The organism is Corynebacterium sp. HMSC074C11 (assembly GCF_001809455.1).
GTDB lineage: Bacteria > Actinomycetota > Actinomycetes > Mycobacteriales > Mycobacteriaceae > Corynebacterium > Corynebacterium amycolatum.
In genome coordinates this window covers 57,250-114,920 of record NZ_KV797738.1, presented here as the reverse complement: position 1 = coordinate 114,920, position 57,671 = coordinate 57,250, and the positions used below count along the sequence as shown (strand labels likewise).

50 protein-coding genes (2 of these 50 only partly in view) are annotated in these 57,671 nt (G+C 58.9%); 19 read left to right on the top strand and 31 right to left on the bottom strand.

The features are described 5' to 3' along the window. A protein-coding gene (locus tag HMPREF2614_RS07660; protein WP_224786573.1) for a trypsin-like serine protease crosses the window boundary here: on the bottom strand, positions 1-256 show its 5' portion. 884 nt of this gene lie to the left of the window's left edge; 256 of the gene's 1,140 nt are visible here — the first part of the coding sequence; its start codon is at positions 254-256; the stop codon falls past the left edge of the window. Between the two features lie 255 nt (positions 257-511). After that, positions 512-1,594 (bottom strand): S1 family peptidase, encoded by a 1,083-nt coding sequence (locus HMPREF2614_RS07655; protein ID WP_224786572.1) that lies wholly within the window; start codon positions 1,592-1,594, stop codon positions 512-514. A gap of 277 nt (positions 1,595-1,871) precedes the next feature. On the opposite strand from HMPREF2614_RS07655, the gene HMPREF2614_RS10930 reads away from it, so the two are divergent. After that, on the top strand, positions 1,872-2,426 hold the full coding sequence (locus tag HMPREF2614_RS10930; protein ID WP_070437929.1) for a hypothetical protein: 555 nt from the start codon (positions 1,872-1,874) through the stop codon (positions 2,424-2,426). A 28-nt stretch (positions 2,427-2,454) separates the two neighbouring features. Here HMPREF2614_RS10930 and HMPREF2614_RS07650 read toward each other — a convergent pair whose 3' ends face one another. Next, positions 2,455-3,297, bottom strand: coding sequence for a hypothetical protein (locus HMPREF2614_RS07650; RefSeq protein ID WP_070437933.1), 843 nt, complete (start codon positions 3,295-3,297; stop codon positions 2,455-2,457). Between the two features lie 198 nt (positions 3,298-3,495). After that, complete coding sequence (locus HMPREF2614_RS07645) at positions 3,496-4,308, bottom strand: (2Fe-2S)-binding protein (RefSeq protein WP_038628390.1); 813 nt, start codon at positions 4,306-4,308, stop codon at positions 3,496-3,498. A gap of 186 nt (positions 4,309-4,494) precedes the next feature. Here HMPREF2614_RS07645 and HMPREF2614_RS07640 point away from each other — a divergent pair, with 186 nt between their 5' ends. From HMPREF2614_RS07640 to HMPREF2614_RS07630, 3 genes are all read left to right on the top strand, one after another. After that, complete coding sequence (locus tag HMPREF2614_RS07640) at positions 4,495-5,313, top strand: hypothetical protein (RefSeq protein WP_224783718.1); 819 nt, start codon at positions 4,495-4,497, stop codon at positions 5,311-5,313. A 91-nt stretch (positions 5,314-5,404) separates the two neighbouring features. Beyond that, positions 5,405-9,250: an ABC transporter ATP-binding protein gene (locus HMPREF2614_RS07635; RefSeq protein WP_235191242.1), complete on the top strand. Its 3,846-nt coding sequence runs from the start codon at positions 5,405-5,407 to the stop codon at positions 9,248-9,250. Positions 9,251-9,353: 103 nt separating this feature from the next. Next, entirely contained in the window at positions 9,354-13,022 is a 3,669-nt protein-coding gene (locus HMPREF2614_RS07630) for a multifunctional oxoglutarate decarboxylase/oxoglutarate dehydrogenase thiamine pyrophosphate-binding subunit/dihydrolipoyllysine-residue succinyltransferase subunit (RefSeq protein ID WP_038628381.1), read from the top strand. A 417-nt stretch (positions 13,023-13,439) separates the two neighbouring features. On the opposite strand, the gene HMPREF2614_RS07625 is transcribed toward HMPREF2614_RS07630, so the two are convergent. After that, positions 13,440-14,195, bottom strand: coding sequence for a type 2 periplasmic-binding domain-containing protein (locus HMPREF2614_RS07625; RefSeq protein WP_038628378.1), 756 nt, complete (start codon positions 14,193-14,195; stop codon positions 13,440-13,442). Between the two features lie 190 nt (positions 14,196-14,385). On the opposite strand from HMPREF2614_RS07625, the gene HMPREF2614_RS07620 reads away from it, so the two are divergent. After that, on the top strand, positions 14,386-15,462 hold the full coding sequence (locus tag HMPREF2614_RS07620) for a magnesium and cobalt transport protein CorA (protein WP_224786570.1): 1,077 nt from the start codon (positions 14,386-14,388) through the stop codon (positions 15,460-15,462). 43 nt (positions 15,463-15,505) lie between these two features. Here HMPREF2614_RS07620 and HMPREF2614_RS07615 read toward each other — a convergent pair whose 3' ends face one another. Next, positions 15,506-15,988, bottom strand: coding sequence for a YflT domain-containing protein (locus HMPREF2614_RS07615; protein ID WP_038628373.1), 483 nt, complete (start codon positions 15,986-15,988; stop codon positions 15,506-15,508). Between the two features lie 319 nt (positions 15,989-16,307). On the opposite strand from HMPREF2614_RS07615, the gene HMPREF2614_RS07610 reads away from it, so the two are divergent. Then, complete coding sequence (locus HMPREF2614_RS07610) at positions 16,308-17,441, top strand: Mrp/NBP35 family ATP-binding protein (RefSeq protein WP_038628370.1); 1,134 nt, start codon at positions 16,308-16,310, stop codon at positions 17,439-17,441. Between the two features lie 281 nt (positions 17,442-17,722). Here the strand turns inward: HMPREF2614_RS07610 and tatB are convergent, their stop codons facing one another. The 4 genes from tatB to sigE form a co-directional block, all read right to left on the bottom strand. Beyond that, on the bottom strand, positions 17,723-18,319 hold the full coding sequence (gene tatB / locus HMPREF2614_RS07605; protein WP_038628367.1) for a Sec-independent protein translocase protein TatB: 597 nt from the start codon (positions 18,317-18,319) through the stop codon (positions 17,723-17,725). A 112-nt stretch (positions 18,320-18,431) separates the two neighbouring features. Beyond that, positions 18,432-19,751, bottom strand: a complete 1,320-nt coding sequence (locus HMPREF2614_RS07600; RefSeq protein WP_038628365.1) for a S1C family serine protease — start codon at positions 19,749-19,751, stop codon at positions 18,432-18,434. Then, the gene (locus tag HMPREF2614_RS07595; RefSeq protein ID WP_038629490.1) at positions 19,751-20,116 is read right to left on the bottom strand and encodes an anti-sigma factor family protein; all 366 of its coding nucleotides are present in this window, start codon (positions 20,114-20,116) and stop codon (positions 19,751-19,753) included. Before HMPREF2614_RS07595 ends, HMPREF2614_RS07600 begins: the two co-directional genes overlap by 1 nt. Positions 20,117-20,193: 77 nt before the next feature. After that, entirely contained in the window at positions 20,194-20,847 is a 654-nt protein-coding gene (sigE, locus tag HMPREF2614_RS07590; RefSeq protein WP_038628362.1) for an RNA polymerase sigma factor SigE, read from the bottom strand. A 158-nt stretch (positions 20,848-21,005) separates the two neighbouring features. On the opposite strand from sigE, the gene HMPREF2614_RS07585 reads away from it, so the two are divergent. Continuing rightward, entirely contained in the window at positions 21,006-21,680 is a 675-nt protein-coding gene (locus tag HMPREF2614_RS07585) for an O-methyltransferase (protein WP_038628360.1), read from the top strand. Between the two features lie 311 nt (positions 21,681-21,991). On the opposite strand, the gene glgC is transcribed toward HMPREF2614_RS07585, so the two are convergent. Then, entirely contained in the window at positions 21,992-23,209 is a 1,218-nt protein-coding gene (gene glgC, locus HMPREF2614_RS07580; protein ID WP_038628357.1) for a glucose-1-phosphate adenylyltransferase, read from the bottom strand. 112 nt (positions 23,210-23,321) lie between these two features. Here glgC and glgA point away from each other — a divergent pair, with 112 nt between their 5' ends. The 3 genes from glgA (at position 23,322) to budA (ending at position 27,134) form a co-directional block, all read left to right on the top strand. Beyond that, positions 23,322-24,518, top strand: a complete 1,197-nt coding sequence (gene glgA / locus HMPREF2614_RS07575) for a glycogen synthase (protein WP_038628355.1) — start codon at positions 23,322-23,324, stop codon at positions 24,516-24,518. 200 nt (positions 24,519-24,718) lie between these two features. Then, positions 24,719-26,242 (top strand): glycoside hydrolase family 5 protein, encoded by a 1,524-nt coding sequence (locus tag HMPREF2614_RS07570; RefSeq protein WP_038628352.1) that lies wholly within the window; start codon positions 24,719-24,721, stop codon positions 26,240-26,242. A 142-nt stretch (positions 26,243-26,384) separates the two neighbouring features. Further along, positions 26,385-27,134 (top strand): acetolactate decarboxylase, encoded by a 750-nt coding sequence (budA, locus tag HMPREF2614_RS07565; RefSeq protein WP_038628349.1) that lies wholly within the window; start codon positions 26,385-26,387, stop codon positions 27,132-27,134. A 3-nt stretch (positions 27,135-27,137) separates the two neighbouring features. Here the strand turns inward: budA and HMPREF2614_RS07560 are convergent, their stop codons facing one another. The 6 genes from HMPREF2614_RS07560 to HMPREF2614_RS07535 form a co-directional block, all read right to left on the bottom strand. Beyond that, on the bottom strand, positions 27,138-28,013 hold the full coding sequence (locus tag HMPREF2614_RS07560) for a methyltransferase domain-containing protein (protein ID WP_038629489.1): 876 nt from the start codon (positions 28,011-28,013) through the stop codon (positions 27,138-27,140). A gap of 303 nt (positions 28,014-28,316) precedes the next feature. After that, entirely contained in the window at positions 28,317-28,484 is a 168-nt protein-coding gene (locus HMPREF2614_RS07555) for a DUF3117 domain-containing protein (RefSeq protein ID WP_005509573.1), read from the bottom strand. A 222-nt stretch (positions 28,485-28,706) separates the two neighbouring features. Continuing rightward, on the bottom strand, positions 28,707-29,519 hold the full coding sequence (gene folP, locus HMPREF2614_RS07550) for a dihydropteroate synthase (protein WP_038629488.1): 813 nt from the start codon (positions 29,517-29,519) through the stop codon (positions 28,707-28,709). Positions 29,520-29,564: 45 nt separating this feature from the next. Continuing rightward, a complete protein-coding gene (locus HMPREF2614_RS07545) occupies positions 29,565-30,392 on the bottom strand; it encodes an LOG family protein (RefSeq protein ID WP_038628347.1) in 828 nt (275 codons plus the stop codon). 69 nt (positions 30,393-30,461) lie between these two features. Further along, the gene (dapE, locus tag HMPREF2614_RS07540; RefSeq protein ID WP_038628344.1) at positions 30,462-31,598 is read right to left on the bottom strand and encodes a succinyl-diaminopimelate desuccinylase; all 1,137 of its coding nucleotides are present in this window, start codon (positions 31,596-31,598) and stop codon (positions 30,462-30,464) included. A gap of 5 nt (positions 31,599-31,603) precedes the next feature. Further along, positions 31,604-32,494 carry a hypothetical protein gene (locus tag HMPREF2614_RS07535; RefSeq protein ID WP_235191241.1) on the bottom strand — a complete coding sequence of 297 codons (891 nt, stop codon included), beginning with the start codon at positions 32,492-32,494 and terminating at the stop codon, positions 31,604-31,606. An 83-nt stretch (positions 32,495-32,577) separates the two neighbouring features. Here HMPREF2614_RS07535 and HMPREF2614_RS07530 point away from each other — a divergent pair, with 83 nt between their 5' ends. The 3 genes from HMPREF2614_RS07530 to dapD all read left to right on the top strand — a co-directional run bounded on the left by HMPREF2614_RS07530 (position 32,578) and on the right by dapD (position 36,185). Next, the gene (locus tag HMPREF2614_RS07530) at positions 32,578-33,570 is read left to right on the top strand and encodes a 2,3,4,5-tetrahydropyridine-2,6-dicarboxylate N-succinyltransferase (RefSeq protein WP_038628339.1); all 993 of its coding nucleotides are present in this window, start codon (positions 32,578-32,580) and stop codon (positions 33,568-33,570) included. 108 nt (positions 33,571-33,678) lie between these two features. Further along, positions 33,679-35,097, top strand: coding sequence for an amino acid permease (locus tag HMPREF2614_RS07525; RefSeq protein WP_038628336.1), 1,419 nt, complete (start codon positions 33,679-33,681; stop codon positions 35,095-35,097). A gap of 116 nt (positions 35,098-35,213) precedes the next feature. Further along, positions 35,214-36,185, top strand: coding sequence for a 2,3,4,5-tetrahydropyridine-2,6-dicarboxylate N-succinyltransferase (dapD, locus tag HMPREF2614_RS07520; RefSeq protein WP_038628333.1), 972 nt, complete (start codon positions 35,214-35,216; stop codon positions 36,183-36,185). Here the strand turns inward: dapD and HMPREF2614_RS07515 are convergent. The 7 genes from HMPREF2614_RS07515 to typA form a co-directional block, all read right to left on the bottom strand. Next, positions 36,178-37,122: a pseudouridine synthase gene (locus HMPREF2614_RS07515; protein ID WP_038628331.1), complete on the bottom strand. Its 945-nt coding sequence runs from the start codon at positions 37,120-37,122 to the stop codon at positions 36,178-36,180. The two genes, dapD and HMPREF2614_RS07515, sit on opposite strands and share 8 nt — an antisense overlap. A gap of 89 nt (positions 37,123-37,211) precedes the next feature. Continuing rightward, the gene (gene dapC / locus HMPREF2614_RS07510; RefSeq protein ID WP_038628328.1) at positions 37,212-38,339 is read right to left on the bottom strand and encodes a succinyldiaminopimelate transaminase; all 1,128 of its coding nucleotides are present in this window, start codon (positions 38,337-38,339) and stop codon (positions 37,212-37,214) included. Between the two features lie 53 nt (positions 38,340-38,392). After that, on the bottom strand, positions 38,393-38,716 hold the full coding sequence (gene fdxA / locus HMPREF2614_RS07505) for a ferredoxin (protein ID WP_005509435.1): 324 nt from the start codon (positions 38,714-38,716) through the stop codon (positions 38,393-38,395). Positions 38,717-38,960: 244 nt separating this feature from the next. Beyond that, a complete protein-coding gene (locus HMPREF2614_RS07500) occupies positions 38,961-39,482 on the bottom strand; it encodes a hypothetical protein (protein ID WP_070560624.1) in 522 nt (173 codons plus the stop codon). Further along, on the bottom strand, positions 39,475-40,428 hold the full coding sequence (gene mshB, locus HMPREF2614_RS07495; RefSeq protein ID WP_038628321.1) for an N-acetyl-1-D-myo-inositol-2-amino-2-deoxy-alpha-D-glucopyranoside deacetylase: 954 nt from the start codon (positions 40,426-40,428) through the stop codon (positions 39,475-39,477). Before mshB ends, HMPREF2614_RS07500 begins: the two co-directional genes overlap by 8 nt. Before the next feature lie 8 nt (positions 40,429-40,436). Then, complete coding sequence (locus tag HMPREF2614_RS07490; protein ID WP_038628319.1) at positions 40,437-42,581, bottom strand: ABC transporter family substrate-binding protein; 2,145 nt, start codon at positions 42,579-42,581, stop codon at positions 40,437-40,439. Between the two features lie 83 nt (positions 42,582-42,664). Beyond that, positions 42,665-44,578, bottom strand: coding sequence for a translational GTPase TypA (gene typA, locus HMPREF2614_RS07485; protein WP_038628316.1), 1,914 nt, complete (start codon positions 44,576-44,578; stop codon positions 42,665-42,667). Between the two features lie 635 nt (positions 44,579-45,213). On the opposite strand from typA, the gene HMPREF2614_RS07480 reads away from it, so the two are divergent. The 4 genes from HMPREF2614_RS07480 to HMPREF2614_RS07465 all read left to right on the top strand — a co-directional run bounded on the left by HMPREF2614_RS07480 (position 45,214) and on the right by HMPREF2614_RS07465 (position 47,894). After that, the gene (locus HMPREF2614_RS07480) at positions 45,214-45,906 is read left to right on the top strand and encodes an Rv1157c family protein (RefSeq protein ID WP_038628314.1); all 693 of its coding nucleotides are present in this window, start codon (positions 45,214-45,216) and stop codon (positions 45,904-45,906) included. 96 nt (positions 45,907-46,002) lie between these two features. Further along, positions 46,003-46,647 carry a DUF402 domain-containing protein gene (locus HMPREF2614_RS07475; RefSeq protein WP_070560623.1) on the top strand — a complete coding sequence of 215 codons (645 nt, stop codon included), beginning with the start codon at positions 46,003-46,005 and terminating at the stop codon, positions 46,645-46,647. Positions 46,648-46,677: 30 nt separating this feature from the next. Further along, on the top strand, positions 46,678-47,289 hold the full coding sequence (locus HMPREF2614_RS07470) for a suppressor of fused domain protein (RefSeq protein ID WP_070560622.1): 612 nt from the start codon (positions 46,678-46,680) through the stop codon (positions 47,287-47,289). Between the two features lie 107 nt (positions 47,290-47,396). Further along, on the top strand, positions 47,397-47,894 hold the full coding sequence (locus HMPREF2614_RS07465; RefSeq protein WP_070560621.1) for a hypothetical protein: 498 nt from the start codon (positions 47,397-47,399) through the stop codon (positions 47,892-47,894). A 514-nt stretch (positions 47,895-48,408) separates the two neighbouring features. Here HMPREF2614_RS07465 and HMPREF2614_RS07460 read toward each other — a convergent pair. The 6 genes from HMPREF2614_RS07460 to HMPREF2614_RS07435 all read right to left on the bottom strand — a co-directional run bounded on the left by HMPREF2614_RS07460 (position 48,409) and on the right by HMPREF2614_RS07435 (position 54,130). Further along, complete coding sequence (locus tag HMPREF2614_RS07460; RefSeq protein WP_038628303.1) at positions 48,409-49,593, bottom strand: acyl-CoA dehydrogenase family protein; 1,185 nt, start codon at positions 49,591-49,593, stop codon at positions 48,409-48,411. Between the two features lie 107 nt (positions 49,594-49,700). Beyond that, positions 49,701-50,546 (bottom strand): YdcF family protein, encoded by an 846-nt coding sequence (locus tag HMPREF2614_RS07455; protein ID WP_038628300.1) that lies wholly within the window; start codon positions 50,544-50,546, stop codon positions 49,701-49,703. Then, complete coding sequence (locus HMPREF2614_RS07450; RefSeq protein ID WP_070560620.1) at positions 50,546-51,061, bottom strand: nucleoside/nucleotide kinase family protein; 516 nt, start codon at positions 51,059-51,061, stop codon at positions 50,546-50,548. The genes HMPREF2614_RS07455 and HMPREF2614_RS07450 overlap by 1 nt, the downstream gene beginning before the upstream one ends. Positions 51,062-51,080: 19 nt before the next feature. Further along, positions 51,081-51,899 carry an energy-coupling factor transporter transmembrane component T family protein gene (locus HMPREF2614_RS07445; protein WP_070560619.1) on the bottom strand — a complete coding sequence of 273 codons (819 nt, stop codon included), beginning with the start codon at positions 51,897-51,899 and terminating at the stop codon, positions 51,081-51,083. Further along, positions 51,896-53,512, bottom strand: a complete 1,617-nt coding sequence (locus HMPREF2614_RS07440) for an ABC transporter ATP-binding protein (protein WP_070560618.1) — start codon at positions 53,510-53,512, stop codon at positions 51,896-51,898. The genes HMPREF2614_RS07445 and HMPREF2614_RS07440 overlap by 4 nt, the downstream gene beginning before the upstream one ends. A gap of 9 nt (positions 53,513-53,521) precedes the next feature. Then, positions 53,522-54,130 carry an ECF transporter S component gene (locus HMPREF2614_RS07435; RefSeq protein WP_049180869.1) on the bottom strand — a complete coding sequence of 203 codons (609 nt, stop codon included), beginning with the start codon at positions 54,128-54,130 and terminating at the stop codon, positions 53,522-53,524. Positions 54,131-54,288: 158 nt separating this feature from the next. On the opposite strand from HMPREF2614_RS07435, the gene HMPREF2614_RS07430 reads away from it, so the two are divergent. Further along, a complete protein-coding gene (locus tag HMPREF2614_RS07430; RefSeq protein WP_070560617.1) occupies positions 54,289-56,340 on the top strand; it encodes a DUF2339 domain-containing protein in 2,052 nt (683 codons plus the stop codon). Between the two features lie 88 nt (positions 56,341-56,428). Beyond that, a complete protein-coding gene (locus HMPREF2614_RS07425; protein ID WP_038628285.1) occupies positions 56,429-56,626 on the top strand; it encodes a hypothetical protein in 198 nt (65 codons plus the stop codon). Positions 56,627-56,798: 172 nt separating this feature from the next. On the opposite strand, the gene HMPREF2614_RS07420 is transcribed toward HMPREF2614_RS07425, so the two are convergent. Further along, positions 56,799-57,671: the 3' portion of an alpha-amylase family protein gene (locus tag HMPREF2614_RS07420; RefSeq protein WP_070560616.1), read on the bottom strand. The gene runs 471 nt beyond the window's last position; the window shows 873 of its 1,344 coding nt (coding positions 472-1,344); its start codon lies off the right edge, out of view; it ends in the stop codon at positions 56,799-56,801.

The following is a 57,671-nucleotide window of genomic DNA, read 5'->3' as shown; positions in this document are numbered from 1 at the left end:
TCATGATGACGCGATGCGAAACACCATTCTGATCCACAACGGTGCCAGGAACTCCCAGAGAGCACATCGGAGACTGAACATGACGTCCGTCGATGTTCTTGCTGCTCGGGAACGGCATCCGCAACGGCGAACCCGGGCCGATGACAACATCCGAGTTTGCCGGTGCAGCCTCAGCTACCGCGATTCCGGGCACAAAGCCACCTGCAGCTACCGACAGTGCAGCCGTGAGTGTGGCGACCTTCTTCGAACTGGCCATAGTGTGCGCTACTCCATTTCTGTACAGAAAACTTGTCCCACTCAGTGTATTAGGGACACCTTTACAAAGCTCTCCAAAAATGAAACCTAGGGTGAAATTCTCAGTCGAGGAACCGTTCATTCGTCTTCATTTCAGACTCATTAGACATCAAAAAGTTTGCTCAACAGCAATGCAAGAGCCAGAACCATCCGCCTTGGATGATTCTGGCTCTCTTAACGGTTCGGGGGTGATTTTTGTCAGATTCTCAGACTGGTGCTAGCTCTCAAAGCTTGGAAGCTGAATTTCTGCCAACTGAGGCGCCCCAGACAGGTGTGACGATTGTGGCAATTGGGGCGATTGTGGCAGCTCAGGGAGTTTCGGCAACTGCGGCAGCTGGTCCACGAGATCGACTAGCTGCGGTACAGAACCTTCCTGTGAATCCTGTGAATCCTGCGCCCGGGCATACTCCTGATCCGCCGCCATATCCTCGTTGAGGGTGCGATAGGTGGAGTCGCGCTGAGCCGTGGGATCCGATACCTCGAAGTGGTCGTTTACTTGACCGTCGGGAATACCGTAGGCCTCCTGAATGGCAATATCTGCGGGCATCACACGCGAGACCGGACCGAAGGTCATCGAATTCACGCCAATAACTTCATTTGTGGTCGGGTCGTAGGCATTTCCGCCAGAGTCACCGTGATTAACGCCAATACCAACCGTCCAGATGCCGTTTCGAGCTCGGAATACCTGGTATCCACAGGCCCGTCCGGTGCGCATACCGTCCTTGCAGATAGGCTTGCCAAGATTATCGAAGGAGACTTCGCCACGCGGCAGGTCTTCATTGTCCTGAATGCCAGTCATCACTACCGGCTCCCCGTAGCTCTGACCATTTTCATCAATGGAGTAACTTGCGCCGGTAGTCTCTACGTCCGGATCCAGGTTGATTATTCCGTAGTCCGCGCCATTAAAGCCTGCCGGCAACGACTCCAGTCCGGCATCTTCCTGCGGCAATTCCCAACGATGGGCACCTGCGGTACCAATGCGCTTATCACCTTCAGTGGTTGGCACATACACCTCACCAGTGACGATTGGCAGACCCACATCCGGAGCATCATTCAGGCAGTGCCCTGCGGTCAACATGACCCGATGCTTCTCGCCGTTGCGGTCCGTCACCGTCCCCGGAACACCCGCCGAACACATCGGCGAGTTGATATTTCGATACCCATCCCACGGACTTCCCTCCATGGGAGTTCGAATCGGGTCACCCGGACCAACCACGACAGCATGTGCAGCGACCGGGGCCACCAAGGACAAAAGTGCTGCGAAAGCCGCTACCGCCAGTCGACTTCTTGCGTGCTTCATTGAGACGAATCTTTCAGATTTTTAGTTTTTCTTTAGGGCCACTACTCACACTAATCCACCACCCCACCCCCGGAAATAGTGTTTTCTCAGACTTTTGGGCTTTTACAAAAGTCGTTATCGAATCGTTTCCACAACCCCACGCGTCCCTGCAATAACACCAGACACCTAGCCAATTGACTACCCCCACTTAGGTAGCCCACTGATACTAATCTTATTTCGAACACGAGTTCTAGGCGTTCGAAAAAATGAGTCCGGGGTGTTCGATAATTTGTGAGCCATGAGTACAACAAACGAGTTTCCCATTCACCGTCGCCTAGCCCTTCCCCCGCTATCCGCTACCTACCGTGCAGAATGTTTCGAAGACCTCGCCCTCATCCGCACAATCCTCTGCCACCCCACCATCGGCCGTAGGCATTCGCCCGGCGCGCTGGATCACACCTTCTCGCTTCCCGACGGGCCTGTGGTCACCGTCCGAGCGTCACGGATAGCGCTTCCTCGCGCACTGGTCTCTCAGCTTGCCGACGTGCACGCGGAATACTTCATCCTGAAGGATGAGCCCATGTTCATGTACTCCGTTTCCGTCAAGGTGGAATCCTCATCGGAGGTAGTCCTCCGCGGAATTGGCGGTTCGAATCGGACACGGGAAGAAAACCGCCGACGCACTCGGGCTGTAGCCGAGGCTCTCCATCGTGCGCAGGACTGCAGCAAGATACACGAAAACGGCACTGACCTCGCACTCCCCGGGCGCCGTTATAGTTGGATTGGCACCAGGGACGCGCGGCCACTGCCGTGTCCTAGCGAGCTCTTTTCTTCTCGCCCATCAGCGGCTTAGCACTAGTCACAGCGCTGCCGCAGTATAGCTACTCGCTGTCGTCGCCTTCTTCGTCGTCCTCGTCGTCCTCGTCGTCATAGTCGCCATCGTCGTAGAGGTCATCATCGTCCTCGTCGTCGTCATCATCCTCGTCCAAGGAGGCAACGTGATCAGAGTAGATGTACTCTGCATACCCGTCATCGACGGGTGCCAGCTGATCTTCCCATTCCTCTGCGCGGTCTACCACGAGCGCAAGGACATCCATCAGCTTGTCAAAGTCCTTGAAGGTGCCCAGTGTCAGAACCTCATTGCGCAAGGTCTGGATGTCAGAGTAGAGGTCAGCAAACATCTTGCGACGGTCATCATCGGTGAGAACCGTTTCGGTGTCCGAGTCCCAGAACTCCGCGATGGCCTGATCGACGATGTCGTCCAAGTTTGCGTCCTGGGAGATGAAGCGGACGTGTGCGCTGGGCTCGTTGTTGTGGGCAGTTACCAAAACCTGTACCAACGAGGAGGTACCAACTTCGGAGGTAACCAGAGTTGCCTCTTCGGGGTCCTGTTCAAACTCCAGGTCAGCAATGCGGTCATCGTCGCCATCGAGCAGAGTGCGAAGCAGGCCAACAACCTGGTCAGTAGCTACATGGTGAGCGACTGCTGCGACGGCGTCTTCGACGGAGAATACAGCGGAGACCAGAACAGCTTCGAACTCGTCGTCCTCATCATCCACATCGGCAGCGGCTACGTAAACTTCGGCAGCCGGGATGTCCTCATCAATGGTGACGAACTGAACCTCCAGGTCAGAGGTAATGGGAACGAAGAGGGTGTCATCGTTGACACGACTTTCAATGCCCTCGCGGTCCAGTGCCGCAGCAATCTGCTCGAAAAAGCTCATGGGTGGAATCCTCCCTTGAAAGATAATTGGCCTCTACCCGCAGCCAATCGTAGCGACAAACGCGCAATCATGGGGTGGCTCATGCCCCCGGCAATTGCTGCGAAAGATCACGCCGGCAGTGCGCGTGCTACATCAAAGCCGCCAACGCGGCCGGTTGAGGGACAGGCCGCCAGCTGTCGATTCTCGAAAACAGAGCGCTCAGTAGCGTGCCCAGAGTTGATGGCGTTCCTCACGCGAACGTTTCGGACACGAGACACACAGATCGGCGTCTGGGCTGTGATAAATCATGCAGCAAGTAGCTCTCTCCAGGTGAGTAACTACATCGAAGTCCGGTTCTTCTCCCGATTCCGCGGCGGCTTCGTCCCAGGGGCGCACCTCGCCTCCACAGGAATCCATGAAACGAGGAAGAGGAACCCGATGTACTCGCTGTATTCCCTCAACGACATGTTTGCCAATAAGCGCTCCGCGCCAGGGCTCCATCAGCTCATTACCGGCGGATATTGCGGCATTAGCTACGGCATCGGCAGCCACGGCCCAAAGAGGAGCAGGCTTGATTTCCCCGACTTCTCCAACAACCTGAGCCAACGGCTCCAAGAAATGGGCCAGTGCTTCGCCGGAATCCTTCAGCTCATCCGCATCCTCAGCAGAAATGCTTTCAAACTGTTGAGCTTGGAACCCAACCCAATAGTCATCTCGGAGAAATGTGAACCAAGAAGACCACTGCCACACTGGAACTCGATCGGAAACCAACACGCATGCCAGCGATGGCCCCACCAATGCTCCGCACATGGACCACCACCACAACTGCGCTTGGAAACGGGTATCGCCCGCAACCTCAGGCATGGGAAACAGCTTTCTCCCGGCCTCAATTCCGGCAGCTACAGCTTCGGTTGAAAGGTGCCAATCCGCAGCACCGTCGTGAGGAATGACATCTGCGGAAAACCGAGGAAAGTCCGCCAAAAGCTGGGAGTACTCGGGAGGCAATGCGGCACCCCGCATGACATCGTTCACCAGTCTCGTCCTTCTATCAACTGTTTTAATCGCCGTACACCTGTCTATTTTTCCACCGACTACGGAATTTCCCCACAGCTCAGTAGTGTTTATATGGGCATATGGCTCTCAACGGACCCGTTTAGGAGGTCTACTACTTTGTTCCAAAAGACGAAGAAGGATTCAACTCGCACAGTAACTGATGCAGTGAACTCAACCCCCGAAGCGATTGAACGTGATGCCGGAAAACTGGGAACCCTTCTTATCCAAACCCTGGATAAGACCATGAGCTGGCAGTCATCTGCCATCACCGGGTACGTCAGTTCCCTGCACAAGCGCAAAAAAGATGAAACTCCGGCGCAGGTACAGGAACGTATTGATTCCCACTACCTGAACCTGGTCACCGGCACCGGTGGTGCAGCTGGGGGCAGCGCGGTTCTTCCCGGCGTCGGCATGATTACGGGCTTGGCTGCAGTTACCGGTGAATCGCTGCTGTTCCTGGAAGCATCCGCCTGGTACACACTGGCCTCAGCAACCCTGCGCAATATTGACATCACCGATCCACAACGCCGTCGCACGCTGATTCTTGCGGCCATGAGCGGTTCTGAAGGGACAGCTATTATGGCCTCCCTGCTTGGCGAGGAATCGCTGCGGAAGCAGACCAAAACTTCCGTGAATTCCCTACTGCCACGGCTTGGCGTTCCGCAGCTGGGTGCAGCAAACCGTCTGCTAATTCGCGAGGCACGCAAGCGCTTGATGAAGAACGCTCGTCTGGCCATCATCGGTAAGATTTTGCCATTTGGAATTGGCGCCGTGGTTGGGGCCTCCGCAAACCGCAAGCTCGGTGGCATTCTTATCAGCTCCACTCGCGCATCTCTGGGCCCACTTCCCCAGGATTGGTCGGACTTTGAACGAAAGCTACCGGCTAAATCCAACACCTCTGAAGACTCGAAGAAGGACTCAAAGTCATCGAGGTTCTCGATTCCCTCGGCGCTGAAGTGGCCGAAGAAAAAGAAGAATAAGTAGTTCCTCTTACTCCGATTACCCTTCAGCGACGTTTTTCAATGGAAGAGCGGTACCCACCATGGCCCAGAGCAAACCCCGCAGAACCTCTCCTATGAAGTTCTTGTGGAAACAGTCTCTTCACAGGCCACTACCGCTCTATGGTGTCGTTGTTGCAGCGCTAATCGTTGTCGGGGTGGAGTCCGTACTTCCGCTTCTCACTAGAGATGCCATTGATGTAGCAACGGGCTCGTCCGATGGCGGTGTCCCCGCGCGCCTGCTGCCGTCCCTAACTCCCCTGCAGGCAGTCATTTCCGTATTTCTGGCCATCGCGTTAGTACGCTTCATCGCCCAGGTGGGGCGCAGATTCTTCTCCGGCAAACTCTCCATTGATGTTCAGCACGACCTGCGACTAAAAATCCTTCGCTCCCTACAAAACCTCGATGGTCCAGCACAAGACCGAGTCAACACCGGCCAGGTTGTGTCACGGTCAATTTCCGACCTCCAGGCTGTGTCCGGACTACTGGCGATGCTGCCGTTGACGCTGGGGTCCGTCGTCAAGCTATTCATCACTATCGGCATCATGCTCGCCCTCTCGCTGCCCCTGACACTGGTCGGCCTCGCCGTGGTGCCAGCGATTGTCTACATTGCAGTGAATTCGCGTGACAAACTCCATGCCGCAACCTGGGCTGCCCAACAGCAAGCAGGCGAGATTGCCGGACAAGTCGAGGAAACCGTTTCCGGCATCCGTGTTGTCAAGGCGTTTGCGCAGGGTGACAACGAAGTTGTGAAGATGGAGCGTAACTCGTCTCTGCTCTATTCCCTCCGCCTGCGAGCGGCAAAACTCAGCGCTCGATTCCAACCGGCGCTGCAGTCGTTGCCGCAACTGTCCCTCGTCGGAAATATCGCGGTCGGTGGCTGGCTAGCGATTCACGGACACATCACCCTAGGCACGTTCGTAGCTTTTGCCACGTATCTCACCAGCCTGACTGCCCTGTCGCGTCTGGTCTCCAACATGGTCATCTCGATACAGCTGACGTCGGCAAGCATCGACCGCATTTCCGATGTCATCGACGCCCGACCAGACAACCCCGAACCCACCGACGCGCTTCCTCTCCCCGACGGCCCCGTTGGCATCAGCTTCAACCACGTCACCCACAGCCGTGGCGGACGCACGCTTATCGACGATGTCTCATTCTCCGTCGCGCCAGGGGCGACCTTAGCGTTGATTGGCCCACCGGGGTCCGGAAAGACTATCGCCACGGAGTTACTCGGCCGTCACTATCTGCCGGATTCGGGAACTATCACTATCGATGCGCCCAGCCACGGCACATCCACAGATACCGCGCGCACTCTCTCCAGCGACGTATATGACGCTATTACTGTCGTTCCGGACACTCCTTATTTATTTGCGGGCACGTTGCGTGAGAACATTGCATTCGCCAATCCCGCGGCGTCCCAGGAAGAGATTATCGCCGCAGCGACCGCCGCCCAGGTCAACTTCGTCGACGACCTGCCTCAGGGGTGGGACACAGCCATCGGCGAGCGCGGGCATAATCTCTCCGGCGGACAAGCTCAACGCGTGGCATTAGCACGGGCATTCCTCGCCCTTCCTCGAGTTTTGGTTCTCGATGACGCAACCTCAGCAATCGATGCTGCAACTGAGTTGGAAATCTTCAACGCGCTGACCTCACAGCTGGCGGATACGACTATCGTCATCGTGGCGCATCGATCTTCCACTCTCGAGCAGGCGGACCACATCGCCATTTTCGAAGACGGTGCCCTCACCGGCATTGGAACCAAGGCCGAACTGATTACTTCTCATCCGCGCTTCACCGAGCTGATGGACATCGACCAGAGTGCCTACCCCGAAATCGAAAACCTCGTTCTCGACCCCATCGACAGTGAGGACCCCAGCCCCGAGGAACTCTGGCCCGACGAATCCGCACCAACCTCCGACGACTCCACGTCAGACACCTCTGCGCGGCTTCCCGGAGGCGCCACTTCTCAAATGGCCCGCGGGGCTGGCCGAGCCGGAGGCGGTCCAGGTGGACCCGGTGGCCCTGGTGGTCCCGGTGGCCGCGGCGGCGGGCGTGGCGGCATGGGGGCGGCTCTCGCCAATGCTCCTGCGACGCCAGAGCTTCTCGAGCGTGTGCGAAACCTCCCACCCGCTAGCGAAAAACCGCGTGTACCAGCTCGAGCACTCGACAACTCCGAGCCTTTTTCTCTGCGCCGGCTGCTCTCCTACGTCCGCGGCCTATTTATAAGCGTCATTGCGCTGCTCGCCCTCATTGCCGTTGCCGATCTCGCGTTCCCCATGCTCGTGCGCTACGCCATTGACCACGGCATCCGTGAGCACAATGAAGCCGTGTTGTGGGCCTGCGCCGCAGGCGGTTTGGCGACAGTCCTCATCAGCTGGATTGCCGTAGCCACAAATGCTGTTATTACTGCGCGTACTGGTGAGCGGCTGCTCTATGCCCTGCGTGTGCGCTGCTACCGTCACCTGCAGTCGCTTGGCATTAACTACTTCGAGGCCAATCGCTCGGGTGCCATCATGACGAGGATGACAACCGACATCGACGCGCTGTCGTCGTTCCTACAAACGGGATTGGCAGAGGGCGCGATTGCCACGTTCACTCTGCTCGGTGTCTCAGTGCTGTTGCTTGCCACACAGGTGTCACTCGCCGCGGTGGCGTTGGCGACGCTTCCCATCATTGTGGCGGCCACCCTGGTATTCCGCCGAATCTCCTCGCGCCTATACAAGGCTGCACGCGAGCAACTTTCCTTGGTCAACGCTGATTTCCAGGAGACCATTGGTGGGCTTCGCGAGATTCAGATGTACCACCGCGTCGCCGATATCGAATCTTCCTTTGCCGAGGAATCCGATAAGTATCGCGCAATTCGTCAGCGAGCACAGCTGGCCGTGGCCTTATTCTTCCCCGGCATCAACTTCGTCTCTGAGTTGGCAACAGCTGCGGTGTTGGCTGTCGGCGCCCAACAGGTTGCTGCGGGAACTACGACGCCCGGCGTACTCGTCGCCTTCACGCTATACCTGGGAATGCTCTTTGGCCCGATTCAGCAACTGTCCCATGTTTTCGACGGCTACCAGCAGGCGAAGGTCGGTCTCAATCGCATTGGTGACCTCCTACAGACCGCCCCCATGCCAGATTACGGCACTACTGACGGCGCGTCCCGTGCAGCCGCTGGCGACCTGCGCTTAGACAAGGTGACTTTCTCCTACCCCGCCGCCAACTCTGAGCACGAACGCCCGCAGGTCCTCGATGCTCTCGATTTGCAGATTCCTGCCGGAGAAACAGTCGCAATTGTCGGGTCCACCGGTGCCGGAAAATCAACAATCATTAAGTTGTTTGCCCGTTTTTACGATCCAGTTGACGGTGTGGTGCGAGCCTCTGAAACTGACATCCGCGACTTCCCTCTTAACGATTGGCGACGCCCCCTCGGCTATGTCCCCCAAGAATCACACCTATTTTCGGGGACAGTAGCAACAAATATTTCCTACGGTCTGCCGGACAGCAGTCATGCTGAAATCCAGCAAGCCGCGAAGAATGTCGGCGCTCTCAGCACCATTGCCAGCCTGCCCGGTGGCTTCCACCACCCCGTCGGCCCAGATGGCCGAGGGCTCTCCTCCGGACAGCGTCAACTCATCGCACTCGCTCGTGCCGAAATGATGCGTCCTGAACTGCTGCTTCTCGACGAGGCCACCGCGACACTCGACCCTGCAACAGAGTCGGCAATCCTCGAAGCCACTGACCGTGCGTCGCGTCAACGCTCGGCAATTATTGTGGCCCACCGCCTGGCTACGGCTGCTCGGGCCAACCGGATTTTGGTACTTGACCACGGGCGTATTGTCGAGGACGGCTCCCATGACGAGCTTCTCGCGGCGGGTGGCCAATACGCAGAGCTCTGGAGCAAGTACCATATGGGGAGCGCGACGGTGTAGTAATTCAGAATTTTCGTTATCCTTGAATGACACTTTGACGCTTGCGCTCATTAGAATAAACGTGAGTTAGTAAAACTAAGACGAAAAGAGGCGAGTACCTGCCGTGAGCAGCGACATGAGCTTCGGCCAGAACGAATGGCTGGTCGACGAGATGTACCAGCAATTCCAGAAGGATCCACAGTCTGTGGGTCAGGAATGGCGCGAATTCTTCGCAACCCACACCCCGTCCCAAAAGGGCGAGGACCTTTCCAACATGGCAAAGCCCGCAGCAGCCACGAAGGAGGAAGCAAAGGCAACCGGACGTCGTGAGTCCAAGGGGGTCGAACCAACCAAGACCCCGAACAAGCCGTCGTCTCCGAAGCCGAAGAAGTCCCCGATGGATGCAGCAGCCAAGGTTTCGGCTGTTGAATCCGGCGAGGAGCCTCTGAAGGGCGTCGCACGGGCTATCGCTAAGAACATGGATGTCTCCCTGGAGATGCCGACTGCTACGTCGGTTCGCGATATGCCGGCACGTCTGATGTTTGAAAACCGCACTCTGGTTAACAATCATCTGGCACGCGCCCGCGGCGGCAAGATTTCCTTCACCCACATCATTGGTTACGCCATGGTGAAGGCTGTCATGCTCCACCCGGACATGAACAACAACTACAAGGTGGTTGACGGCAAGCCAGTTCTGGTTACCCCGGAACACATTAACCTCGGCCTGGCCATTGATATGCCAGCTAAGGATGGCTCTCGTTCTCTCGTAGTTGCCGCTATCCGTGAGTGTGAGACCCTGACCTTCAAGCAGTTCGTCGACGCCTACGAGGACATCGTCGTTCGTGCTCGCCACGGCAAGCTGACCGGCAAGGACTTCCAGGGTGTCACCATTTCCCTGACCAACCCGGGCGGCATCGGTACCCGCCACTCCGTCCCGCGCCTGACCAAGGGCCAGGGCGCGATTATCGGTGTCGGTTCCATGGATTACCCGGCTGAGTTCGCCGGTGCTTCCGCTGACCGTCTGGCAGAGATGGGCATCGGCAAGCTGGTGACCATCACCTCTACTTACGACCACCGCATCATCCAGGGTGCAGAGTCCGGTGAGTTCCTGCGTACGATGAGCAACCTGCTCGTCGACGACAAGTTCTGGGACCACATCTTCCAGACCATGCGCGTCCCGTACACCCCAATCCGTTGGGCACAGGACCTGCCGAACACGGGTATCGACAAGAACACCCGCGTTATGCGTCTGATTGAGGCCTACCGCTCCCGCGGTCACCTGTTGGCTGACATCGACCCGCTGCGTTCTGACCAGCCGAATACTTCCGCTCCGAACCATGCTGACCTCGATATCGAGGAGCACGGTCTGACCCTGTGGGATCTGGACCGCACCTTCAACGTCGGTGGTTTCGGCGGCAAGGAGACGATGACGCTGCGCGAGGTGCTTTCTCGGCTGCGCAACGCATACTGCCTCAAGGTCGGTTCCGAGTACGCTCACATTCTCGACCGCGAAGAGCGCGAGTGGTTGGAAGAGCGCCTTGAGGGCGGCCAGCCGAAGCCGTCCCACGCTGAGCAGAAGTACATCCTGCAGAAACTGAACGCAGCTGAGGCATTCGAGAACTTCCTGCAGACCAAGTACGTCGGGCAGAAGCGCTTCTCCCTTGAGGGTGCAGAGTCGCTGATTCCGCTGATGGACTCCGCCATCGATACCGCTGCTGGTGCTGGCCTGGATGAGGTCGTCATCGGTATGCCACACCGCGGTCGACTGAATGTGCTCGCAAACATCGTCGGCAAGCCACTGCGCCAGATCTTCACCGAGTTCGAGGGCAACATCGACCCGGCACAGGTCGGCGGTTCTGGTGACGTCAAGTACCACCTGGGCACTACTGGTCGTCACATCCAGATGTTCGGCGAGGGCGAGATCGACGTCACCCTGACTGCGAACCCGTCCCACCTCGAAGCCGTCAACCCGGTCGTTGAGGGTCTTGCTCGTGCACGCCAGGACAAGATCAACAAGGGCGAAGAGGGCTACTCCGTCATGCCGCTGCTGCTGCACGGTGACGCTTCCTTCGCCGGCCTGGGCATTGTCCAGGAGACCCTGAACCTCATGTCCCTGCGTGGTTACAAGGTCGGCGGTACCGTCCACATCGTGGTGAACAACCAGATTGGCTTCACCACTTCACCGGACTCCGGTCGCTCCTCCTACTACGCAACCGACATTGCCAAGGCATACGGCTGCCCGGTCTTCCACGTCAACGGTGACGACCCGGAGGCTGTCGTCTGGGTCGGCCAGCTGGCTGTTGAGTACCGTAACCGCTATGGCAAGGACGTCTTCATCGACCTGGTCTGCTACCGCAAGCGCGGCCACAACGAGGCCGATGACCCGTCCATGACTCAGCCGATGATGTACAAGATCATCGACGAGAAGGAAAGCGTTCGCGCTCAGTACACCGAGGACCTCATCGGTCGCGGTGATATTTCCGAGGAAGAGTACGAAGCAGTACGCCGAGACTTCCACGACCAGATGGAAGCTGTCTTCAACGAGGTCCGCGCAGCTCAGGACGCAAAGCCGGGCGAGCAGACCGGTATCGCCGGTTCTCAGCCGCTGCCGCATGGCCTCAAGACCGGTATCGAGAAGGCTGAAATCGTCGAGATTGGTCAGTCTTACGTCAACCTCCCTGAGGGCTTCAAGATTCACCCGCGTGTTGCGCCGGTCGCTAAGAAGCGCGCGGAGATGACTCAGGAAGGTGGCATCGACTGGGGTATGGCCGAGCTGCTGGCAATCGGCTCCTTCACCGGTGCTGGCATCGACGTCCGCTTCGCAGGTGAGGATGTCCGCCGCGGTACCTTTACCTCTCGCCATGCAGTTCTGATTGACTCCGAGGACGGTTCGGAATACAACCCGATCGACGCCTACGGTAAGTCCAAGAACGGTGGCCGCTTCATGATCTACAACTCGGCTCTGACCGAGTACGCAGGCATGGGCTTCGAATACGGCTACACCCTGGGTAACCCGGATGCAGCAGTGTTCTGGGAGGCACAGTTCGGTGACTTCGCCAACGGCGCTCAGACCACTATTGACCAGTACGTTTCCTCGGGCGAGGCTAAGTGGGGTCAGACCTCCAAGCTGATTCTGCTGCTTCCGCACGGCTACGAGGGCATGGGCCCGGACCACTCTTCGGCACGTATCGAGCGCTTCCTGCAGCTCGCAGCCGAGGGTTCCTACACCGTTGCTCAGCCGTCCGAGCCGGCTAACTACTTCCACCTGCTGCGTCGCCACGTCCTGTCCGACCTGCACCGTCCGCTGGTTGTGTTCTCTCCGAAGTCGATGCTGCGCAACAAGATGGCAGCGTCCGCTGTCGAGGACTTCACCAACCCGAACAAGTTCCGCTCGGTCATCGATGACCCGAACTTCGAGTCTAAGGGCAAGTCCGGCATCAAGACCTTGCTGCTCTGCTCCGGCAAGATCTACTGGGAGCTGGAGAAGAAGCGCAAGAAGGACAAGCGCGACGACATCGCAATCGCTCGCCTGGAGATGCTGCACCCGTTGCCGCACAACCGTCTCCGCGACCTCTTCGAGTCTTACCCGGATCTTGAGGAAGTCCGCTGGGTCCAGGATGAGCCGGCTAACCAGGGCCCATGGCCATTCCTGGCACTGAACCTCCCAGAGGCTCTGCCGGATATGCCGAAGCTGACTCGCGTTTCCCGCCGTGCGCAGTCCTCCACCGCAACTGGTGTGGCCAAGGTCCACCAGATTGAGGAGAAGGCTCTTCTGGAAGAGGCTCTTAAGTAGGTCTCGCGAGACCGCGGTGAAGTCGCGTGATTGAGAACACCGCTTCACCAGGTGGTCTTCACTGGCGGTCTTCACTGGTGGTCTTCACTGGTGATCAAACGCTAAGGGGCTCCAACCACTCGGTTGGAGCCCCTTAGTCGTTGTCTAGCAATTGTCAGACGCACAGTAGATAAGGGTTAATAGACAGAATGCGTGTCCGGTCGGCGTGTTACCGGGTCGGCACCATTTACTACTTAGTCCTCAATGCGAGTTACTGACTGCGTTTATGACAAAATGACCTGAAAAATGGCATGAAAATGTCATAAACTCGCACAGTTTCACATTTGCAGCCGGCATTCAAGGGCGAATAGACAAACACAGCAGCAGCCAACAGCGGATACGCGTCAGATACCGCCGCAACTAGCCCCGCCGCCCCGGCTACGCCTTATCCAGCCACTCCTGAGCGACCAACTCAGGGCTGGCGCCACCAGCCACAGCCCGGGTCATCAGCTTTAAGTCCTCAGTGCTCAGCGAACCAGCAATCTCATTGAGCACTCGGACTCGATCGCTCCGGTCCAACGCTGGCTTGACGTAGAAAGGCACAAGCCATTGCGGCAAGTCAGCCCCAGCATTGTCAGCTGGCACATCCGTGCACCCCTGCGCCATGCCCGCGTCGGTGGCCATAACTTCACCCGGCAACGACCGCGAAAATGCGTCGTAAACACGGTCTCGCCACTCGCCGCTGAATTGCTTGTGCGGGGTGGAGTCGTCGGCGTACTCCTCAGCCAGCGAAGCCGCGGACGCGGAATCGCTCAGGCCGAGCAGCTCACCTGTGCATCCGAAAGAGACCAGGACTGCTTCATTGCGTACGGCCCGCAACCGGTCATCAGCATCGCGAATGCCGATGACCTCCGCTTGCCGCCCTATCCTCTCAAAGCTTTGCGCATACAGGTACGCAAGAGCTGCCTGCTCGGGGTTGCGTAGGTCTGCCCCGACAGTCACTACCGCCTCCTGTTCGGGAGGAACGGGCATCTGCGGATCTAAATCAGAACATGCGGCAAGACCGAACCCCGCTGCCCCAGCGACCAATGCCAGGGCGGTAAAAGTGCACGCAGTAGCCTTGGAGCTCCCCTTGCACCCCATTGAGCGGATGCGAAAGTGGAACCCGGCGTTCGCACGTCTAAAATTAATCATCGACACCAGCGTAACCTACGAACGGATTGTGAGGTCACCCAGAATGGGCGATGAGAAAAGCCGCAACAACAGCGCTTCGTCAAAGGCTCGCAATCCGCGAACTAACTCGGTCAGTAAAAGCCAAACGCCGTCGGCCACAGCAAAACCCGGCAAAACTGCTCGGGCAACGAATGCAGCTAAATCCGCAGCAATGTCAGCTGTCTCGAAGGTGACGCGCACCAACGGATCGTCGTCAAGCGTGGGAGAAACGCAGTCGGAGGCGGTGCGCGATGCCCTGCGCGATTGCGGCGTCTACATCGGCGGCAAGCGTTTGCCGGGCACCTACGACCACTTCTCCGGTCTGTCCGAGGTGCGTAATTTTGGCGAGGGCTTCACGTGGCTGTCATTGTCGCGCCCCAACGCGACACAGATGGACGCCATCGCTGAGCTTTACGGGCTGGATGAGCTGACGGTGGAGGATGCACTGACTAACCGCCAGCGCCCCAAGATTGAAATCCACGATGATCACGTGGTTTTTGTGATTCGCTCGATTCACTACTCCCCGGAAGGTCTCGCGGACGACGAAAATGAGATCATTCGTTCTGGCCAGCTGATGATTGTTATCGGCCAGGAGTACGTCATCACCATTCGCATGGGCATGCCGAGCTCGGATATGCAGCGCATTAGCGCGCGTGTGGAAAACACCACCGACGCCATCGACTACGGTCCCGCGGGCGTGCTGTGGGCGCTGACGGACAACCTCGTCGATGCGTACCTGCGCATTGCGTTGCAGCTGGAAGATCGCGTGGAGATTATGGAAGATGCCGTCTTCGAGCCGAATTTGGTGTCGGATATTGAGGACATTTACATCCTCAAACGAGAAATCCTGGAGATGCGCCACGCAATCGATCCGCTGACGCCGGCGCTGCGCTCCCTGATGAATCTGCGAGAAGACATCATGCCGAAGGACGTCAGCCGTTATCTTTCCGATGTTCTCGACCACCAGCTCGCCGCGGCGGACCTCGTAGCCGGACTCGACGAACGCCTCTCCTCCCTCATCGACGCCGCCGCAGTGAAGATCCAGCTGCAGCAGAACCAGGACATGCGTACTATCTCGGCATACGCGGCTATTCTCGCCGTGCCAACCGCCCTGGCCGGTATCTACGGCATGAACTTCGACCGCATGCCCGAACTGCACTGGGAGTACGGGTACTTCATCGTCCTCGCCATCATGTTCGCCATTGTGGCGTTTTTGGTGTGGCTCCTGCGCCGCAACAAGTGGCTGTAGTTTCCGCTTCTGGCAGGCAACGCTTTACGACGAGTACAACAACCTACCCGCGGTTCCCACCGAGAGCCCGCTGCGCCAACAGGTCGCGAGCACGCTCGGCATTGCGGGGATTGCACAAAACATCGTAGCGACGAGCAACAATCTCCGTGGTGGTGGAGAAATCCCGCTTGCCGTTTTGCATGGCGTATGGGACTGCCGCCAGCACGATGCCAAAGATGGCGCCCATCCCGAGGCCAACAATCAACGGGCTAACCCAATCTTCCTGGAAAAGCCCCAGAATCAGGCCGAAGAACAGGCCCATCCATAGGCCGTACAGCGCGCCACCACCGAGCACTTTCGGCCAGGTCAACCGACCTACCACGCGCTCCACCTGCATCAGGTCAACGCCGACGATGGTGAGGTCGGAAACCGGGAACTCATCGCGATCACTGAGCGAATCAACCGCAGCCTGGGCATCGGCGTAGTTGGTGAAGCTACCCACCGGCCACCCCTCGGGCACCTGCCGCTGAGGCAACCGGGACTTCATGCTCTGTTCCCGGCCGCTCCCCCAACCGCTGTTCGCTTCCCCATTTGCCATCGGTACTTTCACCGTTCCCTTGCAGTTGTTGTCACAGCAATTGGTGACTCAGTTGCTGAAAATATTGCTAAAACTATCGCTAAAAAGCGTTCTATCAAGGACAACGCCTGACAGTTTCCAATTGTTCCACCGTCTGGCCCACCACCCATTCCACCGCCACCGCGCTTGTCGGAAGGGTTGGGCGCTGTGACCGTCGTAAAGCGGAAAACTGCTGATTTTGTCAGTAGTTCTTTGTCTTACGGGGTCTCACGATAAGATTCACTACATAATGTCTACGATTACTGAAGCTGAAGTTCGCACCGCCCTGGCGCAGGTCGAAGATCCTGAGGTACGTCGCCCGATTACCGAGATTGGCATGGTCAAGTCCATCTCGGTGGCGGACAACAACGACGTGGCCGTGGAGATTTACCTCACCATCGCCGGTTGCCCCATGAAAAACACCATCATCGAGCGCACCGAAGATGCGCTCAACGGTATCGAGGGCGTTGGCAACGTCACCGTCACCACCGATGTGATGAATGACGAGCAGCGCCGCGAGTTCCGCAACGCCGTCCGCGGCACCGCCTCCGAGCCGGTGATCCCATTCGCCCAGCCGGACTCCCGCACCCGCGTGTTCGCCGTCGCCTCCGGTAAGGGTGGCGTTGGTAAGTCCTCTGTGACCGTGAACCTCGCTGCCGCGCTGGCTGCGAAGGGTCTATCTGTCGGTGTGCTCGATGCCGATGTCTACGGCCACTCCATCCCGCACATGATGGGCTCCGAGGAAAAGCCGCACCAGGTCGACGACATGATTATGCCTCCGCAGGCACACGACGTGTCGCTGATTTCTATCGGACACTTCGTCGACGACAACGCACCGGTTGTCTGGCGTGGGCCAATGCTGCACCGCGCTATCCAGCAGTTCCTCGCGGACGTGTTCTGGGGCGACTTGGACGTCCTGCTTTTCGACCTGCCCCCGGGAACCGGCGACATCGCCATCTCCGTGGCGCAGCTCGTGCCGAACGCTGAGCTAGTGATTGTTACTACCCCGCAGATGGCCGCCGCCGAAGTTGCCGAGCGTGCCGGCACCATCTCGCTGCAGACCCGCCAGCGGATCGCCGGTGTCATTGAGAACATGAGCTGGATGGAAATGCCCGACGGCTCCAAGATGGAAGTCTTCGGCACAGGCGGCGGCGAGACCGTTGCCCGTCGTCTTACCCAGATCACCGGAGGAAAGGTCGAGCTGCTCGGCCAGGTGCCACTGGACACCGAACTCCGCGAGGGTGGCGACAAGGGCACCCCGATTGTCCTATCCAAGCCGGATTCGGGCGCGGGCGAGGCCCTGAACGCTATCGCCGACAAGCTGGTTGTTCGTCGCGAGTCGCTCGCAGGCAAGTCGCTAGGCTTGGGCGTGACGCCGAAGTAGTCCTTCGCTTTACGACGATCATAGCGACGCCCCCTCCCCGGTATTTTCAGTGCCGGGAAGGGGGCCTTTGCTCATTGTGGCTGCAGTGTCTGGGGCGTATGTGGTTTGGGGGTTTTCGGCGGTGTAAGTGTTGTCGGTGGTCCGGGGTTTGCGGGCGGTGTATCCACCGACGCGGCTGCGTGCACTTACTGACTAGGTTTATGACAGTTTCGTGGCAAAATATGTGCTCAAAGTGTCATAACCCTGGTCAGTAACTTGCGGTCGGGAACGGTTTGCCACCTCTATAGGTTGTCGTCGTCGACCCAGGCCTGCACCCCACGGGGCTGCTGTGGTGTTTGCTGTGCCTGCTGTTGGCGGGCCTGGGCAACTGGATCCTGCCACGTTCCTGGCTGCTGGGCGGGCTGCTGAGCCGACTGCGGGACCGGCTGCTGCGACGGAGCCGGTTGCACTGGCTGGCTCTTGTTGGATTGCTGGTACTGCTGGCCTGCGGCACCAGTTGCTCCAGCCGCACCAGCTACTCCAGAGGATCCACCGGCTCCTGCAGCTCCGGTTGCACCAGTTCCGCCGCCACCCGCTGCGGGCTTACCGGAGAGCATGTCCAGGTAGGTGTCATCGCCGTCGAAAAGCGTCCTGGTGATGGCGGTCTTCGGGTTGAGACGACGGAGATCGTTGAGCTCCTGCAGCGGCTTGCGAAGATCGTCGAAGTCTTCACCGAACTCATCCGAGAGGTTATCGCGTGCGTCATTGATTGCGGTGCGCGCAGCCAGAAGCAATGCGCGGATGTCCTCAATTACCTTCGGCAACCGCTCAGGTCCGATGAGAATTAGTCCGAGGATAAAGAGGACGAGAATCTCGCCCCAGCCAACATTAGAAAACACGTTATACCACCTTAGTTACAGTGCACCTCGCATGCAGCATTGCGCGGCCAAATCCGCCAAATCCGCAGAAACCAGCCAACCCCAGGCAAGTCCAAGCAAAACCAGCGCCACCTTACTCCGGCGTGATCTTCGCCTCCAGCTCGGCTCCGTGGCGAACGATCTTCAATACCGCCTCATTACCAGCGCCAACAGTCCACAGCGCCACCGTGAGCTCATCTGCGGACGATACCGCGCGGTCCCCCACAGCCGTAATCACGTCGCCTTCCTGCAGGCCTTCCCGATCAGCGACACCTCCCGGCAGGATGCTGGCAATCTCGGCACCAGTCAGTGCGCCATTGGAAACCGTGCGCGCTGTCACGCCGATCCCCGGATGAACCGGCTTCTCACCGGCAATGAGCTGCTCAGCGATGGCAACGGCTGAATTGATCGGGATCGCAAAGCCCAACCCCTGTGAGCCACCCGAGCTACTGAAAATCACTGTATTAATACCAATAATGGCACCGCGGATATCCACCAGTGGACCACCCGAGTTACCCGGGTTGATGGAGGCATCGGTCTGAATCGCATCGGCGTAGCCATCCGTATCAGTCCCCTCAGCAGCCAGGCGCACCGGCCGATTAAGCGCCGAGACAATGCCCGAAGTCACCGTTCCGCCCAGCCCCTGCGGCGACCCCATCGCAATCACCGTGTCACCGACCGCAACCGCATTGGAATCACCAAGCTGCGCCACGGTCAGCCCCGCAACGTCTTCGACCTTAATTACGGCGAGGTCGGTCTTCGGGTCGCGGCCAATGATCTTGGCCGGCACCTCTTTCAGCTTGCCACCGTCCCAAAACGTTACCGAGACCTGCATATCCTGCCGGTCCGCCACTGCCGAAACGACATGGTTATTCGTCAAAATATGACCGTCACCATCAATGACAAACCCCGAGCCCACGCCCGAAACCTCACCGGCACTGACCGCAATCGACACCACCGCGGGACGAAGAGTCTCCGCCACCTTGCCGATTTCGGTCAAATCGCCGTTGCCCGGTCGCCCCTCGACCTGTTGCAACTCCACACGCTGGTAGTCCGAGCGGAAAGTCTTACCAGCCCAACCGCCGACAAAGCCACCAACACCGCCAATCAGCAGCACCACGGCCGACGACGCCGCAATCACACGCCACGGCACCTCACGGCCAAAAATCACTTCCCGCGCGCTGACGCGGGGGGCCATCTTCGGGCGAGGTTTCTTCTTCGCTTCGGGTTTGCGGGCTGGACGCCCCGTCGTCATGCGTGACGACGAATCCTGCCACGGCGAATACTCTCTAGTAGTGGCGCTGGTGTCGTCGTCAAGCTTATGCCCTGGCGCACGCTGTAACCCGCCAGTTGCGGCGGCACGATCGGCGTCCGGGGCAAACGCGGAATCATCGAAATCGCGATGTTTGCCCACTAGTGACTACCACCTTTACGAAAACCGCGAACGATCTGCTCCAACGCAGCGCTCAGCGACTCCGGCGGACGGTGCGCGAGATGCCGCGCCGACCTATGGGGCTCTGAGTCCTCGCAGCTGCCTGCGAAATCAGCAATACGAGCGCGCAGCTCAGCTGGAATGTGCAAGGCCGCGCTATCACGCAGACGCTTGGCTGCCTGCCGCTGCTTCGCGACCTCCCGGCGACATTCCGGGCATGCCATCAGGTGCGCCTGCGCACGTCGCTCAGCTACGACCGACAACTCGCCGTCAACAAAAGCGGCAATTGCCTCGGTGCCGAGATGCTCCGTTGACAAAAAACGCTTGTCATCGCCCTGCTGAATCACAGACTGCAGCACCTCCAGAAATCGCACCTATTAACTAGCCCCACAATAGCCGCTCCCACGGATTGAGTGCGGGAAAACTAGCCTGCGGTGACCGACTCCGGCAGCTCCTGCCGCTGCCTCTCCAGACGCTCCAACGTCGCCCGCAAGCTGGAACGTGCCCGGTGAATGCGCGAACGCACGGTGCCCATCTTGAGCCCAAGGGTGTTAGCAATTTCCTCGTAGGTCAGCCCCACCACATCACAGAGGACAACCACCGCGCGATAGTCCGGCTGCAGCTCAGCCAGCGCGATTTCCAAATCCGGATCGAGCATCGCGTCATCGACGGCCTGCTCCGGCGTCTTCAGCGTGCCCGGGACGCGGTCGTAGTTCTCCGGCAACGCCTCCATCCGGATCACCTGCCGATGCCGGACCATATCCAAAAACAGGTTAGTTGTAATCCGATGCAGCCAGCCTTCAAAAGTGCCGGGACGGTATGACTTCAGCGAGCGGAACACACGCATGAATGTCTCCTGCGTCAGGTCTTCCGCGTCCTGTTGGTTACCAGTCAACCGATATGCGAGCCCGTAAACACTATCCGCGTGGGCTTGGACAAGTTCCGACCACGACGGCATCTCTCCCACACCTGCGTCAAAAGCTGCGGTGCCGGACAGTTGCTCAGTTGCGTCAGCGGACGGGGCGTCCTCGCGGCTGGCGCCTGCGCTGACTCGTTCGGACTTGACTCGTTCGGGCATGAGGTTCAGTGTTCCTTACCAACCTTAGGTTTGTAGTGACCTTACCCTGAAAATAGTTTGAGAGTCCAGACAAATTTGAGGCTTGTTTACCCGCCTAGTCCGGCACGGACCGGCGCGCCCCGCTGCCCTGCACGGAGTTTTTTCCTACGCTATAGAGCGTGTCCGAAACGAGTTCTTCTGCTACCCCGCTATCCGCACGTGACGCTATTGCACAGCACGTCAACAACACGACCGTAGTCTCCGAGGCCCTTGAAAGCGCCCGAGAGAGCGCTAGCGAATACGGAGTTGCCGTCCCCGATACGATGACCGGCGCCGCTTTGACCTCGCTCATGGCCCTGACCAGTGCCCGCCGCGACGGCCACCCCGCCGCTGTCATCGCATCGCCTGCAGCAGGCGTAGTCGGTTTGCACCTGGCCGCCGGTCTCGGCGATGACGGCGTTCTCACCTGCATCGACCCTGAGCTCGAGCACCAGTCTCTGGCAAAGTCCGCTTTCCGAGCCGCAGGCATCCGCCCCAACCGACAGCGCTTCCTGCCCTCGCAGCCACTGGAGGTCATGGATCGCCTGGCAGCCGACTCCTACGACTTGGTCTACTTGGACGTCGCCCCGGCAATCCTCCGCGCCGCCCAGGAAAAGGCCTGGCCGCTGCTTCGCTCCGGTGGCGCGCTCGTCCTGACCGGCGCGCTCCTCGACGGCACTGTTGCTGACTCGTCACGCACTGACCGTGACACCGTCGCTGCCCGCGAAGCCGACGAATACATGCTCCAGCTTGACGACGCTTACGTGATGCGGCTCCCCTTAGCAGCCGGAACCACTGTGCTGGTGAAGAAGTAGTTTTCTACTGTTGGCCGGCTGGCTGGCGGCCTCCCGCCAATGCGAGTTACTGACTGCGTTTATGGCTGGCGGCCTCGGGCCAATGCGAGTTACTGGCCGCGTTTATGTCAGAAATGAACCAAAAAAGTGGCCTGAAAGTGTCATAAACTCGCACAGTTTCACTTTTGCAGCCCGTAGCCCCACGTGCAGCCCACATTTTTGGGATTGCCAGTTTTGGGGCTAGGTAGCAACTAAGCAGCAAAAAGCTTAAAAGAAAAAGGCACGTACCCCACGGTACGTGCCTTCTTGCAGCCTGAGCCGGCTTTGACAGGCTAGATAACCTTGCCCTTACCGACGGCCACAACGCCACCAGCGCTGACCTTGAAGCGCTCTGCGTCCTTCTCCGGATCGACACCAATGATGGCGCCGTCGGAGACAACAACGTTCTTATCCAAGATCGCGTGACGAACCACTGCTCCGCGGCCGACGCGCACACCTGGGAAGAGAACCGAGCCCTCCACCGTCGCGCCATCCTCGACCACGACGTTGGTGCTAATCACCGAGTTGCGAACTGTGCCACCAGAGACAATCGAACCGGCACCCACCATGGAAGCCTGAGCAATACCACCCTGGACAAACTTCGCCGGAGGCAGGTTCTCCTCCGAGAAGGTGTGGATTGGCCACTTCTTGTTGTAGAGGTTAAACACCGGGTGGACGGAAATCAGGTCCATATTGGCCTCGTAGAAGGCATCGATGGTACCGACGTCACGCCAGTAGCCCTTATCACGTTCGGTCTCACCCGGAACGTAGCTGTCCTTGAAGTCCCAGACGAAGGCCTCGCCCTCCTCTACCAACATCGGAATGATGTCTCCGCCCATGTCATGGTCGGAGTTTTCATCTTCCGAGTCACGCTTAATTGCGTCGATAAGCGCGGAGGTAGTGAAGATGTAGTTACCCATCGACGCGAACGTCGAGTCCGGGTCATCCGGGGTGCCAGGCGGATCAGCCGGCTTCTCCAGGAACTCGGTGATTCGGTTGTTGTCATCCGCATCGATGACACCGAATGCGCTGGCCTCGGAGCGTGGGACACGGATACCAGCAACGGTAACGCCAGCGCCAGACTCGATGTGGGCCTCCAGCATCTGCTGCGGGTCCATACGGTAGACGTGGTCGGCACCGAAGACGATGACGTACTCCGGATCCTCGTCATAAACCAAATTCAGCGACTGCAGAATCGCGTCAGCCGAACCAGTGAACCAGCGCTTACCCAGACGCTGCTGAGCCGGCACCGGAGTGACGTACTGGCCGGTGATGCCGGACAGCTGCCACGCCTGCGAAATGTGACGGTCGAGCGAGTGGGACTTGTACTGGGTCAGCACACAGATCTTCAGGAAACCTGCGTTAACCAAGTTCGACAGCACGAAGTCGATAAGCCGATAGCTGCCGCCGAAAGGCACGGCGGGCTTAGCGCGGTCTTCCGTCAGCGGGAAGAGACGCTTGCCTTCGCCACCGGCAAGGACAATGGACAAAACATGTGGTTGACTCCTCACACCAACCAACCTATATGCGATTTACGTTCCTCGCTGCCAGTCTCCCCTCCTCACTACCCACACCCAGACATATCAAGCGACGGAAATTGTCAAATCTGGCTACGCTGGAACTATGCGTGTTGCCATGATGACCAAGGAATACCCTCCGGAGATTTACGGCGGAGCAGGTGTTCACGTAACTGAACTGACTCGTTTCATGCGCGGCCTCGACGGCGTTGACGTCGATGTGCACTGCATGGGTGCTCCTCGCGATGAGGCGGATGTATATGTCCACGGCGTTGACCCGGAGCTGAAGGATGCCAACGCCTCGATTAAAACGCTGTCCACGGGTTTGCGCATGGCTGATGCCGCTGCGGCAACCGACATTGATGTCGTCCACTCTCACACCTGGTACTCAGGCCTGGGTGGCCATCTCACCGGTCTGCTCAAGGGCATTCCACACGTGGCTACCGCGCACTCGTTGGAGCCGCACCGCCCGTGGAAGCGCGAGCAGCTCGGTGGCGGTTACGACGTTTCCAGCTGGTCCGAGCGCAATGCTATGGAGTACGCAGACGCTGTCATTGCTGTCTCTGCGCGCATGAAGGACGCCATCTTGGACGCCTACCCGCGTATCTCCCCCGACAAGGTCCACGTCGTTCTGAACGGCATCGACACTGAGCTGTGGCACCCGCGTCCGACGTGGGAAGAGTCCAAGGAGCAGAACGGCTGGTCCGTCCTGGAAGAGCTCGGCGTTGACCCGTCTCGTCCGATGGTTGCGTTCGTCGGCCGCATCACCCGTCAGAAGGGTGTCGCTCACCTGGTCAAGGCCGCATCGCTTTTCGACGACGGTGTGCAACTTGTACTGTGCGCCGGCGCGCCGGACACCCCGGAAATCGCTAAGGAGACCGAGCAGCTCGTTCACGACCTGCAGGAAAAGCGCGACGGCATTTTCTGGGTGAAGGACATGCTACCGAAGGAAAAGATTCAGGAAATCCTGACGGCCGCGGATTCCTTCGTCTGCCCGTCCATCTACGAGCCGCTGGGCATCGTCAACCTCGAGGCTATGGCCTGTGGCACCGCCGTTGTCGCCTCTGATGTCGGCGGTATTCCGGAGGTTGTCGTCGACGGTGAAACCGGCACTCTGGTTCACTACGACGAGTCCGATCCGGAGGGCTTCGAACGCGACATTGCTGCCGCTGTCAACAACATGGTCGCCGACCGTGACCACGCTGCCAAGGTTGGCCAGGCGGGTAAGAAGCGCGCTGAGGATGTGTTTAGCTGGGAGAACATCGCCGAGCAGACCGTCGAAGTCTATAAGTCTTTGATGTAACAGGCTGTCTGCGAGACGCTACGGCTGTGCAGTGGACGGTGTGTCCTCATAAGGCCCATCGCTTCCAAAGAGGAAGCGGTGGGCCTTTTAGCCTTTTTGCTAACCCCATTCAGGACGTTTATTTATGCGTTTGCCCACTTTTCTGAACCTAATTTGAGTTTTGGATGAATTTATCATTACTGGTCAATAGCATATTGAGTATGAGATTCACTAAGAAGGTGGCAGCAGTTGGTGCCGCCATTGCCATAGCGCTAGCGGGGGCAGTACCGCATCAGGCGCTCGCGACAGAAGTAGCACCATCCCCTAGTACCGCTACCATCACCGAGCGTGGTCCCCTGGGACAGTCCGGTCGCTGGTTTACCGACGGTGATGGCCGAGCTTTCCTCACTCAGGGGTCGAACATCGTCTACAAGCACGATCCCTACACCCCCGAGGCCGGAGGCTTTAACGAGGACGACGCTGACTGGCTCGTGCAGCAGGGCTTCGACTCCATGCGAGTCGGCATTATCTGGAAAGCAGTAGAGCCAGAGCCCGGCGTCTACAACGACGAATACCTGGATTCCATTGCCCGCACCATCTCTATGCTCACTGAGCGTGGAATCGCGGTCTTGGTCGATGCCCACCAGGACATGTACAACGAAAAGTTCGAGGGCGAATTTGCCCCGGATTGGGCTGTCATTGACGACGGCGTTCCCAGCCTTCTGAAGGTTGGCTTCCCAACTAACCAGGCCCTCAATATCGGTCTCATTAGGGCATACGACAACTTCCTAAATAACCGCGAAGGACCGGGTGGCGTTGGGCTGCAGGAGCGTTACGCTGCCATGTGGGGTCATGTCGCAGAACGTCTCGGTGACATGCCGGGCCTGATGGGCTACGACATCATAAATGAACCGTGGCCAGGTTCTGCGTACCCACTGTGCTACCTGGCTCAGGGCGACTGCGGTCCAGCTAAGGCAAAGCTCGATGAACTGCACCAGAAGGCTGCCGATCAGATTGTCGCCAAGGACCAGGACGCTATTGTCCACTACGAGCCCTACTCCATGTGGAACACCGGATTGAATACCGATCCGGCCGCCCCGCAGGTTCCTGATACCGCTGGCACGGCCCTCAGCTGGCATGTCTACTGCACCACGAACGCCCTGTTCAACACCTACACGGGCTGCGACTTCTTCGATGGTCGTGTCTTCGACAATGCGGAAATCGTCTCATCCGGTAACGGCTCGGCCACACTGCTTTCCGAGTTCGGCGCCACCGACGATGCCGATACCCTCAATGGCGTAATTTCGCTTGCCCGCCGCCACATGGTCGGCTGGCAGTACTGGTCCTACTGCGGATGCAACGACCCGACGACGCAGAACCAGAAGGAACAGGGCATGGTCTTCGACCCGACTGTTCCAGGACCTGTAGGTGCCGATGCCTTCAACCGCGACAAGATGACCATCCTCGCTGCTCCACACCTGCGGGCAGTCGCGGGCACCCCGCAGGCTACTGACTGGAACGCAGACACCCGGGTCTACGAGGCCAGCTGGAACAATAGTCGCGTCGATGGCACCGGAGTTTTCGCACCTGGTTCCACCAGCGAGCTCGTTGTGCCCTCGATCAACTTCCCGAATGGGTTCACAGTGAATGTCGAAGGCGGCCACGCCACTGTCGCTGCCGATGGCCAGACCGTTCATATCGTCTCCACTGCTGACCAAGTGACAGTCACCATCCAGCCGAAGTAGAACCAACCGCTCGATTCACCAAATCGCGCCCTGTGGATTTTTCCGCAGGGCGTTTTTCTTGCCACGATTTCCTTACCCACAAGCCGATCGGACATCTAACAGACGACCCGCCCCAGCTTGGGCTACAAATATCGCGAATATAATGGCTTCCATGACCACTCACGAGAATTTTCCAACGGTCCGACACACAATTTTCCAAAACTCACTGATGTCCGCACTGCTCGATGGCATCTACGACGGCGAGATGACCATTGGCGAAATCCTTGGTCATGGAAACTTCGGCATCGGTACCTTCGACGGCCTCGATGGCGAAATGGTAATCCTCGACGGGGTCTGCTGGCAGGTGCGTCACGACGGCTCCGCAACCCGGGCCACCATGGATCAGCGCAGCCCCTACACGGTGGTGACCAACTTCGTCCCGCACACGGTGATGGATGCGCCGGAAAACCTGACTCGCAAGGAAATTAGCCCCATCATCGATTCCCTGGTGCCGAGCCAAAACTTTATGTACGCACTGCGGATTACCGGCGAATTTGAGTGGGTGAAGACTCGAACCGTCGTAAAGCAGGAAAAGCCGTACCAGAAGATGGTTGATGCGACGGAAGAAGACGCCTCGGTTGATTTTGAGAACTTACGGGGCACGATTGCGGGCTTCCGCACGCCGGTCTATGAGAAGGGAATTTCGGTGCCCGGCTGTCACGTGCACTTCCTCGCGGAAGGCGGCACCGGCGGCGGGCATGTGCTGGACTTTAAGCTGCGCTCGGGCACTATCGAGTTGTGCCCGGGCACCGACCTGCAACTTCGCCTTCCGCTAACGGCGGAATTCTCGGATGCTGATCTGGATCCGGATGACCTGGATGAGCAGATTCACAAAACCGAGGTCAAGGAGTAGGCGCTAGTCTCCCGGGCGCCCCAGACGGGTGACATAGGCACGGGCGGTGACGTGCATTTCTGCAGGTAGCGCTGCAATACGTTCCTGCAGCACCTCTGGGTGGATATGGCGTGCCGACGGGCTCATCCCGATCTGAGCGGCAATTGCACTCTGGTTGAGGTTCATACCGAACTCCACCAACTCCGGGTCACCAACAGGCACGAGGTGCCCCTCCGCCTGGGAAATCATGCGCTCGACCTTGCCGCGCTCGACATCGATGATGCCCAGCGGCTCACGAAGCTCGCCCAGGTGACCAGTAGTGGCAGTCAGAACCACGACCTGGCCGCCCGGCTTGAGCACGCGAGCGAACTCCTCCGCGTTGCGAGGTGCGAAGACAACCGTAAGCGCATCGATGGAGCCATCACGCAGCGGCAACCGTGCCCACGCATCGGCCACGACCGCACCGAGCCGCGGGTGACTCTTGGCCAGATGCTTGGCGGCCGGCACAGACACATCAATGCCTACGCCACGAGAATTGGGAATGCTGTCCAGCGTGTGTGCGAGGTAGTAACCAGTGCCCGCACCGACTTCGCAGATGACTGGGCTGGCGGCCTCGGACACATTGGCGTCGTCAAGCACGTCCTGGACGTTACCTGTAACTGCCTCAACGAATGGAGCATAGTGGCCACCAGAGAGGAACTCCTCTCGAGCGGTAATCATCTTGGCGTCATCGCCGGTGTAGCGCAGACCAGCCCCACCGGCGAGCGTAACGTAACCCTGGCGGGCGACATCATAGCTATGTCCGGATTCGGACTTCAGAGTCATTCGTTCGGCATCACCAAACTTCAAATCAGTGCCATCGATGGGGTCAGCAAGCACATCAATGATGTCAGCTAGCACGTCGGTCACTCCTCAAACTGAGCTAGAAAAATAATTTTCACTATCTTAGCCCGTGTCGAGCTCAGCCAAGTAACTCCAATGCGAGTTACTGACTGCGTTTATGACAAAAATGGTCCGAAAGACGGCTTCAAAGTGTCATAAACTCGCACAGTTTCACATGTGCAGCCCGTACTTTTTGTTTATAAACCCGCATTCGAGCCGTTATCACCTGAAAAAAGAAAAGGCGACCTACACCACTTGTGTAGGTCGCCCCTGGGGCAAAACCGGACAAGCCCGGCCGCTACCCCGCTACCCGGGTATCCACTACTCCACTACTGCTACGAGCTCTGCGCCGAGCTCCTTGGCCTCCTCTGGGGAGAGTTCCACCACCAGGCGCCCACCACCATCTGCGGGGACGCGCATCACAATCTTCTTGCCCTCTTTAACTGCCTCCAGCGGACCATCACCGGTACGCGGCTTCATTGCTGCCATGTGAACTCCTTCGTTCTAAGACAATGTCGATGCAGGAGACGACCAGCTACCCCAGCTCAGCTGTGGTAGCCGGGAGATTGACAATCCGGTTCAAGACCTCGGTCTAAGACCCCGGTTCAAGATTCCGGTTTAGAATCCCTGTCGGCATTTTCGACTACTTCTCTTCATCATAATCCTTTATTTCACGCAGCGGCATGGGTGAAGCGCCTCAAACTACGCCCCTTACACCAGCCCACGCACCGGATGCAGTGGTGCAAAATCACCGAAAATAGCCAGAGTCATGCGACAGACATCAAGGGTTTCGGACACCTGATGCGAACGGAACACCGCAACGCCGGCAGCTGCCGCATGGGCAGTCGCGGCCAAGGTGCCGGGCACACGTTGCTCGACCGGGCGGTCCAGAGTCTCACCGACGAAGTCCTTATTCGACAGCGCCATAAGCACCGGCCAGCCTGTATCCACGAGCTCATTGCAGCGCCGCAGAAGTTCGAGGCCGTGGTAGGTGTTCTTGCCAAAGTCGTGGGTGGGATCGATGAGGATGCGGTCCTCCGGCACGCCAGCGTCCACTGCCCTCTGGGCGAGTTTGCCGGTTTCTGAGATGACATCGTCCACGATGTCGTCGTAACGCACGCGAATCGGATTGGTGCGTGGCAGAGCCCCACCGGTGTGCGAGCAGACGTAACCCATCCCGTGGGAACCCGCGACTTCCAGCAGCTCCGGGTCATGGCCCGCCCAAGTGTCGTTAATGAGGTTGGCGCCAGCGTTGATGGCGGCCTCTCCGACTTCTGCGCGCCAGGTGTCGACGCTGATGTGCAGGTCAGGATAGCGCTCGCGAACCTTCGCGATGGTCGGCACCACGCGCTCGATTTCCTCGGCAACAGTTACTTCTGCACCGATACCGGCCTTGACGCCGCCGATGTCGACAATGCCCGCGCCTGCCGCAACAACTTCGTCGACGCGAGCAAGCGCAGCCTCCTCCGCAGCCGTCTCGCCACGGTCATAGAAGGAATCCGGGGTGCGATTGACGATGGCCATCACCGTCGGCACCGCGGAGTCCTGATAAAAGCTCCGCACAGCGTCCTACCTTTCGCTGAAACGACGGACTCGGCGGAGCTTTTCGCGAACGTCAGAGGTCTGCTTACAGTCTTCCATCAGCTTTTCGTGCGCGGCCTCGATGTACTCGACAGCTTCTTCAATGGAGTCGGTGACCAGGAAAAGGTCCATATCAGTCGGAGAAATTAGCTCCATGGCCACTAGTTTCTCACGCATCCAATCAACCAGCCCCGACCAGAACTCAGTGCCGAGCAGCACGATTGGGTGATTTTCCACCTTCTCGGTCTGCACCATCACCAGTGACTCAAAAAGTTCATCGAGCGTGCCGAAACCACCCGGCAGGCAAATAAACGCCTGCGAGTACTTCAGGAACATGGTCTTACGCACGAAGAAGTAGCGGAAGTTCATGCCCAGGTCGACCCAGTCGTTCAAGTGCTGCTCGTGCGGCAGCTCAATGCCCAACCCAATGGACAGGCCGTCGGCGTCGTAGCAGCCGCGGTTGGCGGCTTCCATGATGCCCGGGCCGCCACCAGTGATGGTCGCGTAACCCGCCTCCGCCAGCGCCTTGCCCAGGTCGAAGCCCCACTGGTAGTAAGGGCTGTCCTCTGGCAGACGTGCCGAACCATATACCGTCACCGCCGGCGGGATTTCCGCCAACGCACCAAAGCCGTCAACGAACTCCGACTGAATGCGCAGCACACGCCAGGTATCGTTGTGCAGCCAATCCGTGTTCGGATTGTGTGACAACAGCCTGCGGTCGGTCGTAGACGCCTGCGGTTCGCCTGCCTGTCGGATCGCGATTGGGCCGCGGAGTGCACGGCGCTTAGCTGGGGACGGAGTACGTACAGGTTTCATAACCTCACAATGTATGCCAGCAATGACATACGCGCACCCGCTCGGCGAGGGCGGGGTGTGATTCTAGGCTCACTCAGCCACCGGCGCGGTGGTCAAATACCGCCGCAAATCCTCCCACAGTGCCGCTATGCACTCGACCGGAATCTGCTCATCCTTCTTGTGGCAGTACGCCGGGTCACCCGGGCCAAAGTTCACCGCAGGAATGCCGAGCGCCGAAAAACGCGCCACATCGGTCCACCCAAACTTGGGCTTTACGACGTCGCCTGCGACCGCAACCAACTCCTTCGCAGCAGCCGCATGCAGTCCAGGCAGCGCCCCAGGGCTCACATCCTCGACATCGACAGTGAGGTCCTCGGCCGCGAACTCGTCGAGCCCCAGCACCTCGCGGAAGTGTGCCATAGCCTCATCGGCGCTGCGGTTGGGCGCGAATCGGAAGTTGACTCGCAGCACCGCCTCGTCGGGAAGCGTATTGGTAGCAACCCCGGCTTCCAGCCAGACGACGTTGAGCCCTTCGCGGTAGGCCAAGCCATCGATGTCCACAGTCTGCGGTTCATAGGCGGCAATGCGTGACAGCACCGGCGCTAACTTGTGCACGGCATTGTCGCCGAGCCACGCCCGAGCCGAGTGCGCACGTGTGCCGTGAGCGGTCAAACGCAGGCGAATAGAGCCCTGACAACCGGCTTCGATGACATTGCCGCTGGGCTCGCCCAGCAGAGCGACATCGCCAGTCAGAAGCTCCGGATGCGACTCACTCAAGTGCCGCAACCCGTTGAACTCCGCGGCGATTTCTTCGCATTCGTACATGATGAGCGTCAGGTCGCGCTGCAGCTCCTGGTTTGCCGCTAGCGTCGCAAAAGCATGCAGATAGACCGCGTCCCCGCTTTTCATATCCACAGTTCCGCAGCCAAAGAGCGTGTCTCTCCCCTGCGCGTCTACCCCACGCGTCGAAGGCACATTGCCCGCAGTCGGCACCGTATCCAGGTGCCCTGCCAAAATCACGCGCTGCGGCAACCCGCGATGAGTCCGCGCAATCACGTTGTTATCGATGCGCAGGACCTCAATCGACTTATCTGCCTGCGCTACCTCACGCAATGCCACCTCGACGGCATCCGCAATCGCGGTCTCATTGTGGGACACCGATTCGATGTCAACCAGTGCCGCCGTGAGGTCGACAGGATCTTGGAGCAGATTTAACTTCGATTTCACATCAATTAAGCGTACAAACCATTGTGCGCCAGCGAAACTAGAATTTTGTGATGAATATGCGCCGCACGACCATTGATCGCATCCCCATTGGCAGGCGCGCCACCGCCGAGGAACAGCGCCAGCTCATGCGGTTCGGCGGAGGTCACACCAACTCTCCCCTCCGCCGGACGCTTAAGCCCATCAGCCACCTCAAAGACCAGGGTTTTCGCTCCTTCCGGGAGAGTTTGGGCAATGATTTCCTCCGGAGTTTCGCTTGCCGACGACCCCAGCGCCCGCTCCTCCCCCGCAGAATCGGTCACCTCTCCGTTGCCGCTTTCTTCCTCGACAACGCCCGCGCCGGGTCCATAGACCACAGCCACACGGGAGCCATAGACCGCAATCACCGGACGAAGCTCATTCGTGCTGACAATCACCGTAGAACCGGCCAACGGCTTGCAGACGGCCGCGACAATCTTGGCCGTTGCATGTGGCAGCTGCACTGGAGTGGGATCGATGTCTCGTCGATAAGCAGGACGAAGCGTTTCGGCGACATCGCCCAGCTCATCGCGCTCCCACATTGGCAGAGCGTCGATGCGTGCCTGCTGATCGCGGTTCTTGCGCTCCAGCAGAAGACGGGCGATCATGCCACCACCGAGCCCCACTGCGATGGCAACTGCGATAACCAGCACAAGACGGTTCGGCGCGATGAGCGCAACCACTGCGGCAATCACCACGCCGACTGCCCCAATTGGCATTGCTCGCGGTGGCAAAACGAAACCAAAGAAGCTGGCTACGGCAAGAATCCAAGCACTCAGCAGTGCGAATCCGACATAGAAGACCACCGGCAGGGCCAGGACGAAGCCGAGTCCGAGCACACTGACAGCAATGATGAGGCTAACTAAGAACCACTGCTTCATTTTCTGTGTGCTTTCAAGGCCAGCTAGGGGCATAGTTCATCCTTCCGCGAAGATTCCTCTAAGGGATACTAATATTAAGAATCATGATTACATCTGGTGCTGTCGCTACGGGAATCGCCAACATCGCAATGGACGGTACAGTTCTCGATACTTGGTTTCCCGCACCTCAGTTAAGCGATGAGGTCGTAGAGTCGAGCACTCACCGGCTCGGCGCCGCTGATTTGACCCCACAGCTGCTTCGTCAGGTGATTTTGGACGAGGATCGCCGCGTGGAGCAGGTGGCAGTGCGCACGTCCATTGAGGATTTGTCCAAGCCGGCTGTCGACCCGCACGATGCCTACCTGCGCCTGCATTTGCTCTCCCACCGCCTGGTCAAGCCGCACCAGCTAAACACCAAGGGGCTCTACGAGCTGCTCCACGTCGTGGCGTGGACCAACAAGGGGCCATGCCTGCCGGACAACTTCGAGCAACTGCGTACCCACTTGCGCGTCCGCGGCCTGATTCACGTCTACGCCATCGACCGTATGCCGCGCATGGTCGACTATGTGCTGCCCGCAGGTGTCCGCATTGCAGAGGCCGAGCGCGTGCGGTTGGGCGCTTATCTGGCACCGGGTACGTCAGTACTGCGCGAGGGATTTGTCTCGCTGAACTCGGGCACTCTGGGCCCATGCAAGATTGAGGGACGTCTATCCTCCGGTGTTGTCATTGGCGCGCACACGAAGGTGGGGCTGTCGGCCTCCATCATTGCCGCTCACGACGATTCCGGTCAGCGTAAGCCGCTCACGGTTGGCGAGCGCTGCCACATCGATATCGCGGCCGGCACCGTCGGCGTCAGCCTCGGTAATGACTGCATTATTGACCGAAGCATCCTCATTGCCCCCGATACGCCCATCGATGTCCCCGCAGAGAACCGCCGTATTCAGGCATGGGAAATCTCCGGCCGCAACAATATGCACTTCTACCATCACCCGGACCACTCGGCGGTGTGCGTCCGCCGCACGGAACGCCCGGGCAATGACGAAGGTGCCGCTACTTTCACTCAGCTTGCCGACGTGCCGGATGAGCTGGCCGGATAACCTACTTTAGGTGTCTTGAAGGCACATTAATGGACCCCGAAACGGTGAATGGGGGTAAACCCGTAATACGGTTATTGCCCCTGTTATCAGCGAGGTAATGTTTGCGACATGACCGAATCGCAAATTACCTCCACCTCCGGCGAGACAACTCAGCTGGGCAAGGGGCTGCAGGTTCGACACCTGACCATGATGGGTCTTGGCTCCGCAATCGGTGCCGGTCTTTTCCTTGGTACGGGCGTCGGCATTAAGGCAGCTGGCCCGGGTGTTCTCATTTCCTACGTCATCGCTGGCTTCATTGTCGTCCTCGTCATGCAGATGCTCGGCGAGATGGCCGCTGCCCGCCCGACACCGGGTAGCTTCTCCACCTATGCTGAGATGGCCTTTGGTTCTTCGGCTGGCTTTGTCCTCGGTTGGCTCTACTGGTTCATGCTCATCATGGTGCTCGGTGCTGAAATCACCGGCGCCGGTGCCATCATGGGTGCGTGGTTCGGTATTCCGGGCTGGATTCCAGGCCTGATTTGTGTTGTCTTCTTCGCTGTAGTGAATTTGGCGAATGTGCGCGGTTTCGGCGAGTTTGAGTTCTGGTTCGCGTTCATCAAGGTCGCGGTGATTATCGCGTTCTTGGTTATTGGCGTCCTTCTTTTCTTCGGTCTGCTGCCAGGTACCAGCTTCGTCGGTACGACGCATATTGCCGAATCCGGATTCCTCCCGAATGGCGTTTCCGGCATTGCCGCTGGTCTGTTGGCTGTGGCCTTCGCCTTCGGCGGTATCGAGATTGTCACGATTGCCGCTGCTGAGGCCGAGGATCCGCAGCGCTCCATCGCTGCTGCTGTCCGCTCGGTAATCTTCCGCATCTCTGTGTTCTACCTGGGCTGCGTGACCGTCATCATCCTGCTGTTGCCGTACTCCCAGATCGACGGCGCTGACTCCGCAGCTGAGTCGCCGTTCACCCAGGTTCTAAAGCAGGCGAACATTCCAGGTGCGGTTGGCTTCATGGAGGCCATTATCGTTCTGGCGCTGCTGTCCGCATTCAACGCTCAGATTTACGCCACCTCTCGCCTGGTCTACTCGATGTCCACCCGCGGTGAGGCACCGCGCTTCTTCGCCCACACCAATGAGCACGCAGTTCCGAACCGTGCGGTCATCATGTCGATGGTCTTCGCCTTCGTCTCTGTTGGCCTGCAGGTTGTCTTCGACGGCTCGAGTGTCCTGGTCTTCCTGCTGAACGCTGTCGGCGGCTGCTTGCTGGTGATCTGGCTGGTCATTGCCCTGTCCGAGATTAAGCTGCGCCCGCAGATGGAGGCCAACAACGAGCTTTCCGTTCGCATGTGGGCCTACCCGGCACTGTCCTGGGTAGCGGTCATCCTGATCCTGGGCCTCGCTGTTGGCATGCTCACCGATTCTGGTGCTCGCCAGCAGGTTATCGCCGTAGTGTGTGTTACTGCGTTCCTTGCGGTGCTCGCTGCACTGACTAAGAAGAGCCGCACCGCGGCTCGCGAGGCCTTCGAGCCCAGCGATAGCAACTAGCCCATGACAACTAATCGCAGGGCCTAACCGCCCTGCTACCCCTATCCGAACACTTCCTTACTACACATTTGCGGAACACTTTTCATAGATAGGGATATGCCGGTAGCCTGTTTTCCATGAAATTTGGAGCACAAGCTACCGGCATTGCCACTTTTAACAACGATACTGTTCTCGACGTCTGGTTCCCCGCCCCCAAGCTCATCGAAGAGGGCACGGCAACCTCCACCACGACCGGAACCATTGACACCGACGCGCTCCCCGAAGATTTCACCTACCTCGCAGACCTGGCCGTAGCCGATGCGGACCGCGGTACCACACGCCGTCTGGTCACAGCTACCATCGCTTCACTCGATGACGCACCAGTCGACACCATCGATGCCTACCTGCGCCTCCATCTGCTCTCCCACCGCCTGGTTGTGCCCAACAGCATCAACCTGGACGGTATCTTCGGCAAGCTCAACAATGTGGCGTGGACCAATTTTGGCCCCTGTGCTGTCGAAGGCTTCGAGGTAACCCGAGCCAAGCTGTCACGCCGCGGGCCTGTCACCGTCTACTCCATCGATAAATTCCCCCGCATGGTCGACTACGTCACTCCCACCGGAGTCCGCATCGGTGACGCTGACCGCGTGCGCCTTGGAGCCCACCTCGCTGAGGGCACCACAGTTATGCACGAGGGCTTCGTCAACTTCAACGCAGGCACGCTTGGACACTCCATGGTGGAAGGCCGTATCTCCCAGGGCGTCATCGTCGACGACGGCTCCGATATCGGCGGTGGAGCGTCCATCATGGGCACACTATCCGGCGGAGGTAAGGAAGTTGTGTCCGTCGGCAAGCGATGCCTACTCGGTGCGAACGCTGGACTCGGCATCTCGCTCGGCGATGACTGCGTACTGGAAGCCGGGCTCTACATCACCGCCGGCACCAAGTGTCACGTTGCCCTGGACGGCGTGAAGAAGACGCTCAAGGCCCGCGAGCTTTCGGGCGGATCGAATATGCTCTTCCGCCGCAATTCACTCTCTGGTGCAGTCGAGGTTGTGCCGTGGGCTGCCGAAAAGGTGAAGCTCAGCGCCGAGCTGCACGCTAACTAACGGTGGTCGGCACGTCTGCCGGGGCCGAAATATTCCGCGCGCTCCGGTAGGCACATCGCTCACCAGTGACGGGGTCGATGAACGCCAATGCGGTCGCCGTCAGGCGCAACTGCGGCGTGTACCTTGGCGCGCTGCCCGCGCTTGCCGACGGCTCCTGCGTCCTAACCTCTCGGCCATACGTGTCCTCACCGAGAATGGGATAGCCTAGCCAGTCCATCGTCGCCCGCAGCTGATGTGTGCGGCCCGTATGGGGCTGTAGCCGCCAGTGCCCTACCTGCATGCGGCTGCCGCAATGCCCGCAACCACAGCCGACTGCATGCAGCGGAATGCTGGCGCTGGTCGCACCACCGCCACGGCTGCTCGCCAGCACATCGCCGATATCCGCCGCTACCGGACCTAGGAAGGTCACTGTTGTGTGTGCGAGCTTGAGCTTGGGATTCTTCGCAGCGGCGCGTGCGGGATCATTGGTCTCCACAACTTTTACTCCGTGCTCTGCCGGGTTGGGGTCGAGCAGGAGTGTGACTTCCCTGCTTTCTCCCGCATGCCAATCATCGGGCATCACGGTGAGGCATTCGTATTCTTTGGTGATTTCCTGGTTTTGGAAAAGCTGCTGGTAGCGCGCACGGGTAGCCGGATTCCGAGAGAGCAACAGGAGCCCGCTGGTCAGCAGGTCCAGGCGGTGAACGGCCACAATCTCCGATTCCCCGAGACTACGTCGCAGGCGCTCCTGCACGGTATTGGCCACGATGCGGCCATTGGGGGTCGCTGGCAGAAAAGGTGGCTTGTCTACGACCAAAAACTCATCAGTGTCGGCCACAATTGCCGGCTCAAAGGGGATGTACTCCTCGCGCTCGTGAGCGGCGGCATCGACTTGCGCTGCCTGACGGTTCTTCTCAAGTCCCCACCAGGCATCGCGATTGCCTGCGGCACGTCCCACGGCACACTCCCCTTTTTATGATTTGGTCTATGCCGATGTCGGCACCGTTTGCAGCATTCGGCCTACTCGGGCCAGCACATCTGGCCGAGCTAGCCGCGAATGCGCGCCGCGGCCACTTCGATATCGTCGAGCGTCGCTGTGAGCCCCACCCGCACGTGCTGTGCACCCTTGGGGCCGTAGAAGCTACCCGGCGCGACCAGGATGCCGCGTTCGGCCAGCCAATCAACCGTCTGCCAGCAGTCTTCCCCGCGAGTAACCCACAGATAGAGCCCGCCCTCGGAGTCATCGACACGAAAACCTGCGGCTACCAGTGCATCCCGCAGAATCTCACGGCGGTCACTGTAACGCTGCTTTTGTTCGGCCTCGTGGGAGTCGTCGTTAAGCGCGGCGATCGTGGCGTGCTGGATGGGTCCCGGCATCATCAGTCCCATGTGACGGCGCACGGAAACCAGCTCGGCAATAAGGTCCGCATCGCCGGCGAACCAGCCGGTGCGGTACGACGCCATGTTCGACGTCTTGGACAGTGAGTGGATAGCCAGCAGGTTGGTGAAATCACCGTCGCACACTCGCGGGTCGAGAATACTGACTGGCTGTTCAGTCCAACCGAGCCCCAGATAGCACTCGTCAGAGGCGACGATGACGTCCCGAGCACGAGCCCACTCAACCACCTTGCGCAGGTGTTCAACACCGAGGACCTTGCCGTTGGGGTTGCCCGGGGAATTGATGAACATCAGTGTCGGCGAGGCGGGGCCGATTTGCGTCAGCGAGTCCGCACGCAGCAGCTCAGCGCCTGCGATGCGAACGCCAACCTCGTAGGTGGGATATGCCAGCTCGGGGATGACGACGGTATGCCCCACGCCCACACCGAGGAGGAAAGGAAGCCAGCCAATCGCTTCCTTGGTACCGATGACCGGAAGCACATTGCCGCCGTTGACCGCTGACTCCAGTCCCGTCACGCCGTAACGCCGCGCCATCGCTGCAACAATCGCCGCGCGTAACTCAGGCGTGCCGACGGTCTGAGGATAACCCGGTGCGGCAGCGCCTTCGGAAAGGCCCTGCCGGATTATCGACGCGACTTCATCGACCGGTGTGCCGACCGAGAGATTCACCATGCCCTCTTCATGCGCAGCCACAGTGGCTTTCGCCCGCGTGAGAGAATCCCACGGAAACTGAGGCAAAAGAGAACCGGGAGTTACGCGCTTGCGGGCAGCTGACATGGGCGGTGATGAAATCCTTCCCGGGAAAGAAATAGGTTTAGTCCTCTGTGGCTTTAGTCTTCTGCCTGTGGCGGCAGAGCTGCCACGAATGGCACATCGAAGTCCTGGGGGCCGAGCTTGGCGGCACCGCCTGGGGAACCCAGCTCATCGAACCAGTCGACATTGGCATCGATGAATTCAACCCACTCATCCGGAACATCGTCCTCATAGAAGATGGCCTCGACTGGGCAGACCGGTTCACAAGCGCCACAGTCCACGCACTCATCAGGATGAATGTAGAGCATGCGCTTGCCCTCGTAAATGCAGTCAACCGGGCACTCCTCGACACAGGCACGGTCGAGGACGTCAACACATGGCTGGGCAATGATGTAAGTCATGGTTTTAGGTTTAAGAACCTTTCTCACAAGATATGGGATGAGGCTTTCGCTATCTGTCGATTATGCCGTTCCAACGAGAAACAGAGCAAAATAGACAGAGCGGTATATTCAGATTGGAGTCTACACCCAACGTGGGTGTTGTTATCAACTAGCTCCAGAAAGATGCGCATTCATGCAGGCCTGCCCTGCATCAGTTCCCCACCGTCTCCTGCAGCATCGACTGCAGGTTCCGCTGCATTTTCCGTTAGAGTGCCCGCAGATGGCGCAGTGGCCAGGCACCGCCCAGCACACCGCAAACAAGCAGCAGAACTGTTCGCAACCACTGCCCTATTGCCAAATCACCACCGAAGGGCAGCACTGCCCACAGCAAAATGCCTGCAAAGCCCAGCACCCAGATGACAGTCGGAATCGCAGCTTTAGAACGATCACGAGTCCACAGCAACGCTGTATTGGTGATAACCAGATTGGCAATATAGGCCAACGGAATAATCCACGGCAACGGAATAGCAACCGAGCCGATGGTAATCCACGCTCCGAGGAAAACTACCTCAATCACCAGCGTTGCCAGCGCAGCCAGCGACAGCCAGACCAGCGCTACCGTGGCTTCCCCCTGATGGAAGTTCTCGCGTGGCTGCGAACGTTCCGGATCGCCCCAATAGCGCTCATCTCCAAACGTGCGCTTTTCAATACTCAAGCGCTCGTTTTTCAACTTTCCGCCAGCAGCGTTAATCAAGTCTTCGCTTTCGTGAGGTTGAAAGTCACTCATCGTCCGCACTCCCCTCCGCCGCCAGATCCACGCCCGGTACCGACTCGACGCTCGCTACCGGCTCCGACAGTAATCGGATATTCACCAGCTCCCCTAGCGCTTCCATGGACGCAGCGGTCGCCGTACCAAAACGGTATGCCTCAGTCGGCGTCACCGGTTGACACAGCAAATTGGAAAACGCCCAGACGGCTCGCGCACGACCAGAGCCATCGGTCTGCCCATAGACAGCATCCGGATTGACCTCGCTGACGGAACCATCGGCGAACCACACCTGCGTCGCATGCGCGCGCATGGCCTCAACCTTGGCAGCCACAGCGGCGTCATCCAGCTGAACCTCGAAATGGCCAGTCACGGTGGCGAAGTCGTCGATATCGCACGACTGCCAGCTCTCCGGTACCACGGTAATGGCATCCAGCCCCGCCGCCATTGCCTCACGATCGGTGACCGCCCACAGCGTCGGAAAGCGATTTCCGCACGCCGCGACAGTGATATCGTGCGCACGAATGTGGTCCGGATGCCCATAGCCACCATCAGCATCGTAGGTAATGACCAGGTCTGGCTGCAGCTCATCGAGGATGGTGCGAAGCTGGGCGACCGCCTCATCACCTGAGTTCACGAACGCACGGGGATGCTCATTGCCCTTGTCACCGGCCATACCGGAGTCACGCCAACGCCCGGCACCACCGAGGAACCGCGGCGCATTTTCTGGAGCATTGGCCCCAAGCGCACGCAGCGCCGAGCGCAACTCGGCGACGCGGAAACCGCCCAACTGGTCGGCTTCATCAGCAACTAGCCCCTGGTACGGCGCGCCGATGACCTCTCCCAGCTCGCCCATCGTGCAGGTCACTACGCTTACCGACGCTCCGGACCGCGCGGCAGCCGCAATCAAACCACCTGTCCAAATGGACTCGTCATCTGGATGTGCGTGAACAAAAAGTAACTTCACGGACTTTCTTACTTCCCCTTGTTCTCCTGGTCGACGTTATCGCGGCCATCTTGGTTCTGCCCCGAACCGTCCTGCTCTGTATCTTCGCGCGGATCATCTCCCGGCTGAGAATTCTCAGACGATTCTCGAGCCCCACTCTGTGTCGAGACACGGCGAACCTCGCCCAGAACACCGAGGCGGCCCAACACTGGGTCATCGGTCCACTGCGAAGAGTCCCTCCTCCCGGTAATTGTAATTTCCGGGCTGACCACCGTCAGCAAGCCGTCTTTCACCAAGGTCAGCTCGATACTGTGGCCAGCAATGATATCGGCGAGTTCAGCGGGCAACGCAGAACTGTCGGGAGCGAGCAGTTCATCAATCTGTGGGTCACAAAGACCGGAGAGATTCTCGCTCCGAGCAGCCGATTTCGGAGCAACTGGTACTCCATTTAGGTCAGCCGGCTCCGCTGAGGTAGAAGATTTGGACTGCTCAGATGGTGTTGTCCCGTCCGACGAGCCCTGCTCTTCAGCACTCTTTTCCCGATCTCTACTTGGCGCAGGCTTTGTCGAACTGTCGACACGCTCAGAATCAGACTCGGACTCAGACTCAGCAGCCGACTCTGCGCCCGCTTCGTCCAGGTCCTTCGGCGGCAGCGAGCTGACCGAGCCTTCCGTACACGTATAGCGTTCCCGGGCCGCCTGGACAGAATTGGGCTGCTCTGCCCATGCCACCACGGCATCGACAGTTCCGTAGGGCAACGAAGACCGCAGCATGTCCGCTGGAGAATACGAAACAACGGTGGCGGGGATACCAGCTGCAGTCAACTGGTCAGCGACCGCAAAAGCCGCAGCGCGTGCCGCTATACCGTCGCTAATGATGCCAATTCGTAGCGGATTGTCCTCAGTAAAACCAGCCTGTGGTGTCTCGGATCGCTCCTGGTCACCACCGTCACCAGAACCACCCGCAATTCGGCGGCCGGTGGCCACCTCTGAGACCTCTGCAACGTTGATGCTGCTCAGAATGGCCCGGCGGACGGACTCGTCGGCAAGCCTGTTCGACGCGAGATTGGTACTGAAAACCAGTTCCCGGTTTGGCTCATGGAAAAACTCAGCAACACCGGGGACCAGACCATACGTCAGCTCAGATGTCTCCGTAGGACGGACCTGCACAGCCTGGATCTGCTTCGAACGCAGTTGCTCCGCACCATCGATGGCACTACGCATGGCACGCAGCGTAATAATCTCCGAGGCCGCTGGCTGCTCACCCCAGTATCGGTCATTTCGAACCAGCCGAATAATGTTGCGGCCGACATCCATCGACTCGACGGTGTACTGCCCACCGGAAGCCGGGAAACGACTGGCCAGCCCTTCGGAAAAACCATCAGTGTTCGACCGCATCAGATGCGCTGGCAAGAGATGCGCAAACAGGCGCTGCCAATGCGTAATCGGCTGAGTGAACGTCACGTCAATCTGATGGCCCCCGTCAGAGACATCAATGGATTTAATCAGCTCATAGGTCGCTGTATCCAACGATCCTGGAGTGGACGTGACTTGGGTATGCAGATAGCGGAAGTCCTCGCCGCTAATCGGCGTGCCATCGCTCCACTGCGCCCCCTTTCGAATGCGGTAGCGGACATGCTCTGCCGCTACCGTCGGATCCGTGATGTCAACATCGGCTGCTTTCCAGCCTCCAGCTCCATTACTGGTGTCGCCGTCTTTGCTGTCATCGTTCCTGATGACCTGCACGGAATCCAATAAATCGGAGTTGAGCAGCCACTGGGGAGCACCTGCCAAACGGGCATTGGCAGCGTTATCCACCACTCCGGGAGCTTGCGCGGAGGCAGTAGCGTCACCAGCCTCGCCCTCAACTGGCGCGGGGGTGAAAACACTGGGCAGTGTCAGTCGCGCTACCAGGCTGGTCACTGGGGAGACGTCGGCAAGCAAATGCGGATTGAAGCCTTCGACAAACTCGTCGACACCGACCGTGACTTCACGCATCTTTTTAGCCTGGTCAGCGGTGTCTTCCTGCTGTACCGGCACTTCCTGCTGCCCGGGCACAGTCGGAGCGTCGGACGGGCGAGCCATGCACGAGGACGCCAAAGCCGCCGTCACGCAGAGTGTCGATGCTACGAAAAATCGACGAGAAGCTGCGTGACGACGGCTGCGAATAAACATATTCACGAGATTACTCGACACCTGGCCGAGTCAGTTACCCCGAGACTGGTTTTCCAGGTCGCCCAGCCCCCTAGTAACCCGAATTACTTCTTATTCATTGCCTTCGCGCGAGAACGGGCGCGAGCGCGATCGGTGGCGCTGAGGATCTGCTTGCGTACGCGAATGCCCTCCGGGGTGACCTCAACACACTCGTCAGCGCCACAGAACTCCATAGCCTCATCGAGGGAGAGCTTGTGAGCCTTCTCCAGGGTCACGGTCGCATCAGCCGAGGCTGCGCGCATATTCGTCAGCTTCTTTTCCTTGGTGATGTTGATGTCCATGTCCTCATCACGCGGATTCTGGCCAACGACCATGCCCTCATAGGCCTGGTCACCCGGCTCGACGAAGAAAGTACCGCGGTCAGAAAGCTGGATCAGCGCGTAAGCGGTGATCTGGCCGGTACGGTCAGCCACCAGCGAACCAGTCGGGCGGTCCTTAATCTCGCCTGCCCACTCGCCATAACCTGCCGAGTAGTGGTTGGCGATACCGGTGCCCTTGGTCTCCGTCATGAAAGTGGTGCGGAAGCCAATCAGACCGCGGGACGGAATGAGGAACTCCATGCGCACCCAACCGGTGCCCTGGTTACCCATCTGTTCCATGCGTCCCTTACGAGCCGCCATCAGCTGGGTGACCGCACCCAGGTGCTCTTCTGGAACATCGATGGTCAAGTGCTCGTACGGCTCTTCAACCTTGCCATCGACGGTCTTGGTCACAACCTGCGGCTTACCGACGGTCAGCTCAAAGCCTTCACGGCGCATGGTTTCAACCAGGACGGACAGCGCCATTTCACCACGGCCCTGCACCTCCCAGGCATCCGGGCGTTCGGTCGGCAGCACGCGCAGCGAGACGTTACCGATCAGCTCCTGGTCCAGGCGGGCCTTGACCATACGAGCGGTCAGCTTATCGCCACCACCCTGGCCTGCCAGTGGCGAGGTGTTCACACCGATCGTCATGGAGATTGCCGGCTCATCGACCAGAATGCGTGGCAGCGGATCCGGGTGCTCAGCATCACAGAGAGAGTCACCGATCATGACCTCATCGATACCGGAGATAGCAGCGATGTCACCTGCAATGGCCTCTTCAGCAGGAACACGGGTCACACCGACGGTACGCAACAGCTCCGCGACCTTCGCGTTCTTGATGTGCTCATTGCCATCAGAGTCATAGTGAATCCACGAAATCTGCTGTCCCTTGCGGATACGGCCCTTGTGAATACGAATCAGGCCAATTCGACCAAGGAAGGAGCTGGAGTCCAGGTTAGTAACCTGCGCCTGCAGCGGGGCATCAATCTCAGCGGACGGCTCCGGGAGCACCTCGGTGATGACGTCGAACAGCGGCTGCAGGTTCTCAGACTCCGGCAAGTTGCCGTTACCCGGGTTCTCCGTCGAAGCCTTACCGGCACGACCGGAAGCATAGAGAACCGGCAGCTCAAGGTTGCGCTCTGCGACCTCAGCAGCTTCCGGGTCTTCCAGGGTAGAGGCTAGCTCTAGCAGCAGATCCTGGGCTTCCTCAACAACCTCGTCGATACGCGCATCTGGACGGTCGGTCTTGTTGACCACAATGATGACTGGCATGGACGCAGCCAGGGCCTTGCCCAGCACGAAGCGAGTCTGTGGCAACGGACCTTCGGAAGAGTCAATCAGCAGCACGACGCCGTCAACCATGGACAGCGCTCGCTCCACCTCACCACCGAAGTCGGCGTGGCCAGGGGTGTCAATGACGTTGATGATGAGATCTTCGCCGTTCTTGCCCTCACCTTTTCGGCGAATAGCGGTGTTCTTCGCCAAGATGGTGATGCCCTTTTCCTTTTCAAGGTCACCAGAGTCCATCACTCGGTCTGCAACTTCTTCGTGGTCGCTGAAAACGCCGGACTGCTCCAGCATGGCGTTCACGAGAGTGGTCTTGCCATGGTCGACGTGCGCGACAATGGCGACATTACGGAACTCGGTATCGCTCACAGGCGGATAGCTCCTAACAAGCTAAGAGGACTAAAAGAAAAAGATACGGCCTTGCCCTAAAGGACTGTCTTTGTGACTGTCTTTAACGCCCCGCATCAACGCGTAATAAAGCGTTCTACAGTGTACTCCTTCTTAATGGCCCTGCACATCTGGCAGAGCTTCTCGCAACCCCGAGCACCTATCCGTCATGCAAAGTGGCATTGCCGCGCCGCCCCTAGGCATAAATTACCCCCTTGCTGCACCCCCGCTTTACCGACAGCCATAACGGCATATCCACCCACACCACAACGCTTCACGACGGCAATCTCTCAGCCCACCATGTGATAGATGTGACCAAATGCCATAGTTGTAACCCCACGGGATGAGACTTGACTCCACCCGCTTACACGCTGCGAAACGCCATTAACCTCATAAGCATGCAGTGTGCCTCAATTGTCACAATCATCTCTTTCTACACCTTTATCCACTCTGATTGACTTGCGACACGCGGGAACCCGTGCGTTAATCTCCTGAGAAGATTCTGAACATTTCTTTTTCAAATCTTTCCAATTCACGTTGGAGTCGTTCTAAGATGAGCAACGATTCCGAAATTTTGATTCCGACTCCAATAGCCCACGAATGAGAGGTACTTCACCGTGGTTTCGACTGGACGCTCCTTCCTTCGCCGTGCCGCAGCGACCTTGGGTGCAGCTGCAATTCTCACTGCGGGCATGACTCCCGCCGCTTCTGCTTCCCCCTCGCTGGACTCCCTGAACATCGCTTCGCCGGATCTTTACGGCAACGCGCGCGACATCATTAACTCCCCAGGCGTTCCTGAGGAAATTTCAAGCGCGCTGAACAAGGGAATTGACTTCCTGACTGGTGAGGGCGACGGCGAGCCGGGCTTCAAGGTTCCGGAAGGCGCCCCGAAGACCAACCAGTTCCTGCTGCCGACCGTGGCTGACAAGTGCATCGGTGGCGAAAGCCGCTCCATCGGTATGGCCACCTCCGTTCCGGGTCCGGCTGACCTGCCGCTGCCTGGCGTTCCGGAGAACCAGCTTGGCTTCGTCTTCACTGGCCTGGGCACCAAGCAGCTGGCTAAGGAACAGAACACCGAGATGAACGTCTACTGGGTCAACGTTGCCAACGGCAAGTACGGCAAGACCACCCTGCAGAACAACGGTATTAACGCCGAGGAGGGCCCGGGCGCTGTCAACGGCACCGCTGACACGGGCAAGGGCTTGGTCATCGCTGTCATGCAGGGCGGTATCACCACTCAGGAAGAGCCTGGTCCGACCAACTGCAGCTACACCCCGACCGCCGGTGTCTTCCCGGTCGGCCTGAACTAAGTTTTTCTAGTTCTCCCCTAGCCCTTTTTGCATCACGTATGCAGAAAGGGCTTTTCTATGCCCAAAAAGGCAGCACCCACACGTTAAGGTATTCGCATGTCCACTTCACCGGCCACTTCGGCTTCGACCGCGGCAGCTCCTGCACTCTCCCCGATTCACTCGAGTCAGGACACACATCCTCCAAAAGTCGAGACCTTTGACCTACGTGAAATGGTGAACACCGACCCCAAGGGCTTTCAGCGCAAAGTCGACGAGTTTCGAACTCTCACGCCCAGCCGCCTCTATATGCGCCGTGGGATGGATCATCCAAAGTTTGGATATCTTGAGTCATTCCTGCTTGCCGACGAGGGGTTGCGCATCAGCATTTATCACTTCCGCCCGGGCGTGAAGGTGGAACACCAACGCTACGTCGATATTGTCAGCATCGACCGGACTGATCCGCAGTGCTGGCGTATGACCGATTTGTATCTCGACATCCTGCAGGCACCGACCGCCCCTGCGGCCATAGCTCCCCTACCTGTCGATGCGGCCACACAGATTCGAGTTGAAGATGTCGACGAGCTCGTCGCGGCCCACACTCAGGGACTGATTAGCGATGAACTCACCGAACTCGCTATCGAGACCACGCTGACTGCACGCGCCGCAATCGCTGCACACGGTGACAACATTGATGCGTGGATGCAGACTTTGAACCTCGAAGCGACGTGGGCTGACGCTGTTGAGCTTTCGCCTGCAGCCTAGAACTACCACCTCAACAAAGGAGTACCGTTCGTGTTCGACAACTTAACCGGCCCCATCCCTCCCGCCGGCCCTGATGGCAATGCGATTATCAAAGCCGTCCGAGCAGCATTTACCTCCTACTTTGAAGAGTCCAACCCCGGCGAAGCCCAGCTGACCTTCCTCGGCTCTGCTCCGCTGAAGATGCTGCGCTTCGGACCTGACACAGGCCGGATTGTCACCTACGCAACACTCGGTTGCAGTGCCGAGACAATGCAAGATCCGTCCGCAATGGTGGTGGACACCAACTCTGGTCCGCGTGCCGAGCTCATCTTGCCTATTCGTGGTGGTCTGGACGAAGTCATCCGCCCGCTGGGTATTCTTGCCGCTTCCCCAAGCATCGAAGGCCTCATCCTCACCGAGGGTGCACTTATCGACTTCGGCCAGCCACTGTGGGATCAATCGCGCTTCACCGGTTTTGTGCTGCTCAAGGCAGAAATCCCGCCGGTCGTGGTAGAGGAAACCGAAGTCACGATCTTCCAGCCAGTCCCGGCCACAACCAACGAATTTGCCCTTGCTCGCGCTAAGGGCGTTGACGAACTGCGTCGCGTGTGGGAAACCCAAGGTGTCGACTTCACCGACCCGTACCGCACCAGCGCTGTATAAAAGTTAGCTTTTTCGACGGTTGCCGATTATCTGCTCGTCGGCAAGCGATAAGTGCAACCTAGCAGTGACGTTTCGCGCCGAGACAGCGTGGTTTAGAGTGTGGAGTTATGGCAGTCAATTCGGCTAAAGACGTTCCTTACCATGCGGCGCAGTCCTTTAGGTGGTGGCGGCTGGCGGTATATTCTTACGTCCCGGCGCTACTCCTCACCGTGGTCAGTTCCCTATTGAAATGGGATGCGACTGTTACGGAAGCGGCGAAGGTCAACAACATCGAGATTTCTGCTGCTCAGACCAGCTTGGCTGTGAGCTTCGCGTTTGCGATTATCGCGCAGACGGCAACGGCGATTGCGTGCTGGTGGCTTGCTGGCAAACTCCTTGAAGGATCGACTGCAGCGCGCACGGTGCTGTCCGTGGCAGCGGCAGTTTTTGTCATTAATGCATCAATGACTCTGGTCGGAACGATTTCCCAGTTGCGCTCCGGAGACTCATCGGTGCTCGGTTTGATTACAGCTGGCCTGCTGATTGTTGCCTCTATCATCGCCGCAACTGCAACCGTCCAGTCCTACCGTGGCGAGCGAAACCAGAAGTTCTTTGTGACGACGTAGGCAGCTCTTAGTGACTCGGCGGCTTCGCGGATGAGAGCAGCGCTGTTGGCAACCACAACCCAGCTTTCGCCCCTGACCTCCAACCCACTCTGGCAATCGTTGTAGCTACCTGTGCTTGGTTGGCGAAATGAGGGTGTGATTAGCGAGGCTGATGCGTGCGGCTGCTGGCGAGCTGGTGGATGGTGTGGTGCCGGACTCGTGCGGGACGGCCGAAAACCTGGGGTTAAGAGACAAACCTAACCCCGGCCACACGCCGACCGGACATGCTTCTTGCTACTTATCCCAAAAACTTACGGGCTGCAAATGTGAAACTGTGCGAGTTTATGACATTTTGAAGCCGTTTTTCGGGCCATTTTTGTCATAGACGCAGTCAGTAACTCGCATTGGCTCGCGGTCGCCAAACATAAACGCAGTCAGTAACTCGCATTGGGGTTAATAGACAAATTCTGGGTGATGTGGTGGCGTGAAAAAAGCCCCCGCCTTGATAGCGAGGGCTTAGCGTTTGCACTGGTGACTAGCGCTTCTGAGCGTCTGCGAGAATCTGGCGACCTGCGACCATGCGGCAAATCTGGTTGGTGCCCTCGTAGATCTGGGTGATCTTGGCGTCACGCATCATGCGCTCAACCGGGAAGTCACGGGTGAAGCCGTAACCACCGAGCAGCTGCACAGCGTCAGTGGTGACCTGCATAGCAACGTCGGAGGCGAAAGCCTTGGCGTTTGCGGCCATCATGCCCAGGCGAGCGCCGCCCTCAGCAGTGCCACGCTCAGCGTTAGCGGCTGCGGTGTAGACCATGAGACGAGCAGCGTCAATCTTCATACGCATGTCAGCCAGCATGAACTGGGTGTTCTGGAAAGCAGCAATCGGCTTGCCGAACTGCTGACGCTCCTGCACGTAACCAACGGCGTAGTCGTAAGCACCCTGCGCAATACCCAGTGCCTGTGCACCAATGGTCGGGCGGGTGTGGTCCAGGGTCTCCAGGGCGGTCTTGAAACCAGTGCCCTCTTCACCGATGATGCGGTCAGCCGGGATACGGCAGTTTTCGAAGTACAGCTCCGCGGTCGGGGAGCCCTTGATGCCCAGCTTGTGCTCCAGGCCACCGACGCGGAAGCCCTCGTCGTCCTTGTGAACCATGAATGCGGAGATGCCGTTGGCACCCTTCTCCGGGTCGGTGACAGCCATGACGGTGTACCAAGTGGAGCGGCCACCGTTGGTGATGAAGCACTTGGAGCCGTTGAGGACCCACTCATCGCCCTCACGGACAGCGCGGGTCTTCATGGACCCGGCATCCGAACCAGCCTCGCGCTCAGTCAGCGCGTAGGAAGCCATTTCACCGTTGGCGATGTCCGGCAGGACCTTGCTCTTCAGCTCGTCGGAGCCCTTGAGGATCAGGCCCATGGTGCCCAGCTTGTTCACAGCCGGGATAAGGGAGGACGAGCCACAGACGCGAGCAACTTCCTCAATGACGATGCAGGCCGCAACCGAGTCCGCACCCTGACCACCGAACTGCTCCGGCACGTGGACGGCGTTGAAGCCAGCCTCGTTGAGAGCCTTCAGGGCCTCCTCCGGGAAACGCTCATTCTCATCGACGTCCGCTGCGTACGGAGCAATCTGCTTCTCCGCCAGATCACGGATAACGGCGCGGAGCTCCTGGTGCTCCTCTGGCAGCTGGAACAGGTCGAATCCTGGGGTCAAAGCCATGTGGGTGTTCCTCCCGATTTAATGATTCCGATGTCGTGTTCGATATCGCGCTCTACGCATTTCTACGTAGCACTATCACCGCACGACGTAATTATCTTCGTTTGATACTAATGGCTAACACTTTGTTGCACCCGCGAAATTCGTAAAATTCTCGCGTTGCCGCGCGGCGCCCACAGAATAAACTGCGCTAGGAATTCTCGCAGCAGCGATGTCGCCCAGTACCTTAACGGCGTATAGGCTCCGACGACACACCAGGATTCCAGCCCCCGTTCGCGCACGAGCTTCGCTACCCGTGGCGCATGAAAATCACTGGTCACAACAACTGTTCCAGCGCTCAACGCACCGTCCATGCCGCGCATCAACTCGCACGCATAGTCAATGTTTTCCGACGTATTCGTCGATTGGTCCTCGGCAATCAACTCGATGTCGCCACGCTTTACGACGTCCCCAGCGTTCGCCTCCAACCACTCCGCCATGGCATCCGCTTCGGAACTGATGGCATCTGTCACCGCTTCACTGCCGCGCCCACCGGAGCAGATGATTCGCTCGGTGCGCTCATCACACGCTGCTACTGCCCGCTGCAATCTTTTGGCCAGCAGGGCCGAGGGCCGATTGTTCTTCAATGCGCATCCCAGCACAATCACGGTGTGTGGCGGTACAGTTGGCTTTTTGGCAGCACATCGAAGGCGAACGGCCTCGAAAACTATCGCTGCGGCTCCTGGTACTGCGAGGCCGGCGAGCAGGGGCGTCGTCAAGCGATGCGATGCGCGGGCGTAATAGGCGCGGTAGCTGGCCAGCGTCCACGCGGCACCGACTGCGGGAAGAACCCACCGTGGAGGTCTGCGATTGGGCAGGCGTGGTGGGCGTAGCTCCGAACTAGCGGCGACACGTAGTCCGCCGACGAGGAGCATGGAACCGAAGCCTGCACCGAGGCACGCGAGCGTTTTTCTCATCAGAGCTTCCACGTTAACTGTTCTGGGACGTTGATAGTCCAGTCGACGAGCTGTTGCGGATTGTGCTTGGCCATGTGCTGAGATTCCTGCTCGGCCCACATGTCCCAGTGTTCCTCGAAGTGGTCGTCGCGAGCCATGGCGCGGGCAAAGCGAGTCTGCGTGTCCAGCTCTACCCAGACTCCCCACGCGTTGCCGTCGCCGATGGCACGGGCAGCGGCAAGATTAGCTTCAGTGACAGCGCCGCAGCCTTCGACGATGAGAGAGCAGTCCGGTGGCGTCGGCACCCACTCAGCGAATTCGCCGGCGTACCAGTCCCAACGGCGATAACCACGCTCATCGGCCGGTAGCGCGGGGTTCAAAATGGTCTCCGCGACTGCGGCCGATGCTTTGTGCAGGCCGGACCAGCCCGGATAGACATCCTCCAAGTGGATAACTGGCCAGCCGAGGATACTGTGCAACTTTGCCGAAAAGGTGGTTTTGCCACTGCCGGAACGGCCGTCGATAAGCAGAATCATCGTGATCGAAACGCCTTTACTACGCCACGCCCAGGAAGCGGAACTCCCCGGCCCACACGGAAATACCGATTGCTGCGACGGCGATGGCGAGGCAGGCAGCCATGGTGACATAGTCACGCGCGGCCAATGTCGAGGTGTGCCACCACGTACGCTTAATCGGCGCGCCAAAACCGCGGGCTTCCATGGCGGTAGCCAGCTTGGTGCCGCGGCGCAGCGCAAACACCAGCAGAGCGAACACCTGGGAAATAGTGCGGCGGATTGCGCCGTGGTCACCCAAACCGCGTGCGCGACGGGCTCGGGTCAGCGCCTGCCAATCACTGATGAACAGACCGACGAGCCGCAGACTCGCCACCGTTGCCAGCACAAACCGGCTGGGCAGCTTGAGAACCTGCGCCAGCCCATTGCCCAGATCGGTGGGATCGATATTAGCTGTCAGCACGATAACTGGAGTACCGATAGCCAGCACACGCAACATGATCGCGATGGCCAGGGAAATGGAATTATCCGTCACATGCGCAAGCAGAAAGGAGAAATACTCTTTGCCCTCCGGGTTGCCGTAGAGCGCCATCGAGATGCCCGAGATGGGCGCGGCGATGAGAAGCGGCAGGCTGCGTCCTAGAAAACGACGAAAACCCAAACCCGACAGTGGCACCAAGAAAAGCGTGCAGACAATTGCCACCACTGCGGAGACCCAGTCGATGGAAATCAGCAGCGGTGTGGTGAGCAAGAATAGGCCCAGAACTCTCGCCACCGGGTTGACCGTCGCGAGGAAAGGCTGCTTGCTCTGCTCGGCGCTCTGCGTACCTTCAGCCGTACCGGCGGAACCGACTTCAGTCACGATTTCCCTCCTACTTCGCCCTGGCCGCGCGAACCGCTATTGCTGCTAGGACCGGCCTGCTCCCCCGAACCACGCTGTCCCGGCGCCACACGGCCTGACCGCTCCGGATGAAACGCATCCATGTCGACGACGTAGTCCCCCATTGCTTGGACCACCAACGGATCGTGGGTAATCGAAATAACAGTTCGACCGTCGTCTGCAAGTTGGCGAAGCAAAGTGAGCAGCTCGGTGAATGTCCGGCGGTCTTGGCCGAAGGTCGGTTCGTCGAGAAGCACAATATCCGGCGCTGTCGCCAGCATGGTCGCCACCGACAGACGTCGCTTCTCACCGCCGGAAAGCGAGAATGGATTCGCCTTGGTCAGGGCGGTTAGTCGCAGCCGCTCAAGTAATTCCTCGATGCGCTGATCAGTGTTGACACCGACAAGCTTGGGGCCAAGCTGCAACTCTTCCAGCACTGTGCCGGTGACGAATTGATGCTCGGGGTCCTGGAATACCGTGCCAATCCGAGTAGCCAACCTCTTCGATGGCCATTTCCACGGCGCGCTACCGCTGCCTGCCACTTGGACCGTGCCCGCCATCGGCTCAAGCAGACCGCCGAGCGTCAGCGCTAACGTGGACTTGCCGCTGCCATTGTGACCAACAATGCAGGTGGAAGCTTGAGATGGGATTGAAATTGATACACCGCGAGCAATCGGTTCAACAGTTTCGCCACCGCTGAACCAGGACTTCTTCGCGCCATAGCCGATGGCCAACTCGCGGGTTTCAATCGCGATGTCACCGCTAGGGTGCCCATCCTGGTCGCAGGCAACGGAACGCGCGTCCGGCAGCGCGGGCGGCGCATTCGGAATCCACACCCCAGCATCCGTCAGAGCCTGCCCGTGGTCTTCCAAGACTCGATGAGGCGCACCATCGGCAATCACACCTTCGCGGCCCAGCACGATGATGCGGTCGACCACATCGACCCACGCATCCACTCGATGCTCGACCACGATCAGCGCCGCACCGGTTCTCTCCGCCGCGGTAATCGCCGCATCGCGCAGTACCGGCACACCGGCCGGATCGATGTTGGCCGTCGGCTCGTCCAAGCAAATGACCCGTGCGCCCATCGCCAGCACACCCGCCAATGCGAGGCGCTGTTTCTGTCCCCCGGAAAGCCGGTGCGTGGGATGGTCCAGCGGCAAATCCAGTCCCACCACATCCAGGCTGGCGCGTACTCGGTTGCCGATCTCAGCCGGGGCAACGCCAAGGTTTTCCGCACCAAAGGCAACATCGTCGCCAACGCGGGCACTAATCGTCTGCGAGTCAGGGTCTTGCAGCACTAAGCCCACCGAGCCCCGTGCGGAAGCGGGAGTACAACCTTCAATCAGGAGCTCTCCGGTGGCTTCGCCATCGGAGTCGTCGCCAAGCACGCCAGCAATAGCGGCAAGCAGCGTCGACTTCCCCACCCCCGACGCGCCGAGCAACAGCACCTTTTCACCACGCTCGACGTCCAGCGTGATGTCATTCAGTACCGCAGCTTTGCGCCCCGCGTGCCGATATCCGAACCCCCGCGCGCTCACCGCAGGGACATTTCCGCTTGACGACGGCCCCCGCGTCAACTCCTCATCTGTCATCGATTTTTCCTAGACGTCGCCGTGCCGCTCTCGCCCGATGGCAAACCGATCCAGCGCTCCAGTTGCCGCCAGTGCCTTAGCCAGGAAGTAAGCCAGCAGACCGGCGAGGACGGCACCAGACAGCGCCGTGGAGATCAGGTAGATGATGTTGAATTCGAAAGTCTTGGCCAGGTTGCCGGTGAAAAACTCATAGGTCCACGCGCCGACACCTGCCATGAGACCGGAGATAACCACGGTGGCCAGGTTGTAGCTCTTATACGCCAGAATGAGGAACACCAGCTCCGCGCCGAGCCCCTGCGCCAAACCTGAGTACACGGTAGGGATACCCCACTGGTTACCGATTAGTGCTGAAACTGTCGCTGCGATTACCTCAACGAAGATAGCGGCACCTGGCTTGCGAATGATGTACGCGCCGAGTGGCCCACCGAGGAACCACATACCCGCGACCAAACCGCCAAGGCCAGGAGTAAGCGCGTTGACTGCTTCATAGCCCGCACCGCCGATGATGTTCCAGATAACAAAAATCAGGCCAACGGCCACGCCGATAACAGCTGCAATGATGATGTCAATATTGCGCCATGAGAAGTTAGCGCGTGCTGCACTCGCCGATTGCGTCATCTCACTTGCTCCCATTTTTTCTTTAACTCGAGCGATATTGCTCAAAAGATTTTGATGTATTCATTAGCGGCATATGGGGCCTGTGCCGACACGCCCTAAGCACTAACTTTTGCCTACCCTACCGCGCCCAGCAGATGGCCTAGATAACATAAGGAACCATGACTAAAGCCGAGCGGTCATCTACTGGAGATACCCCAACTGCCCAAACCCCTCATCCGCCGACAGTCGGCGATGAGAGGACAGCCGCGGATTCCGCAGTGAAAACTGCCGAGTTCCCTGGTGCTGACAACACCGCTGAGCAGGAAAGTTCTCGCCCATACTACATGCCCTCATTGACGTGGGGCGAGAGACTTGACCTGTCTGCGAAGCAGTGGTGGCCACTCATCGGAGTTGTTATTGCGATACAGCTTGTCGCTCGCATTCTGGTTCTGACTAGCCATGGTTTTTACTGGGATGACTTCATCATCGTTGGCCACCTTTACGACACCTCGCTGCTGAGCAAGGACTACCTGCTTCAGGATCACGACGGGCACCTTGCACCACTGGCCTTCCTGGTGCAAGGCCTCTATCACCTCATTGCGCCGTGGAACTGGTGGCTGCCGGCTATCACCATGGCCGTGATGTCGGTAGCGCTGACATACGCCACCACTAAGCTCTTTGAGCTTCTCACTGGCCGCACGCTGGTGTCGCTCTTCCTCATCACGGTCGTCGCCTGGACTCCGCTGATGCTTCCGGGAGACACCTGGTGGTCGGCTGCGGCCAATTCCCAGCCGTTCCACCTGGCATTCGTGGTTTTCATGATTGTCGCTATTCGCACCACTATGCGTCGTTCTTTCGGCCCCCGCCCGTGGGAAGCCGCTGGTCTGTTTGTACTGCTGGCAGTGGCGCTGGGATTCTTTGAGAAGTCCCTGGCTATCGCACCGATTTCGATGCTGGTTGTCATCACTTTGGCTTACATGGAGCGCAGCAATATCCTGCAGGTTCTCCGTCGCGGCCTAGTCATCTGGATCCCATCGATGCTGCTGACCGGCACCTGGGCACTGTGGTACTACTTCGGCCCCGCCGAAACTACCGGCTTCATTTCTGACAAGCTACAGCCCGAACTGTTCTTCAACGGCCTCGGCCAGATTTTTGCCGGCATCATCGGCGGGCCAACAAGCTGGGAACGTTGGGCCCCGGGACAGCCGTTTGCCTCCGCTTCGTCTCAGCTGATTACTCTCGGCGGCATTATTCTGTTGATTCTGTCTGCCACCCTCATTGGCCGCGACTACCGTGGCTGGGCTCCGTGGACGCTATCGGTGGCGTACATGTTCACCACCTTGTTCGCCATCACCCTGTTCCGCTCGGGAGAGAACACCTCCGGCGTGCTGGCGCACACTTTGCACTACTACTCTGATGTCGCGCTCGTAATCGCTATCTGTGTCGCGATCTCCCTGGCGGGACTCCCGCCAAAGGACGAGGCGCCGGCTCTGCTACCGGCTCGTACGCACATTCTGATTTGGTCGCTGGGTGTCGCACTGGCTGTCACCTCCTCGATTTCCGTGGTTACCTACCGCAATGCCTGGTCTGATGACATCGCAATGGAGTGGATCGGCAACACCAAGGCGTCGCTGTCCGCGCTGCGAGAGGAGGCCGACGCCGCTGGCCCCGACAAGGCGATCGACTACAACCTCATTGACCAGCCCGTCCCCTTCGAGATTCTCGTGCCCGTCGCCGCTCCGATGAACATGTACTCGCGCGTGTTTGATGCGGTCGCCGATCGCCCACCATTTGAGCGCGTCACCGGTCACCCACGCATGTTCAATACCGACGGTTCGCTTATCGACGCCAAGGTCTCCAAGATCACCCGGGTCACCGATGGCCCTGTCGAGCAGTGTGGCCATCACATCACAGTTGGTGAGGACGGCACTGCGTCGGAGGACATCAAGCTTGAGAACATCATCAAGCTCGGTGACTGGGTGCTTGAGTTCCCGGCCACCGCCTCTGAGGACATGGATGTGCGCCTGTCGCTACCCAATCCTTTCGAGACTGAAGAGCAAACCCGCGCTGGTTCCACGGTCGTGAAGATGAACAACGATCTGCGGCCACGCTATGCGTACCTCAACGGTGGCGGAAATACTCTCCGTGTCGATGTGGAAAAGGCGACTCCGGGGGCAACGCTATGCATCGGCGCGGGGGCGATTGGCCCCTTGGTTCCCGCAAGCCGTTAAGAATCCTCTAAGATATTGCTTTAAGATAATGTGAGAAAAGTTCATTAGCCCTTGTAGCTATTGTTTTTCCGACAGAGGAGCCACATCCATGCGTAACCGCATCGCCGGCGCTATCGCCGCATCCGCCATTGCCGCAGCAGCCCTGGTCGCTTGCTCTCCCCCGAACGAGGTTGACTCGGACGTAAAGGTCGGCGACCAGGCCAACCCGTCGGAGACCTTCGAGCAGAAGGCCACCACACCGGCACCCTCCGACGAGATGACTCCTGCTGAGACCGCAGAGATGTAACTGCAGATTCAATAATTGAAACTGCGAAAACCGAGGTAGTTAGCAAACAGAAACGCAGTCACTACCCCTTGTGCCCACTCATCGATGGGGCGCGAAAGAATTACCGCCCGGCCATGGTGTCCGGGCGGTTTTGGTTCTCTGGGGGGGGGCAGCCTAGAGCCACGATGAGAGCCTAGGAAAACTCAAATTCCACGTGGTCACCATCACGGATTACCGCGCTGGTTGCGCCATTTTCCAGGTTCAGCTCGACAATGAGCGAGGGCATCTCGCCGGAAACTCCAGCCTCACCCGAGGCCCCGGCAGCATCGTCCACGAGCGCCGCATCGGTCGCGATCACGCGGTAGCGAAGGAAACCATTGCGCAATTCATCAGTCTCCACGCGAGCGGAGTGCAGCCATGGGAATCGGCGGCGCAACGCAACGAGCTGCTGATAGGAGCGGTAGAGAGCCTCGCCGAGCGTAGAGAGTTCCTCCGGACTATCCGGGAACACTGGACGAACCTGGTCGTCACCGCCGATGCGTTCCTCTTTGAGACCGGTATAGCCCTGTTCGTCACCGTAGTAGATCAGTGGCACACCGGCCACGGTAAACAGCACCGTTGCCGCCAGCACGGCCTTGTCGGCCCCTACCTGTGTCGCAATGCGTGAAACATCGTGGTTTCCCACAAACGTCACCGGCACAAAAGACTCCGCGAAGGTGTTATGGCGCTTCAGAGTCCAGTCCAACTCGAAGAAGTTTTCCTCCTTCAGCGCCGACCAGGTCGCTTTCCACAGCTCGTATTCCGTCACCGAGTCCATGCCGGACACCGACACAATCTCCGCATAGTCGCCGTGGATGACCTCCCCGTAGATAAAAGCGTGCGGGTGCTCAGCACGCACTCGCAGCAAAACCTTGTGCCAGAACTGTGGATCCACTGCGTAGGCCGCATCCAGGCGCCAGCCATCAATCCCCCGCGCCAGCCAGTAATTCATGACGTTCACGACAAAATCAACAGTCGCGTCACTGGTGTGATCGAATTCGACCAAACTCTCATGGCCCTCAAACAC

Bases quoted from the DNA above. Each gene is read 5' to 3' on its own strand.
- HMPREF2614_RS07490 (WP_038628319.1), bottom strand. From the start codon at position 42,581: ATGTTTATTCGCAGCCGTCGTCACGCAGCTTCTCGTCGATTTTTCGTA.
- HMPREF2614_RS07435 (WP_049180869.1), bottom strand. From the start codon at position 54,130: ATGACGCAATCGGCGAGTGCAGCACGCGCTAACTTCTCATGGCGCAAT.
- dapD (WP_038628333.1), top strand. From the start codon at position 35,214: ATGAAATTTGGAGCACAAGCTACCGGCATTGCCACTTTTAACAACGAT.
- HMPREF2614_RS07500 (WP_070560624.1), bottom strand. From the start codon at position 39,482: ATGAGTGACTTTCAACCTCACGAAAGCGAAGACTTGATTAACGCTGCT.
- HMPREF2614_RS07430 (WP_070560617.1), top strand. From the start codon at position 54,289: ATGACTAAAGCCGAGCGGTCATCTACTGGAGATACCCCAACTGCCCAA.
- HMPREF2614_RS07570 (WP_038628352.1), top strand. From the start codon at position 24,719: ATGAGATTCACTAAGAAGGTGGCAGCAGTTGGTGCCGCCATTGCCATA.
- glgA (WP_038628355.1), top strand. From the start codon at position 23,322: ATGCGTGTTGCCATGATGACCAAGGAATACCCTCCGGAGATTTACGGC.
- HMPREF2614_RS07460 (WP_038628303.1), bottom strand. From the start codon at position 49,593: ATGGCTTTGACCCCAGGATTCGACCTGTTCCAGCTGCCAGAGGAGCAC.
- HMPREF2614_RS07440 (WP_070560618.1), bottom strand. From the start codon at position 53,512: ATGACAGATGAGGAGTTGACGCGGGGGCCGTCGTCAAGCGGAAATGTC.
- folP (WP_038629488.1), bottom strand. From the start codon at position 29,519: ATGGCCATCGTCAATCGCACCCCGGATTCCTTCTATGACCGTGGCGAG.
- HMPREF2614_RS07625 (WP_038628378.1), bottom strand. From the start codon at position 14,195: ATGATTAATTTTAGACGTGCGAACGCCGGGTTCCACTTTCGCATCCGC.
- HMPREF2614_RS07535 (WP_235191241.1), bottom strand. From the start codon at position 32,494: ATGAAGCAGTGGTTCTTAGTTAGCCTCATCATTGCTGTCAGTGTGCTC.
- budA (WP_038628349.1), top strand. From the start codon at position 26,385: ATGGCTTCCATGACCACTCACGAGAATTTTCCAACGGTCCGACACACA.
- HMPREF2614_RS07635 (WP_235191242.1), top strand. From the start codon at position 5,405: ATGAAGTTCTTGTGGAAACAGTCTCTTCACAGGCCACTACCGCTCTAT.
- HMPREF2614_RS07545 (WP_038628347.1), bottom strand. From the start codon at position 30,392: ATGAAACCTGTACGTACTCCGTCCCCAGCTAAGCGCCGTGCACTCCGC.
- sigE (WP_038628362.1), bottom strand. From the start codon at position 20,847: ATGCCCGAACGAGTCAAGTCCGAACGAGTCAGCGCAGGCGCCAGCCGC.
- HMPREF2614_RS10930 (WP_070437929.1), top strand. From the start codon at position 1,872: ATGAGTACAACAAACGAGTTTCCCATTCACCGTCGCCTAGCCCTTCCC.
- HMPREF2614_RS07475 (WP_070560623.1), top strand. From the start codon at position 46,003: ATGTCCACTTCACCGGCCACTTCGGCTTCGACCGCGGCAGCTCCTGCA.
- dapC (WP_038628328.1), bottom strand. From the start codon at position 38,339: ATGTCAGCTGCCCGCAAGCGCGTAACTCCCGGTTCTCTTTTGCCTCAG.
- HMPREF2614_RS07530 (WP_038628339.1), top strand. From the start codon at position 32,578: ATGATTACATCTGGTGCTGTCGCTACGGGAATCGCCAACATCGCAATG.
- HMPREF2614_RS07455 (WP_038628300.1), bottom strand. From the start codon at position 50,546: ATGAGAAAAACGCTCGCGTGCCTCGGTGCAGGCTTCGGTTCCATGCTC.
- HMPREF2614_RS07650 (WP_070437933.1), bottom strand. From the start codon at position 3,297: ATGAGCTTTTTCGAGCAGATTGCTGCGGCACTGGACCGCGAGGGCATT.
- HMPREF2614_RS07615 (WP_038628373.1), bottom strand. From the start codon at position 15,988: ATGAAGTCCCGGTTGCCTCAGCGGCAGGTGCCCGAGGGGTGGCCGGTG.
- HMPREF2614_RS07465 (WP_070560621.1), top strand. From the start codon at position 47,397: ATGGCAGTCAATTCGGCTAAAGACGTTCCTTACCATGCGGCGCAGTCC.
- HMPREF2614_RS07655 (WP_224786572.1), bottom strand. From the start codon at position 1,594: ATGAAGCACGCAAGAAGTCGACTGGCGGTAGCGGCTTTCGCAGCACTT.
- HMPREF2614_RS07425 (WP_038628285.1), top strand. From the start codon at position 56,429: ATGCGTAACCGCATCGCCGGCGCTATCGCCGCATCCGCCATTGCCGCA.
- HMPREF2614_RS07620 (WP_224786570.1), top strand. From the start codon at position 14,386: ATGTCAGCTGTCTCGAAGGTGACGCGCACCAACGGATCGTCGTCAAGC.
- HMPREF2614_RS07610 (WP_038628370.1), top strand. From the start codon at position 16,308: ATGTCTACGATTACTGAAGCTGAAGTTCGCACCGCCCTGGCGCAGGTC.
- HMPREF2614_RS07555 (WP_005509573.1), bottom strand. From the start codon at position 28,484: ATGGCAGCAATGAAGCCGCGTACCGGTGATGGTCCGCTGGAGGCAGTT.
- HMPREF2614_RS07525 (WP_038628336.1), top strand. From the start codon at position 33,679: ATGACCGAATCGCAAATTACCTCCACCTCCGGCGAGACAACTCAGCTG.
- HMPREF2614_RS07450 (WP_070560620.1), bottom strand. From the start codon at position 51,061: ATGATTCTGCTTATCGACGGCCGTTCCGGCAGTGGCAAAACCACCTTT.
- fdxA (WP_005509435.1), bottom strand. From the start codon at position 38,716: ATGACTTACATCATTGCCCAGCCATGTGTTGACGTCCTCGACCGTGCC.